The organism is Pseudoalteromonas sp. CR1 (genome assembly GCF_019392235.1).
Classification (GTDB): domain Bacteria; phylum Pseudomonadota; class Gammaproteobacteria; order Enterobacterales; family Alteromonadaceae; genus Pseudoalteromonas.
Genome location: NZ_JAHXRM010000011.1, coordinates 56,962 through 114,632, shown reverse-complemented (window position 1 = coordinate 114,632; position 57,671 = coordinate 56,962). Strand labels below are relative to the sequence as shown.

The window sequence follows — 57,671 nt, the reverse complement described above, 5'->3', positions numbered from 1 at the left end:
CTTGTGCTGTTATATGTGTACGAATGCGAGCTCTGACCAAGGCTAATTTATAAGGCTTGTGAATATAGTCTATGGCGCCCATAGCAAAGCCTTTTTCTTCTGACTCTTCTTCTGTCAGTGCGGTAACAAATATGATCGGAACGCTTTTTGTTTTGGGTTTCCCTTTTATTATGGTGCACACTTCATAACCATTCATTCCCGGCATCATTATGTCGAGTAAAATTAAATCTGGGCGGGTAGACTCAATAAACGTTAGTGCTTGTTCTCCACTTATCGATATTCGAACATCGTAGTCGGTTGAAAGTCCTTCTACCAAAACATGTAAGTTACTTGGTTCGTCATCAACAATTAGAATTAAAGGTTTTTGTCGTTGCGCTTTTTCTTCACTTTTATTTGTGGTGGAATAAGTTAAATGCACTATTAATCCTTTTTACATAGTATTTAAATTCTGAATCACTCAATCATAAATGCTTTGTGTCTGCTTTATATGTTTCAATAATCGAAATTACAGACGGATAGTCGAAATTATTAATCGCCTCTATTAGTTTTGATAAGGCGTGTTCAGTATCATAGCTATTCGCTTCTAAATGCCTTTTTAGGTAGTTTGGGATAGGACGAGACGCTAATGCTAGTGAGTGAATCTCATTTATCACTACCAGCTCATCTTCGAGATTGTGTCGTTTCGGCTCTATTTTTTCCAAATTGAGTGTCGCTAATAATTCTTTAATAGAAAAAAGCGTTGCTGCCAAATTTTCTTTTAATAAATCTATATTAAGCGAGTTTTCCTCAAGTAGTGCTTTTTCAGTCTCTAATGCACATTTTTGCAACTTTTCTAGCCCTAATGTACCCGCTAACCCCTTCAGTGTATGCACCGTTCGCTTTAAAGTAGCAACATCATTATTGTTTATTAATAAATCAGCCTTCGCTGAAAAGTCATTATTACCATCTATAAACCGAGTAAGCAATGTCATGAGTAAGGTTTCATTGTTATCAACGTTTTGCTTTGCTTTTACTAAATTTATTGTTTGCAAATTATCTCTACTTTTTAGGTGGTTATCTAAGCTTTCGTAAAGCGCGTCAAATACAATGGGTTTAGCCAAAAAGTCATCCATACCTGCATCAGCGGCTGCTTTTTTATCTCTGGGCTCTACAGCAGCACTTAAAGCAATAATAGGCATATTGTATCCTTTAGCTCTTAGTTGTTTAGTGGCTTCAAGGCCGTCCATATGGGGCATTTGTATATCCATAAATACAATGTCAAAGTGTTGAGCTGATACTTTATCTATAGCGTCTAGCCCATCGTTTGCAATTGTTGTATTAAGGTCAAATTTACCTAGCATTGCAGAGGTTATTTCTTGGTTAAGTTTGTTATCGTCCACAACAAGTGCTTTAAAATCAGTTAGTTTTGGCAGGACTACCTTTGCAGGTAAAGGGTTGTTTTTGCCAGCAGTGTCATTAATTAATTGCTGTTCTGCAATGGTGAATGGAAGAGTAAATAAAAACTCACTTCCTTTGCCAAGTTCGCTTTTTACTTGTATGTCACCACCTAATAATTTGGTTAACTGTTTGCTAATCGTTAGGCCAAGCCCTGTGCCTCCGTACTTTCTTGTTGTACTTGAGTCGCCTTGAGCAAATGATTCAAACACCCTATCAGATTGGGCTTGCGTCATACCAATTCCGGTATCACTAATGCTAAAGCGCAACTGTACTTTGTTTTCTTTTTGAAAAATGACTTCTATGGTTAATGACACCTCACCCTTATCGGTAAACTTAATGGCATTACCAATGCAATTATTAATTATTTGATTTAGCTGTATAGGATCGCCCAACAGAGTCAAGTGTCTGTCGGCATGCACAACACAATTTAATGCTAGTCCTTTTTGTTGTGCATTAATCGAAAATAAATCTTCAACGTTAGATACGATCGTATCAAGTGTAAAAGGAATTTTCTCAAGTTTGACGTTATCAGAATCGAGTTTTGAAAAGTCTAAAATATTGTTTAAAACTTGCAGCAGGCTCTGCGCACTAGAAAATGCTTTTTTAGCATATTGCTCCTGCTTAGCGGGCATTTCACTACTTTGTAAGAGTTGAAGCATACCCAATATTCCGTTCATAGGAGTGCGAAGTTCATGGCTCATATTGGCTACAAAATCTATTTTTTTTTTATTTGCTCTGTTTGTTTCTTCTATTGCACGTGTAAGGTCCGTATTCATTTCTGCCATTTTTACATTTAAAGCGCGTGTTTCATCAAGTAATTGCTTCGTTTCCTCACTTTTTAAATAAAGCGTATTAGCTGCTTTTAACACAGATGCAATTTCGGTTAGCTTTGCATGCTTATTTTTTAGTTTAATCGGCTCACCTTCATTCATACTATTAAGTAACAGGGTAAGCTGTGAAATAGGCTTGATAACAAAGGTAAAAATAAAATAACAAAGGAGTAAAAGGATAATTAAAATTAAAAAGGTAAACAGGCTGCTTTGCTTAGTTTTTTTTGTCAATTCGCTATTAAACTGTAATTTAGCCAAGTTTAGCTTTTCTTCTTCAGCGCTTTTAATTTTATTAGATAGGTATAAAAGTTCGTTTTCGATCCCTGTAAGCACTACATTTACAGAGTACGTATAACTGCGAGTTAGAAGTATTAGTTGGTTATGTGTTTTTTTTAAATTAATTGTTTTATCAAGCAAGGAGTCATTAATAGCCGACATACGGTTAATTTTTGTGTGCAAAAACTCTAGATTTTGCTTCACATTTTGAGCTTCATCAAAATTAGGTTTATAAAGATAGCTGACAGCTGCATGCTTAAGGTTACTAATGGTTAGTAAAATATCATTGTAGAGAATTTTTTTATCTTCATTTGATAGTGACTCAAGTGCCATTACCTTTTTTTGTAGCTCTTCAATGGGCTGTTTAAATCCAGATGAGTATATTTGCTCGCGCTTTTGTCTGTTAATAACTACTTTTTCAAATGTAGTTTCATAGTTTTTTAGGTGCTCGCTGAGGCGGGTAAGCATATTTTTATATTCAGGGGTTTTGTCTAGTGTGTTTAATGTTAATTGCCCTAAATGACTATTTGCTTGGTCTAAATATGTTTTAAACTTTGCAATATTATTTTTATTAGCGTCATCAATAAATGAAACTGCATGACTTTGTAAGGCCATTACATCTCTTTCTAGCTTTACGACAGCTTCACTTTTACTAATTGCATTGTTTTGAATGTTTTGCAGGCTGGTTAACGATTTTTGTAAGTGGTTAAATAAATAACTTTGTAAAAGAAGTAGTCCAGCTAGTACCGCTAAGGTCGCAATTATTTTTGATTTAATAGAACGCATTATCGACTTATTAACTCATACCACTTTTGTAAACTGTAGTCGTAGGTTGGCATAACGGTATTCCACACTGCAACGTTACTGAAGCGCTTAGTATAGCTTCCGCCATTTCTTTGCTCGCCTTTTCTAACTGCAATATTGCCATTTGTCTCGAGTAAATCAGTGTTTGCGGTTTTGCCGTCATACCAATAGTCCCATTCATCCTGTGAAAGTAGTGGTTTAGAGCGTTGTGGGTTACTTATGTAATAACCTTGACGAGCAATAAAAGCACCGGGCCATCCAGATAACCACCAATTCATATAATCGTAAGATGCATCTTTTACACTATCATGGGTTTGTGACGACAAGCACATTACACCATGCCAGCCTCTGTAGCCTTCTTTAGGTGCTGCAAAGCGCACATTTATGCCTTGGCCATTTAGCGCAGATACCGCAGGAGAAAACATACTTTCAATATGAACGCGTTCATCTTTCATAAACTGAACAGATTCAGGCACTGAGTTCCAATAACCGCTAAAGTGGCCTTGGCGTTTGAGCTCAAGCAGTACCTTAAATAAGTTATCCAATTCAATACGAGTCATTGCCCCTATATTGTTAATTTTCACAAGCCCTTTAGCTTTAGCAGCAAGCGCTAAGTCAAATAAACCAATAGTAGGCGCATTTACAATACCTACTTTTCCTCTGTGTTGCTCATCCAGTAACCATCCCCAACTTTCAGTTTCATAGGCAATTCCGGGTTTAATAAATTTAGTGTTATAACCAAAGGAGTCTACATTGTGCACGTAGGGTAAAAAGCTTATTAAGTCGCTTTCTTGCTCACTGAGTGTGCCATCAGGTTGTACATTTAATATTTTAAAGGGGGCGTCGCCGGCGCCAATATTGGCGTTTTCTGACAGCTTACCTGTTTTTGTGAGGCTATTTATTTCGTTAAAATAGGTAAGGCGTTTTTTTTCTATAGGCTGAATGGAGCCTGCGTTCCACAATACATTAATACTGTTTGACCACTGTTCGTATAAATCAAATGAACTAGGGTCCATTGATGCTCTCTGTAAAACTGCGGCACTGCCAGCGGGCGTAAATTCAATATTAATGCCTAAATCACTCATGGCTTGCTTACGAATCGCATCTTGTAATGTTACATGCGTCCCTAGCACTCTTATCGTTGTTTTATTACGAGCAAATACATAAGGAGCGTGCGTTATTGCTCCTGCAGTTAAGCCTATAGCTGCAAGTTTTTTGAGTGTTGAGCGTTTTGGAGAGTCCATGATTAACCTAAGGCATTAATAGATATACAAGTATGTATAGCTAATAATTGATAAACACTCAAGCTAATAGAGATAAATGAAAAACAAAATAAAATTAATGAATTAGGGTATTTCGAGGTGAAATTATATCTAAGAAAGGAGTAGGAAAGTGGTGGAGCTAAGCAGGATCGAACTGCTGACCTCCTGCGTGCAAGGCAGGCGCTCTCCCAGCTGAGCTATAGCCCCACATTCCTAGTTTATGTAAAACATAAACGCTTGGCTGCTGAGTTCCAAGCGGGACGAACTTTAAGTTTTTTTATAAATTTGGTCAAGTATTTTTTCGCTAATTTTCACTGTTTAGATGAATTTTTGATAGACTCGGCTTAATTACTCATTAAAACGACAGAAAATAATGAAAAAAAGTTTTTTTGCACTGGTAGTTTTACTTTCGGGGTGTGCGTCAAATGAAGAGCCGCCTTTTGAAATAAACACTAAACAGTTTTTTGAAAAACAAGACGAGCAAGGAAATAATGTATTTGCTTATGTTGTATCGGTTAAAGCTAAGCACCGTGAAAACTTTAACCTTGATCGTGGACGCAATAACAGGCCTTCTCGCAGTGAGGTTAAAGAATATATTGAGCAAGAACACTTTGAAGAGTCGAGTGTGTTAAAGCTTAAGTTAGAAGACAGGGCCGTTGAATTATTAAAGCAAGAGCTTAAAACGCGTGAGTATTGCGCTAACAAACATGAAATAACAGAAGTTCTATGGCGAGATCTCAGTGTGCAACTAAGAGGGCGTTGTTTGTAACTATGTTAGCGGACAAAACAAAGTTAGAGGCGTGTTTAGCGCATTTAGATATCAATTACGACGTTATTGAACATCCACCTTTGCATACTAGTTTAGCAGCTGATGAATTATTGCTTGAACGTCCAGGTACACGTTTAAAAAATTTATTTTTGCGTGATAACGAAGGTAAACGTCATTTTTTAGTTATTACAGCTCACAATAAGCAGTTAGATCTAAAAGCGCTTTCAAAACAGCAAGGTTTGTCGCGTTTAGGGTTTGCTTCAAGCGAGCGTTTAGCAACCTATTTAAAAGTTGCGCCAGGGTGCGTATCAATGCTTGCGTTACTTAACGACAAACAAAGTGCGGTAACCGTATGGTTAGATCAAGATATTTGGTTTGGCGATCTATTTCATTGCCACCCATTTGAAAATACACAAACGTGGATTTTGAGCAAACCAGACTTAGAAGCTTTTTTTGAATACACAGCACATCAACCGCGAGTTATGTTTTTACCGTCAAAGTGAGCCCAAATCACAAGCAATAATCCGCACAAACACATAATAAGCAGGGTTAGCATAAAGGGTGTTTGTCCGTATTTTTGGTATACCACACCTGGTAATAACGAGCCAATGGCACCTCCACTGTAGTAAAATGAAACATACCCTCCATTTGTCACGCTTGGTGGTGCCTCACTTATTTTATTAACCAGTGGGGCTGCGGTTGAATGAATAATAAACATAGCCCCACAAAATAGCGTGAATGCAGTTAAAAAGACGCTAAGCTGGTGGCTCATGAGCACAACAATACTAAGGCTGTAAAAAATGAAGGTCGCCCCTAATACGTGCCAAGCTGAAGGCGCTTTTTTTAATAGCCAAGGCGTGGCAATAGAAGCCAAGGCTCCAATTAAGTAGCCACTGTAAACCAAACCAATATCACGCGTGTTTGTAATTAAAAATGTACTTTGCAGTATAAATGGCAAATAATTAAGTAAGGCTGCAAAACAAAAAAACATACAAAATACAGCGCCATAAACTTTTAAAACAGGGCCCTCCTTAAGTTGTTTGATGTAATCTAGAGGCGATTTTTGAGCGTGAGTACCAATGTTGTTGAATTTATGGGGCTTAATTAGCATAGCTAAAAAAACAAGCATAAAAGCAATTAAGTAATAAAAGCTTTGCCAATGCCATAAGTCGCTAAATAGCGCAGCAAGTACCCTTCCAAAATAACCGCCTGCAATACTGCTGCCTATATAAAGAGTCATATTTTTTTGAAGTGTATCAGCGGTGAAACTTATTCCTATAAAGCTGGTCATGGCAGTTAATGCTGCAGGAAGGGTAAGGCCTTGTAAAAATCGTACTAATAGTAAGAGCTCAAAACTTGGTACCCAAATAAATAGTAAGCAGCTAAAGCCCAGTACTATCATTGCAATACGAAGTATTTTTAAAGGATTTTGTTTGGCTAGAAACAGGCCATACACTAATGGTGCAATAGCTAAGGGCAACATTGTTGCCGTCATTAAGCTGCCTGCTGTGGCAGGCGATACACCAAACTCACTAGCAAATAGGCCGAGTAGAGGCTGAGGTGCGTAAAGCACGAAAAATATAACAACAGAGCAAGCAAGTAGGTGAATTAAGCGCATTATTTGGCTTTTAGGTAACTAGTTGGCTTTTTTATTGTATTAAAAATCCCCCAGAATTGATAATTATAAAGTACGCTGTTGTCCCATATCATGCTAAGTATAAAGGAGTTTATTAGATTAATGTCGATAGCGCTGTTATTTAAACTCGTAGGTGATTAAAATAACGCTAATACTAGTTTTTATTGGAACAATGCCATGGGTTCATTACAAGACCAATTGCTGCAAGCAGGGTTAACAACATCGCATAAAGCTAAAGTTGCTAAATCAGAAAAACGTAAGCAACAAAAAAAACAGAAAAAAGGGGCAACAAGTAACCCTAATGATCTGCAAAAGCATATTCAACAAACTAAGCTTGAGCAGCAAAAAAAGGCGGAAGAGTTAAACCAAGCCCGCCAAGTGACTTTAAAACAGCGTGAGCAAGAAGCGCGTGTTAAGCAAATTTTAGAACACAACAATCAAGATGCTATTCGTGGTGAGCGAACCTTTAATTTTACTTACGATAAAAAAGTAAAAAGTATTGAAGTGAATGAAAAAACTCAAAAAGCATTGTCGGGTGGTCGTTTAGCGATCTGTGTTCTAGAGGGGCAGTTTTACGTATTAGAAGATGAGCCAGCACGCAAAGTGGCTGAAGTAGACGAAAAATACATTGTTTTTCATGTTGAACCTGAAAACAAGCCTAAAGATGAGGACGACCCATACGCAGACTTTGAGGTACCAGACGATTTAGTTTGGTAACAATCAATTAAGCGTCTGCTCATTTTTGTTTGCTAAACTAGTTTTAGGTAAATAGAAACGAGCTAGCAGTGCAGGGTTAAGTTGATCGTCTAGCATCGTTTCTAACGTATGCTTTTTATTTGATTATTGACTACAATCAATTGAACAGTTTTTTCTAACCGTCAAAAAGAAGAGTAAATACAATGAGCAAGATGAAAACACTACTACTAGGCGCGGGCATTAGCTTAGCCGCAAGTTTCTCGTTTAATGCAGCTGCCGCTGATGGTGCCGCATTATACACTGCAAAAAATTGTCAAACCTGTCATGGTGCAGATGGTAAAGCACCAATCATGGGTATGTATCCTAAACTTAATGGTCAAAACAAAGATTATTTAGTTGCACAAATGAAAGATATTAAGTCGGGTGCACGTAATAATGGTATGTCTATGGCTATGAAGGCAATGGTTGCTACAGTAACTGACGAAGAGTTTGAAGCTATTGCAGACTACTTATCTAAAGTAAAATAACTCAAAGTAGTTATTAACCCTTTAAAAAACAGCCACACAAATGTGTGGCTGTTTTTGTTTGTTGATTGCTATAAAACGCAGAGTGTTTTAGACTTCTAAACATCTATTCGCATTCATTATCTGCGTATTTTAAAAGGTTTATTATGTTTGATTTACCCCAACTTGATTTAAAAAATAAAGTGTCTGCTCAAGAGTGGCAACTACGTGTCGATCTTGCGGCATGTTACCGGCTAGTGGAGCATTTTCGTTGGGGAGACTTAATTTATACGCATTTATCGGCTCGTTTGCCCTGGACTGACCATTATCTAGTTAACGCTTTTGGGTTAACATTTGACGAAGTAACCGCGTCAAACTTAGTTAAGGTTGACCTAAACGGGAATATAATTGACGACACTCCCTTTAGCATTAACCCTGCTGGCTTTACTATTCACAGTGCAATACACGAGGTCAGAGAAGACGCGCATTGCGTTATTCATTTACACACCAAAGAAACCATTGCTGTGGCTACCCAAAAAAAGGGTTTATTGCCATTGAGCCAGTATTCAATGTTTTCGTTACCGTCGCTTTCATATCATGGTTACGAAGGCCTTGCAGTTAATGATGATGAGCGCAAAGTACTACAGGATGACTTAGGTTCAAATAATCATATGTTATTAGTCAACCATGGTGGCTTAACGGTAGGCCCGACCGTAGGCGATGCGTTTATGCGTTTTTACGACTTACAACGCGCCTGCGAAATACAATTAGCGCTGCAAGCTAGCTCGCAAGAAGTTATTCCTGTACCTCAACCAACTATCGACAATATTTATAACCAAGCCAACGTGGTACACAGCGGCAGCACTGGAGGCCAGCTTGCTTGGCCTGCGATGCTACGAAAAGCATATCGGCTTGATCCCAGTTTTGCAAAATAACCCGAACAGGTTAATAAGGAATTTTTATGAAGGTAAATCGCGTAGAAGTATTTGATATTCACTGTCCAGAGCGCCCAGCGTGGACACCTGTATTTGTTCGCATCCATACTGATGAGGGCATTAGTGGTGTGGGTGAAGCCGGTCTTGCTTACGATTTAGGCCATAGCGCGGCCGCCGCCATGATCAAAGAAATGGCAGATGCCTTTTTAATTGGTCACGACCCGTTTCAAACAGAAAAGCTGTGGTCTCGTATGTTACGAGAAAGCTTTTGGGGTTTAGGCGGTGGACCCGTTGTGTACGCTGCAATGAGTGCTATTGATACCGCGCTTTGGGATATTAAAGGTAAAGCGCTTGGGTTACCGGTCTATCAATTACTGGGTGGTAAGGTTAACGATAAACTTCGTACTTATGCATCGCAACTGCAGTTTGACTGGGATAGCGAATTTAAAGCACTAGTACAGCCACAAGAGTATGCAGAGGCGGCATTAAAAGCCATAGCAGAGGGTTACGATGCAGTAAAAGTAGATCCAATTCAATACGATAAAGACGGTAATACGTATTACGATCGCACTAATATTATTTCACGCCCAGAAATGAAGTTATACCGCGCGCGTATGCAAGCTATTCGTGAAGCTGTGGGCGATGAAGTCGATATTATTTTTGAATGTCATAGTTTACCGGGTGCCACATCAGCTATTCAAATTGGTGAAATAGCCGAAGAATTTGATTGTATGTATTTTGAAGAGCCTGTGAACTACTTAAATCACTCGTTGCATGCCAAAGTAGCGGATAAAGTTAACGTACCCATTGCGGGCGGTGAGCGCTTGTACAACCGCTGGGGGGTTCGTCCTTATTTAGAAGATCAGAGTATTGACGTGCTTCAGCCAGATATAGGGTTATGTGGTGGTTTTACTGAAACTAAAAAAGTATGTGATTACGCCGATATTTTTGATGTACGTATTCAGGCGCACGTGTGTGGTGGACCTGTTGCGACAGCTGCATCGTTACACCTAGAAACCGCTATTCCTAACTTTTTGATACATGAGCATCATACTTATGCGATTAAAAAGTGGAACCGTGAATTGTGTTTACAAGATCCACAACCTAAAAATGGTTTCTTTGAAGTGTCTGAGGAGCCAGGTTTAGGTATTGAGTTAAACGATGAAATTGTGATGCGTTCACAACGAGTAGAAATAAAATAATAACTAAGCTTTGTCTTAATTTAAAAAGCCGGTAAGTGACTATTCACTTATCGGCTTTTTATTAGCAACATTAAGGTAATTCGTTCATTACGCACTTAACGCCTTTGAGCTCTCGCGTGGCTTTGCTATCTACGTGGCGTATAAAGCATTGTTTATTTTTTATCATCAGTTCAAATTGGTCGGGCGGATTAAGCTGATGACTTTTTATAATGTTATTTTTGTTTAGATTCCCCAGCGTAACCACACTATTTTTTGTAAATACATCGTCAGCTAACGTTATGTTTTGCATATTCGTAATGGTACTAATTACTTTGTTAACCGCGCTTTGATTAGGCGCTAAAAGTAGTGCATGTTGTAATTTGGGGGTTGGTTCAGCGCGTTGCGACACACAGCCACTTAATAAGGCGCACCAGGCTAAGCTCACAATGAATAATGTATTTTTCATAAAACCTACGCCATTTTAAGCATAATAGAATTTAAATATAACGACTTTTACTTACACTTGGTAGTAGTGCATTGCATTTGCATAGCTGAGCTTATGCCATAGGCTATGGCTTTTACACAGCGCGTAATGCTGATGCCATAGCGCATTGTAATGAGTGTTTATTTGGCATACCGGAAAGTTACTAGCAAACATAATACGCTGCTCGCCAAAGTGTTGTAAAAGCCATTTAAAGCATGCTTCTTGTTGTGCTTGTGTCAGGCTTAATAACTCAAAGCCAGAAAATTTAATAGCAATGTTTTTATGTTGGGCGAGTAATTCAACGCTTTGTTGCCAAGAGGCTAAGTCATCAGGCAACCCTGCATGATTAAGAATAATTTGTAGATGAGGTAATTGCTTTGCACAGTGAGCAATATGATTAGCTACGCTAACGTTGTGTAGTTCAAATTGCGCTTCAAAATGCAGTTTATTTGTCGCTAATAAATCAAGATTATGAATACAACGAGGGCTTTTTAGCCTTATAGCATCATCGCCTTCTGTTATATCTCTAATGCCACATAGGCTCGAATGCGCCAGCGCATCGAGCGCGTCACTAAATTGCTCAGCAAGCGCATCTATTTGGTTAAAACTAATGGCTTTAAATGGCACTTCACTTAAATGCTTACTTAGCCAATTAAGTTCATTGATAGGGGCCGAATTATCAAAGCCCGCTTCTATGTGTACAATACCCGCAAGTTCAAAATCAGTACTTTTAACAAGTTGCTCTGCACTTATTGGTTGTTTTATTTTGTCTAAATTGGGCCATGCTGGTGGGTTTTTGCCTTGTAACCAAGTGTACTGACCATCAAGTAAATTAAAAAAATGAACATGCGGGTCAATTATCTTGGTACTCATTGGGCTGTATAGCCGCCATCAATACTTTGTAAGCTACCAGTAATAAAGCTTGCGTCGTCACTTGCTAAAAAACTCACAAGAGCGGCTACTTCATCGGCTTGGCCTAATCGGTTTAGCGGTTGCAGGCTTGCTTCTTCTGCCACTATATCGGCTTTGTTTGCACCACTTTTATCGCAGTAAGCGTCAATTGCGTTATGAAATAAAGGGGTTTCAATTGTGCCTGGGCACACTGCATTAGCACGAATGTTAAAGCGTGCGTAATCAAGTGCCGTGGTTTTTGCCATAGAGGCGAGAGCATGCTTAGTAAGGTTGTAGGCAAATGAATTGTGCTTAGCAATTAATGCTTGGTCAGACGCTATTAATATAATAGAACCCGCATTATTTGCTTTCATACAGGGTAGTACACTTTGTACAGCCGCGTAGGCACCTTTTACATTAAGCGCAAATAGCGCATCGAGCGTTTGCTCATCAGTGCTTTCTATATTTGCGCTTAGGTGTTTTCCAGCATTAGAAACCAGTACATCAATACGTTGAGATTGTTTATATACCGCTTTGATAGAGCGTCGAACAGCATCCACATCACTTACATCGCAATGATGAAAAACGCCCACATCGCTCGGTGTGATATCAAGGTTGTGAACCTCATAGCCACTACTTAGCAGGCGTTTTATTACCGCTAGGCCAATCCCTTTCGTTCCACCTGTTACAATTGCAACTTTTGACATACGGGTTCCTTTTTAGCTAATTAGTGAGCGTGGCCACAGCCGCCTTCAGCATGAACATGGCCATGCGAAATTTCTTCGCTAGTTGCTTCGCGTACCGATACAACTTCTACATCAAATGTCAGTGTTTTACCTGCAAATGGGTGATTTAGGTCACAATCGGCATTAAAACGACCTACTTTAACAATCGTCACCTGATGACGGCCTTGGTTAGACTGAACCATTGCAGTCATGCCTGGCTTCCATACTTTAACATCGCCTTGTAAGTGCTTAAGTGGTATACGTTGAATTAAGTCATCAACACGCTCACCATAAGATTCACTTGGCTCAAGCGTTACACTAAATTTTTCGCCAGCGTTTTTACCCTCAAGGGCTTTTTCTAAACCAGGTAACATACCTTCGCTGCCATGAATGTAGCTAAGTGGCGCATCATTTACACTGCTTTCAATTTGTTCACCCGCTTCACTAAGTGTGTAGTGAAACTCTACTGCCGAATTTTTACTAATTTGCATGCTGTTCTCTTTAAAATAACTATGTTGGGCGTGATTTTACGCGAAATAGATTGGTTTATAAACTTAACGTGGTTGATTTAGTGTTTTTTGCAAATCATGTAGTAAATCTTGTTTGATTGGCTGCGCTTGTGGTTTTTCTGCTTGAGGGATATAAAGCACTAACTGACGGCCGGGTTTTAAAATGCTGGATGCCGACAGTTTATTCCATTTGGCCAAATCGCTATGTGGTACATCGTAAAGTTGGCTAATGCTCCACAGGCTATCACCGGTTTTTACGGTGTAGTCTATTTCTATGGTTGGGATAGCAATGTCTTCTTGGTGTTCTAAATAAGGGCTTATTTTGTAATCTATAGTTAAGGAGCTTGGTAGGGTTTTGGGTTGCCCAACCAGTAGCTTTTCGCCTACGCCAATAAAGTTGTTGGTTTTGTTATTGAGTTGTTTTAGCATTTTTACCGACATGCTAAAGCGTTTGGCAATAGCATAAAGTGTGTCGTTTTGTTTTACTCTGTATTCACCTGCAAAATTAGATTTAAAAAACTGACTTTTTAATAATGCTTCTTGGCCTATTGGTAGCAATAAGGTATGTGGTCCGTTTGGCGAGCTTTGATTTTTTAAATACCCTTGGTTTATCGCATGCAGCTGCTTTGACCCAATACCTGACAGCTTGGCAATAACCGAAAAATCGAATTGCTGGCCTATATTCATTTGTGTGGTGAGTGGTTTATAGGCAAGTTTTGGCTGCTTCATACCTTTTTGTGGATGCTTAACTAAATAACTTAAAGCGAGCAATTTTGGCACGTAATCGGCGGTCTCTTTTGGCAAGCTTAGCGACCAAAAGTCAGTGCTTTTTCCTCGTTTAGTATTTTTCTCTATGGCCCGCTTTACGCGTCCTTCACCGCTATTGTAGGCTGCCAATGCATGTAGCCAATTGCCGTTAAAACGCTTATGTAAATAGCTCAAGTAATCAAGTGCCGCATCAGTAGAGGCTAATACATCTTGGCGACCGTCGTACCATTGATCTGACTTAATACCAAAGTGATATGCTGTCGCCCCTACAAGTTGCCATACCCCAACGGCTTGTTGCGATGAGGCAACCGTGGGCCTAAAGTCACTTTCTACAAAAGGTAGCAGTGCTATTTCCATTGGTAGGTTTCTTTGCTCTATTTTTTTTACTATGTGATACAAATAAGGCGCTGCACGTTTGCTTACCGTGGTTAGGTATTTAGGCTGTTTTAAATACCAGTTAATGCGTTTCTTTAAAGCTCGATTTTGATAAACCGTAAAATGTAAGTTGTTGGCAATATGCACCCACAAATCCGTTGTTTTTGCTGGGCGCTTTTTTACAACTCTATTTTTAAGTTTGAGTGAGGGAGTGTTTTTTTCAATAAGACTGGTTTGTTGCTCTGGGTTTACTGTGGCAGTTACGTTTTCGTGATTTGCGTAATCAGGCTCAAAGTGAGTAAATATTTGAGGCGCTTCCGTCTGCTTTTGCTCGGTTGATTCACAACCAAACAAAAAGAGTCCTAAAAAGCATAATATCAAACTGCGCATAATGATCACTTTAGTCAATTCCTTTTATTATTTTAACACAATCCGTTGTGTTGGGTTATTTTAAGCTTTTAGCGCGGTTAAGTCCCGCTTGTAAAAATAACTGACTCGACCTTTTGTTAAGCGTGTCTTGCTGGTAGGGAGCGAGCACTTTTTGTGGAAACGTTTCTATGAGTGATTCAGTCGTTAGATTTTGATTACTTTCGACGTGCTCAGTGAGTGCATTTAAAAATGCCAGAGGCTGCTTGAGTTGTTGCTTGTTAAGTATGCCGCCATGCCCGGGTATAATTAGTGATAGCTTTTCATTGCCAATATATTGCTTTAATAAAGTTTGCCAACTTTCAAGTTCACCGTGTCCCGGATAGGGAAGCCAATCAACAATGTCGCCACCAATAAGTATGCTTTCATTGTTTGTAGTAACGGTTAAATCGCCATTAGTGTGCGCTATATGGGGGGTAATATTTAATTCAAAACTGCCTAGGTCAAGTGTTGTACTTACTGCCAATGCTATGTCTGGAGGGCTAAGTTGGTACTCGCGCCAACGAAAAAGTCGTGTTTTAGCCAACTCTAGCTTTTCTCGCCATGCTGTTTGTTCTTCTTTGGGGATTGATGCTAAGCGCTGATAGCTCAGTTCAATGCTTTTTTCATAGCTGTCGAGTTTATCAGTGTAGGCTTTTTGATAGGTTTTAAAGTCTGCGCTTACTTGCTGGTGGGTGATAAGTTTGGCATTAGGATAAAAGTGTTGAATAACTGCCATGCCCAGTAAGTGATCGTCATGATAATGGGTTGCAACCAAATAACAAAGAGGCGTTTTAAGGCGTTTTTTTAGTTCAACAACAAGTTGTTCAACACCTGCAAAATTTCCACTGGTATCTACTAGTAAAGCGCATTCATCACCCTCAATTAATACTTGGTTAGAGTCGTAAAAACGTAGAGCGTCTTGTTGTTTTAAAAATTGGATGTTGTTGTTAATGGTTTGCCAGCTAATGGCTGCATTTGAATTGGCTGTGAAAAAAAGTAAACATATTATTAGGAATGTACATTTTAACGATGAGTGAATACCAGGTAAGGAGTACTTCATTAACTATCTCTTGCAGGCCAATTATTACCCTAATGATAAACAAAAAGCGCAGGTTGCGCTTTTTATTTTGTTTGTTTTGGGTCATTTGCCAAATGTTGACTCAGTTTATCAACAAGCTGGTCTTGATGTTTCTGCTCAACAGTTGCTTGTGTTTTTGCTTCAAGCAAATCGTGGCTTAAATTAAGTGCTGCCATAAGCAATGCTTTTTGATCGTTTCGAACGGTTGAACGCTGTTTCATTTGTTCAACTAAGTCGTTTAGATTTTTAGCTGCTGCTATCAATGCCTCTTCTTGTCCTTGCGGACAAGCAAATTGCTGCTCTTTACCTAGCAACTCAACAGTGACCCGCTGGTTTTGCAGCTCAGACATTAGCTAGCCTGTTGTGCGCTTTGTAATTTATCTAGTAAGCCAGATAACGTTGTGCTGGCATCTTTTTGCTTTTCTTCGTTTTCAAGCGCTTCTAGTTGTAAAAGTTCATTATCATCAGCGAGTTTACTATTTTGCTCTTTTAAGCTAGCAACATCAGTTTGTAATTGATTATTGCGTTCAATAAGTGAATCGATCAGTTGTTCGAGTTGTTGAAGAGTAGTGTTGTCCATAAGGCGCTCATATAACTGTAATTAATGTCTTGCAAATGTAAAGCAAAGTGCATTGATTTACTAGCATTTAGGCCAGTTTTAGCTGATTTTTCTTCTTTGTTAAGGGATAATTCATACAACGTGCTTTTTTGTTCAGAAATGGTTCATTTAAGCGCCCCTTATCCGAGGCGTTATTGGACTTTGCGGATTGAAAGTTGTTTAAATTAGGGGCTATTTAATCGCAGCGCGAGGTTTGTAACCCAGTGGACTCGATGACTGCTCCTGCGTTACTCTCTGAATTACATTCATGTAAGAATAACCACACTATGTAGGTTCTACCTTGCCTGAAAATCCAATAAGCTGCTGAAAGTTTAACCTTGAAAGGTTAACAGACCCTAGTGCAAGTTGCTAAAGCCCAGTGCTTATGGTTCACTTGCGATATTAAATTGCGTATGGCGAAAATAAAATAATGCTTAGTTACAGACACTCATTTCATGCGGGTAATCCGGCCGATGTTCTTAAACACCTTGTGTTGGCTCAGGTCCTTAAATATCAAACAATTAAAGATAAGCCGCTTGATTACATTGATACGCATTCTGGCGCCGGTTTTTTTGAACTTGCTGCAGCTGATGCCCAAAAAACGCAAGAATATCAAGACGGTATTGAAAAATTGTGGACTCACACAAGCCAGCATGAAGCACTTAACGAATACATTGAGCTAATTAAATCGTTCAATAATACGAGTGACCTCGATTTTTATCCGGGCTCGCCAAAAATTGCTGAACATTATTTACGCCGCCAAGATAAAGGCTGGTTTTTTGAATTGCACCCGCGAGACTTATTGCTTTTAGAGGATAATATGCAGGGTAAGCGTTCTATTCGAGTGCGCGGCGAAAACGGGTTTACTGGTTTAGTTGGGTTACTGCCACCTGCATCACGCAGGGCATGTGTATTAATCGACCCGCCATACGAAGTTAAAGATGATTATGAGTGCGTTGTAAAAACATTAGTTAAAGCGCATCAACGATTTGCAACGGGTACATACATGATTTGGTATCCGGTTGTTGACCGAGAGCGCATTAACAACATGGAGCAGGGTTTAATTGACTCCGGTATGCGAAATATTCAGTTATTCGAGTTGGGAACAGAGGCTGATACTGACGTCCATGGTATGACTGCATCCGGTATGATAGTGATTAATCCGCCATGGAAGCTTAAACAAACTATGGATGCGGTATTACCTGAGTTAGTTTCGTTACTAAGTAAACCAAGCGGCTTTTATAGGTGCGAGCAACTCGTCGACGAATAACGACTGTTCATAAAAATGCCCAGTATTGCTGGGCATTTTTGTTCTACTGTATTACTTTCGGTTAAAAGCGAAAATAGTGTGAATTATTTTGCACTTACTTTTTTACAAATTTAGTAAGAATCACAATTCGCTGGCCATCAACACGCCCTTCAATGTGCTCTGGGTTACTGGTTAAACCAATATTGCGTACCGCAGTGCCGCGTTTTGCTGTAAGACTACTGCCTTTTACATCCAAGTCTTTTATGAGTGTCACGGTATCGCCAGCTTGAAGAACCACGCCATTACTATCGATATGCTTCACGTCGTCATCTTCTGCAAGTGCTTTTTTAGCCCAAGCCAAGGTCTCTTCTTCAAGGTATACCATGTCTAGAGCGTCTTGTGCCCAGCCATTATCTGGCGCTAAGCGAGATAGCATTCTATACGCAACAACTTGAACTGCAGGTGTTTGGCTCCACATGCTGTCGTTTAAACAGTGCCAATGTGTTGGCGTTATATCTACTGTGTTTTCAATTTGTTCTTTGCATGTTTGGCAAGTGTAAATGCATTTATCTGAATGGGTATCCGTAACCGGCGGAACTTCATAAACAGATAAGTCATTGGTAGCTGTACATAATTCACATTGGTTATTGCTGCGTTCAATTAAAGCTTTTTCAATACTCATAGGGACTACTTTTTTGGTCGAGTTGATATTTTTGCGTAGTATAACTCAGCACACTGAGAGTGTGTTATAAATCCCTTAATTTTGTGTGGGTATATCTTGCATGTATTTTTTAGCTGCATTTGTTATGTAGCCGTTGCCATGTAGATTTTTTATTGTTTTATTAATAACCGGTAATAAGTGTTTGTGTTTACTCAATAAGCGAATTCTTAAAAAGCCATGAGAATATTGAGCACCAAAACCCATACTCACATTTAGCTGTTGTGACCAATATAAGGCAGGTAGTTTACTTATAATGGCAACATCGACTCTTTTACGAACAAGCGCTTCCATGAGTTCTTTTTCTGAGGGGAAATCCACTCGATTAAATGAATCATCACTATGGTAATAATACCCTAATACGGTGCCTACATTTTTACCTGTTAGATTTGAGATGTTTTTCCATTTGCTTGAGTTTTCGGGCAAGGTTACAAGCATTTCGGTGACCGTAATTAAAGGGTCTGAAAACACATACATGGTGTTATTGCGCTCGCTTTGGGGTAGCCAATTAAGCGAAATAACATCAAAGTCTATGATGCCTTCATTAAGATATTTGGTGATTCGTTTTGTAGGTAGAGGTTCGTGATAAGCAGTTATGTTGGCATCAACAAGGACTTTTTCAATGATTTCAGGTAATACGCCAGGGTGATCTGGGTTATTTGTGTAATAAGGGTAGTGACTCCCAGATGAGCTAATATTGTATTTTAACGTATTCTGTTTTTCTGTTGCCAAAGTAGAAAGCGAGCATATTGCACAGCACGTTATTAGTAACCATTTCAAACAAGTCAAACTTCCTCCTTCGCTAATAAATTTTTTACTAGTTTTATTTACTTTGCATAGTATTGCAACGATTAAGATATTTTTACTATACTTTTAGTATCCAACATAGATTAGACTCAAAGGAGTAAGCTTAATCTTATATAACCTTATAGGCGAATTATATTGAACGTGTCTGATACTCCATCGCTAACACCTACTTTGACACAATATGTTGCTCGGCAACCAATATTTAATGCCGAAAAAGCAGTGTTTGCTTACGAGCTACTTTACCGAAACTCAGCAAATAATGCGTTTCCTGTCGGTACGAGTGATGAGCACGCAACCAGCCGTTTGTTTTTTAATACGCTGATGCTGGTTGGCGCAGAAAAGCTCACTGCCCACCAACTTGCTTTTGTGAATCTTTCTACAGATGCCTTGTTAGATGAATTCCCTAAATTATTAAACCCAGAGCATACTGTCATTGAGATTGTAGAGCGTACGGTAAATATTGCAGCGGTTGCCAGTCGTATTAAAACACTAAAAGCTCAGGGGTATATATTTGCACTGGACGATTATGACGGCGATGAAAAATGGGAGCCGCTACTCGCCCTTGTTAGCTACATAAAAATTGAAGCTGAAGAGCCTATTATTAAAACTAACATGCGGGTTAAAAAGTTAAAACGTAGCTACCCTCATTGCAAAATAATTGTAGAGCGAATAGAAACCTACGATCAGTTTATAAACTTACGCGATGCAGGGTGTGATTATTTTCAGGGGTTCTTTTTTGCTCGCCCAGAAATGCTCACTTACAGTGGAGTCGACCCTTCAAAAGTTACCGTTTTCGAACTCCTTAAAGCAATAGCAAAAGAATCGTTATGCTTTGAAGAAATTCATCAGCGTGTAGCTAAAGATGTAGGAATAACGGCGCGAATTTTACGTTTAGCAAATGCGCGCTCTGGTAATAGTAATTTAGTTATCACGTCTATATCGCAAGCTGTTGTTTATTTAGGTGAAGACGTAATTCGCCAATTTGTGCGCGTATTAGCTGTTAGCGATTTAGGAATAGATAAACCCACAGAGTTAACTAAATTTGCTCTTGTACGCGCTCGGTTAATGGAACTTATATTAACAGAAACAAACAAGAATTTATCTCAGCAAGGTTACTTGGTGGGGTTGTTTTCGATGCTTGATGCAATATTAGATATTGAACTAGCAACTATTGTAAAAGAGTTTACGCTTGATAAAAGCATTACAGATGCTTTGCTAATGCAAACCGGTTTGTTGGGTGATTGCTTATTGCTTACAAAAGCGATTGAAACTAAAAATTGGCCAATGGTTGAAACACAACTTAAGCTGGTTAACCCAGAGATGGAAATAGAAAAAGTATACAGTTTTATATTAGAGTCAATGCTTTATAGTGATGATGTAATAGAAGTTATGAGCGAATAAGATGCGTAATTTTTTATCTGTTGTAAGTGTGGTTATTGCTTTATGTTTGTTATTTCCGGGTATTACAAAACCAGTGCTAACAATTGAGGGAAATATTGATAAATCAAAACTTGCTCAAGCGGGTATTGAAATGTTAGCAGAAGAAGGCGATGGCCGAACGCGCAGTATGCTAATGATGTTTTCAAACATGTTGGGGCTAGATAAGTTAGAAGGCGAGATTAGCGCCTATAGCAAAACGCAAAGTATTTACGGCACTATTAAAGACCTAGCAAATAATAATAATTTGCTTGTTGCTATCTTGGTTGGTCTTTTTTCAGTGGTGGTACCAAGCCTAAAGTTATTATTACAGCTACTGTATTGCTGTTTACCAGTGAATAAGCTTAAGCAAGTTTGTGGCAATATTGTGTGTGCGCTCAGCAAATGGAGTATGGTTGATGTATTTGTAATAGCATTAATTGTTACGTATTTAGCAGGCAATGCACACGCTAAAAGTGGTGAATTACTTGTTATGAATGCACAGTTTGGTGAAGGGTTTTGGTACTTTGGAGCCTATTGTCTATTTGCAGTTACTGCCAGCTATTTAATTAAAACTCAAACCAAACTACATAACACGCCCTAAATTATTTGTAGTCGTTTATAAGTTACTTTAAACTCTCTTTTTTTGATAGGGGTATCACTTTGCAACGCATGTACACTATTTTACTGACGCTTACTTTACTACTCACGTTTGTGGGTCAGTCTTTTGCGTCTGTAGCAAGTGAATGTGAAATGCCTCATCAGTCTAATGCTCACGTTAATATGCATTTGGGCAATACCAACGAAGGGAACAACAGCGCTCACCATACCATGATGCAAATGGATTGCTGCGATGACGAGGCGACGGCTCAAAACGAATGCAGTTGCCCCGTTAATGGCTGTACCGCTAACTCAATGCTTAATGTTGATATTTTATTAGTTACTGCAGTTATTATTACTGAAAAAGTGAATACGCCCGAGTTAAGTGCTCAAACAACCTCTCCCAAATCACTTTACCGCCCTCCTATGTTTGCTTAAATAGCAGGATAGGTGTGTCTAAATTTTATGAACCTCTAGCTGATTTTGACCCTTTGAAAACGTGATTAGTTTTCGTATTCGGTGCGGCTGATATAAACACCTTTCTTGCCAATTTAAATTTTTATTAATTTTTAAATGGAGCAAGCGATGAATTACGCTTTGAAAATAAACGCAGTGCTATGTTGTTTGACTTTGTTCAGCAGTGCGGCGAATACCCAAGAAGAAAACACAAAAGGCGCAACGGATAAGTATAACTCACAGAGAACGCTAAACTTATCTCACGCACTTAGTTATGCACTTGCAAATGATCCGTGGTTATCTGCAAGTCGCCACCAAGAGCAAGCCGTTATGGCGCAAAGTATTATGGCGGGCACTTTACCCGACCCAACACTCACGCTTGGTCTGATGAACTTACCAACAAATGGTTATGCGTTTGATCAAGAAGGGATGACTCAATTTAAAGTAAGTGTAAATCAAAAGTTTAGTCGCGGTGATAGCCTAGCACTCAAGCAAGCGTCACTTTTGCAGTCATCGCAGCAATACCCATGGCAGCGAGCTGATAGGTTAGCTCAGGTAAAAGCGATAGTTACCGAGTTTTGGCTAAAAGCTTATAGGGCACAGCGCAGTATTAACTTAATAGAGAAAGACAGAGAGTTATTTACTCAGCTTATTCAAATAACTGAGGCCAGCTACGCAAGTACACAGGGTAAGACACGCCAGCAAGATATTATTCGGGCCCAGTTAGAGCTTACCCGCTTAGAAGATAAGCTACTCACACTTGAGCAACAACTTCACAGTGCTAAAAATCGGCTAGCGCAATGGTTGCCCATAACAATGTTAGAAAAACCTTTAGATGGTAAATTTATAACCCCTCCCGCGCTTACTAATTTTAATACACTTGAATTTGGTCAACTTATACAATTACTTATGGCTCACCCAGCCATTGTAGCCATAGAGCAAAGTGTATTGGCCAAGCAAACACAAGTGCGCCTAGCTAAACAAAGCTACCAGCCACAGATAGGGGTTAATGTAGGGTATGGCTATCGAGCAGACACACCAATGGGCCAATCAAGGGCTGACTTACTTTCTGTGGGGGTTAGCATTGATCTACCTTTGTTTACAGATAATAGGCAAGACCAACAAGTTAAATCGGCTATATCGATTGCGGAGGCGACTAAAACACAAAAAAGAGTCGCTTTGCAAAAACTCAAAGGCATGTATTTTAAAGAATATAGCCAGCTATCTCAGTTACAAAAGCGAAATACACTATATCAAAATACGTTATTAGTACAAATGGCTGAGCAATCACAAGCAACCTTAAATGCTTATACGCGTGATGACGGTGACTTTTCTGATGTGATGCAAGCGCGTATTAGTGAGTTAAATGCCAAAATTGACGCGCTTAATATTCAAGTAGATAAACACATTATTATTGCACGGCTAAATTATTATATAAGCAGCTTAGACTCCCAAGTTATGGGCGAACTAGTAGGGGATTCAGCCTGATGAACGCTAATTTAAAACTATTAATTGCCGCTGTTGTGGGGGCAGGCTTTTGGGCTGGTCTTACGCAAATTACATTTAATGAAAAACCGGCAACTACCGAAAAACAACCCTTGTATTGGGTCGCACCCATGGACAGTAATTATAGGCGTGACGCTCCTGGCCTCTCTCCTATGGGGATGGATTTAGTACCTGTTTACGACGAAGCTAGCAATAGCGAAAGTGAAAAAGGGGTGGTTACTATTTCGCCAGTGGTAATTAATAATTTAGGGGTGAAAACCACAAAAGTGCAGTTAAAAGCACTGCAAAATAATATTAATACACTGGGGTATGTGCAATATAACCAAGATGAAATGACGCATATTCATCCTCGTGTAGAAGGGTGGCTTGAAAATTTATACGTAAAAGCGCAAGGCGATAAAATCAGCGCAGGCGAACCTTTGTATACCTTGTACTCACCGCAGCTGGTTAACGCACAAGAAGAGTTTTTATTGGCAGTAAATAGAAATAACAATGTGCTAATTCGTGCTGCAAAAGCACGATTAGAGTCGTTAAATGTATCTGCTGAATTTATCGAGCGCCTACAAAAAAATAAGCAAATAATGCAAAATATTACCTTTTATGCGCGTCAAAGTGGAATTGTTGATGAGCTGAATGTGCGAGAAGGTTTTTATGTAAAGCCAGGTACATCAATGATGAGCATTGCTCAACTTGATGAGGTATGGGTAGAAGCTGAAATATTTGAGCGCCAATCGTCGCTTATTAGTGTTGGCTTGCCGGTAACCATGACTCTTGATTATTTAAAGGGAAAAGAATGGCAAGGGCAGGTTGATTATATTTATCCTGCGCTCGATGCTCAAAATAGAACACTTCGGGTCAGGCTCCGGTTTGAAAATAAAGACCTTGAGCTAAAACCGAATATGTTTGCCCAGGTAGTTATTAATACAAAGGTGAGTAAGCCTCAGCTTGTAGTACCAAAAGAAGCTGTAATTCGTACGCAACATCAAAACCGTGTAGTTGTCGCATTAGGTGAAGGGCGCTTTAAATCTGTTGAAGTACAAGTAGGGCAAACAAACCTTGATGAAACGGTTATTTTGTCAGGTGTGATGGCAAACGAGAGTGTGGTCACATCGGCACAATTTTTAATAGATTCTGAGTCGAGCAAACGTTCAGACTTTAAGCGAATGGAGATGCCAGCAGCTCATGCGAGTAACGATGTTACCTCTCAAAATGCAACTGTAAATGGCGTTATAAATGCAATAGATGCACAAACGCGAGTTGTAAATATTAGCCGCGAAGCTATTCAAAAATGGAACAGAGGTCCAGCAACAATGAACTTTGTATTAGCATCGCATATAGAGGCTAGCTCTCTTGTGAAAGGCCAAACCATTAATTTCACATTTAGCATTATGAATGATGATTTTGTGATCACCGCTTTAAACCATGTTGAAATAATGGATCACTCCTCAATGCAACATATGATGGACGAGGAAGTAAAATGATTGCTGCTGTTATTCGCTGGTCTGTCTATAACCGGTTATTTATATTATTGCTTACATTAATTTTAGTGGGTGGTGGTGTGTTTGCCGTTAAAAATACGGCAGTAGATGCCTTGCCCGATTTATCGGATGTGCAAGTTATTGTAAAAACATCGTATCCGGGGCAAGCACCGCAGGTGGTACAAGACCAAGTAACCTTTGTGCTTACTACTGCAATGTTATCGGTACCAGGGGCAAAAACCGTAAGAGGTTTTTCATTTTTTGGCGACTCGTATGTTTATATTATTTTTGACGACAGCACCGATTTATATTGGGCACGTAGCCGAGTGCAAGAATACCTAACACAAGCTGCAAACCGTCTGCCTGAAGGCGCAACGCCAGAACTTGGACCCGATGCATCGGGCGTAGGTTGGATTTATTTATATGCATTGGTTGATAAAACAAATAAGCATGACATAAGTCAGCTAAGAAGCTTACAAGATTGGTTTTTAAAATTTGAATTACAAACCGTACCGGGTGTTTCTGAGGTTGCCTCTGTAGGGGGGATGGTTAAGCAGTATCAAGTAAATGTCGATCCTAATAAGTTACGTGCTTACGGCATTCCGTTGAGCCTTATTCAAACTGCAATAGAGCAAGGAAACCAAGAAACAGGTGCCTCTGTTATTGAAATGGCCGAAGCGGAATATATGGTTACCAGCACAGGTTACGTTAAAAGTGTTGCCGATTTAGAGGCTATTCCATTAGGTACTAATGCAAACGGTACCGCTTTGCAGTTACGCGATGTCGCAAATATTCGACTTGGTCCCCAGATACGGCGTGGCGTAAGTGATCTTAACGGTGAAGGCGAAGCTACCGGTGGCATTGTTGTTATGCGTTATGGTGAAAATGCACAAAAAACCATTGAACTGGTTAAGGCCAAGCTCGAATCGCTCAAAAAGGGACTGCCCGAGGGCGTTGAGATTATTCCTGTTTACGATCGCTCAAACTTAATTAACAACGCAATAAATAATCTGACTAGCAAACTTGTTGAAGAACTTGTTGTTGTAGCGCTTGTGTGTGTTGTGTTTTTGTTTCATGTACGCTCATCTTTGGTGGCTATTATTACTTTACCGCTGGGTATATTAACGGCGTTTATTGTAATGTATTGGCAAGGAATTAACGCTAACATTATGTCTTTGGGCGGGATTGCGATTGCCATAGGGGCAATGACCGATGGCGCCATAGTTATGATTGAAAATATGCATAAGCATATGGAAAAAACACCACTGACTGATCAAAACCGTTGGCAAGTCGTTATCAAAGCGACAAGCGAAGTAGGCCCTGCGCTGTTTTTTAGTTTATTAATTATTACCGTCAGTTTTTTGCCTGTCTTTATTTTAGAGGCGCAAGAAGGGCGAATGTTTTCACCTCTCGCTTACACTAAAACTTACGCTATGGCGGCCTCAGCAGGGTTAGCGATCACCTTAGTGCCTGTATTAATGGGCTATTTTATAAGAGGCAAAGTAATACCTGAAAATAAAAATCCCGTTAACCGGTTGCTTGTAGCGGCTTATCGCCCTTTGCTCAGCTGGGTGCTTAATTACCCAAAAACGACCTTAATATTTGCTTTAATTATGACCATGATTGGCTTTTACCCGCTGAACAAAATAGGTAGCGAGTTTATTCCACCACTTGATGAGGGGGATTTAATGTATATGCCCACTACATACCCTAGTATATCAATAGCTAAAGCTCGAGAGGTTTTGCAGCAAACAGATAAATTAATCGCAACCGTGCCGGAGGTTAAAACCGTATTTGGTAAAGTCGGAAGAGCCGAAACAGCCACCGATCCGGCCCCACTGACAATGATTGAAACGTTTATTCAACTCAAACCCAAAGACGAATGGCGAGAGGGAATGACACTTGAAAAACTCAAAGCCGAACTTGATGCATTAGTTACGTTTCCTGGTTTAACTAATGCGTGGGTTATGCCGATTAAAACACGCATAGACATGTTGGCAACCGGTATTAAAACCCCTGTAGGTATTAAAGTGGCAGGTCCGCAGTTAAGTGAAATCCAAAAAATTGGCGAGCAAATAGAAACACTACTTGCTGATATTGAAGGAACCGTCTCTGTTTACTCTGAACGAGTTGCAGGTGGACGCTACGTAAAAATTGATATAAATCGTGAAAAAGCAGCGCGTTATAATTTAAACATAAGCAATATACAGCAAGTTATAGCAACGGCTGTTGGCGGTAAAAATGTAACACAAACAATAGAGGGGCAGGCTCGTTATTCGGTTAACTTACGTTATCCGCAAGTTTTTAGAGATTCACCTGAAGCCCTTATGTTATTACCCATTGTGACGCCGCAGGGGCAGCACATTCTTCTTGGAGATGTTGCCGATGTATTTGTTGAAAATGGCCCCTCTGGCATTAAAAGTGAAAATGCACGTTTAAATGGTTGGGTTTATATTGATATAGATGGCGTAGATATTGGTCGCTATGTTGAAAGCGCGAGAGCCGTGCTAAATGAACGCTTGATATTGCCTCCAGGGTATTCTATTTCATGGGCTGGGCAGTATGAATATATGCAACGTGCAAAAGAGAAGCTCACCTACGTAGTGCCTCTTACCTTGGCCATTATTGTTGTGCTGCTCTATCTTAATTTTAAAAGCTTTGCTGAGGTAACTATTATTATGTGCACACTGCCATTGGCTATGATAGGGGGTGTATGGCTCATGTACCTTGAAGGCTTTAACTTTTCAGTCGCCGTAGGGGTCGGTTTTATTGCACTGGCTGGTGTCGCGGTAGAGATTGGGGTGATTATGCTGGTTTACTTAAATCAGGCATATCAAAACATGTGCTTAACAGCTAAGCGAGCTGATAAAGCACTTTCGTTAGCTCAGTTACAGCAAGCAATTATTGAAGGTGCCGGCTTACGTGTACGCCCTGTAATGATGACGGTGGCTACTATTGTTATTGGTTTATTACCTGTGCTTTATGGAACGGGTACCGGTAGTGAAGTAATGAGCCGAATTGCAGCGCCTATGGTGGGTGGAATGGCGAGCGCGATAGTATTGACCTTATTGGTTATTCCTGCGGTTTACTTATTATGGAGAAAAAAGGCTATTAAGTAACAGTGATAGGGTAATGACTTATCATTGCCCTATAAAAATTACCTATCGTTTGTAAGTTATTCTACTAATTTACATTTTAATTTGTCTATAAGGTTTAACCCATTGTTTTAAAGTGTATTTTTTGTTGGCATGATTCAAGCAACCCGTAACTTATCAGTTAACTAAGTAAGGAATGCACATGCAAGTTAAAACAATTAAAGAGGTATACGACTGGACTGTATTATTTCATACGCAAATGGCGGCTAATTTTTATAGCGTGAAACCAATACTTGATGAGCGTAATGCCATGCTGGTGGATTATTACCTTAATTACGAAAAAAAACTCGCTGAAGATTTAGTGGGGTTTAAAGCGATTACCGAAATTAACACGCTCGACACATTTTGCTATGAGTACTTCGCCAGCAACCCTGAACTTATTACGTTTAACTATATCAGCAAAGATAAACAGTTAGATGAAAAAGCAATTCAAAATTACTTATCGGGCCAGCATCAAAAAGTGATTGCGCTTTACGGTTACCTGCTTGAACGTTCAGAAACGGAACATGCTCAAGAGAAGCTAGCGCAGCTACTAGAGCTTGAAAAGCAAGGGCTTAAACAAATGATGCAAAGTACAAATCGTCATATGGATATGTAGTTACATCAGGGGAAGTAAAAACAAGCAGGGTATAAATGCCCTGCCATACACTTTTTTAAATTCTATTATGAGCAGCTAAGACTTATTCCGACCTTTTTTAAATAACGTTGTTCTAGTGCTAAGTCAGCGTCTAGCAATGTATGTTCTTGCAAATAGTTATCATGAAACTTAATGAAAAGCCCCGTGCTATTGGCGCTAATATCCATATTAGGCTGCTGGCTTGTTTGTCGCTTTTGATTAAATAAAATGGCTAATCGCAAAATAGTAACAAGCTTAATGACATGTTGCTGTGCGATAGTTGTAAACTCTGGTAGTTCATCTAATTTAATTTTTTTACGGTAAAATCGAATTAGCGAACTTAAAATGAGCTGTTCCTGCTGAGTAAAACCAGGAAGTTGACTGTTTGCCACAATATAGGCACTGTGCTTATTAATTCCTGAAGAGTTTATAGATAATCCAATCTCATGTAATTTTGCCGCCCAGGTTAAAAGTGCTGTGTCGTCATTATCATTAAGTTGCCATGCCTTACCAACTCGCTCGTAAATCCAAAGTGCTGTGTTTGCAACCTGTAAAGCATGCGGTTTATCAACTGTATATCGTTCACTTAAGTTATTAATTGTGTTGCTACGAATATCTTTATCAGCCAGCTTCTGCTGCATTTCGTGAAGTAATCCCTCTCTTAAAGAGAAGTCACTATACGTAAGTTCGCTAATCGAAAATTCTTTAAAAATAGCAATAAGAATGGCAAGCCCTCCACATAGGCTTTGCTGACGCTCAGGGGTTAACCCTTCAATACAGATATTATCGATGTGTTTAGCAGCAATACATTGTTGTTTAAGAGTAAGTAAATCCTCAATATTTATAAATGATTGTTGTGGATTTTGTGCATTCACCATGGTTAATATTGACTTTATAGTGCCCGACGTACCAATTACATTTTGCCAACCCTCGCGAATGTAGTTAGCATAAATAACTTCGATTTCTTGTTCTGCTTTTGTTTCAGCTCGATTAAAGCGCTTGGCTGTAATAGCTCCGTCACTAAAAAATTGTTTTGTGTAGCTAACACAACCCATATTTCGACTAGTAAGCAGCTTATGCTTAAAGTGTTTGCCAATAATAAGTTCGGTACTGCCTCCGCCAATATCGATAATAAGGCGGTTTTCTTCATTATGAATATAATGAGCCACACCCTGATAAATAAGCCTAGCTTCTTCTTGCCCGGGGATCACGTCAATATGAAATGGAAAAACGTTACTTGCTTGGGTTAAAAAGGCATGAATATTTTTGGCGCGCCTAAAAGTGTAAGTCGCAGCTACTTTTACATTACTAGAAGGAAAGTCTTCAAGTGTATTTGCAAACTGTTTAAGTACACGTAGCGCACGGTCTATCGCATCTTGGTTTAGCCTTAATTTATCGTCTAGGCCATCAGCTAAATAAACACGTTGTTTCTCTTTATGCAAAATTTGCAATGTGCCATCCACTTCGCGCGCAACGACCAAGTGAAAGCTATTCGAACCTAGATCGACGGCTGCTATTGATGGATGATTATTCATTATTATAGTTACTTTCCCATTTTTTTAGGTGGTCGTAAATTGCAATCTGTGAGCGAATTTTTCTTCTGTTACCGCGCCTAACATAGGTGTTTTTTTGCTCGCTATCGATTAGCCGAGCTTTGGTACGGTCTTTAAATTGTAGCTCTAAAATATCGATAATGAGTTGTTTTAATTTATCATTTAAAATTGGCACGCCTACTTCAACACGTTGATCAAGGTTACGTGTCATCCAGTCGGCAGACGAAATATATACTTTATCGTCACCGTTATTACCAAACACCATGACTCTAGGGTGCTCTAAAAAGCGATCAACAATACTGATCACCTTTATGTTTTCGCTGAAGCGAGGCACCCCAGATATTAATGAGCACATACCCCGTACAATAATTCGAATCTTTACACCACGACGACCAGCATAATAAAGCTTATCTACAAGTTGCTTATCAACTAAGTTATTTACTTTAATTGTTATTCTTCCTGCAAAACCATCTTCAACATGCTTTATTTCTTTATCAATCAGATCAAGTAATGTGTCGCGGGCATTGACAGGGGAGATCATTAAATATTCAAAATTAAAGGGTTTATAGCTGCTTTCTATAAATTTAAATACGCTATCGCACTCTTCACAAATGCCGTTATGCTTAGTGAAAAGGCTAAAGTCGGTATAAATTTTAGCTGTTTTTTCATGAAAGTTTCCGGTACCAATATGAGCATATTTAACTATTTTGTTTTTTTCTTTACGGTGAATAACACACAGTTTGCTATGTACTTTTAGTGCAGGTATACCAAAAATAACTTTTATTCCCGCGCTGCTCAGTACTTTAGCCCATTCAATATTGTTCTGTTCATCAAAGCGTGCTTTGAGCTCAACCATTACGGTCACGCTTTTGTCGTTTTTAGCGGCATTAATGAGTAAAGAAATAAGCCGGGACTTGCTCGCAACACGATAAATATTTACTTTTATTTGCGTTACCATAGGATCAAATGCGGCTTGGCGAACATATTCTAATAAATGATTAAACGTGTGGTATGGGTAGTAAAGTAATATATCCTGCTCGCTTATTGCGTCAAATACACTGCTATGTTTATTAAAAGCAGTACTTTGTATCGCTGTGAGTGGTTTGTTTTCAAGGTATTGGCGACCGACATTAGGAAAAGCAATAAAATCTCTAAAGTTGCGGTAGCGACCTGCAGGTATCAACGCATCATGATGACTCACATTTAAACGTTTTTTCATCACTTTTAACATACTTTCGGGTATGCTTTCGTCGTAAACAAGGCGTACAGGCTCTGCATAAATACGTTGCTTGAGTCCTTTCGACATTTTATCTAGCAGGCCTTCTTCTAGTTCGTCGTCTAAGTTGTATTCGGCATCTCTGGTGAGTTTTATTGCATGACCTTGAATTTTATCAAAATGAAAAAAGTTACTAAAAACATCATTTAAAAAGTATGAAATAACATCATCAAGCATGACAATAGTTTTACGACGACGTGTTTTTTCAGGCGGTAATATAATAAAACGAGGAACACGGTCTGTGGGTACTTCAAGCATAGCGTAGTGGCTTTTTTCGTCACTCATTTCAATAAACAAGTAGGTCATGGTGTCGTTTATGTAATCGGAGTAATCTTTATTTTCATTAAGTAAAATAGGCGATATATGCTGTAAAACTGTGTCATGAAAATACGTTTTTAGCCAATTGAGGTGAAACTCTGTTAATTTTTCGGGGCGGTCAACATGGATATTATGAGTGGTTAAATCGTTTAAAATTTGTTGATGTATTAGGTTAAATTTTTTGCCTAGTTGCAATACTTTTTGCTGAATTTGACTTAATAAAGCTTCATCTTCTTCAAAGTTAGCATCGGGGAGTTTGTTTAATAAAATACGGCGTTTAACATCGGCAACACGCACTCTAAAAAATTCATCAAGGTTATTAGAAAATATCCCTAAAAAGCGCATGCGTTCAATTATTGGATTGTTTTTGTCTTTAGCCTCTTGCAGTACGCGCTCGTTAAATGACAGCCAACTAAGCTCTTTGGCAAAGTATTCAATAGTTTGAGTGTGTTCTATGTGGGCATTCATCGTATATTCCATTATCTAACGCTAAATGAAATATAAAACAATTTAATGACATTAAAATGACATGCGTGTCACTTGTATGACACGCAATATAAGAATTACGCTTCTTCTGTATCTACTATCAAGTCGCTGGTTATTGATTCAAGCGCATCAATAACTTCGTCTTTATCCATTCCGTTAGGTAAGGCAACAGTTGCAACAGCGCTAAAAATAGGGACTCCCCAGTTGGGAGCGCTTTGTTGTCTTGAATTTAAATGAGTAATGCTTGCCCCTTTGTGTCGTATTACGCTTGCAAGCTCTTGGACAATACCAGGGCGATCGTTCCCTGTGATAACTAAATTGATTTGTTCACGTGGTGAAGGTTCGATTTCAGTATTGCCAGCTTCAATACGTACTTCAAGTTTTGGTAAAGCGCTCAGCGCATTTTGCAGTTCCTGAAAATGCTCTTCGGCAACTTCTAGCTGAATAATGCCTGCAAAATGACCTAATAAATGGCTAAGATTACTACATAACCAGTTGCCATGATTTTTTAAAACTACCGATGAAATATCTTCTACTAAGCCTGGACGATCCTTTCCTAAAATAGTTATTACCAACTGCTTCATAAATTGTGCCTCTCTTTAGCCTGAAGAATGTAAATGCGTAGGCATTAAATAAAGTTATGTTTTGATGCTATCGCGCTATTATAAATTTATGATTTTATTGTACTAATGATTAATTTAACGTGAATGAAAAAGGTAAGCGCATTCCTTAATTTACCATTTGAGTATTAACCTCGTTAAATGCTTTGTCCAATTATTTTTGTTATTTAGTTTCTCTGTTAAACACCTTATTTTCATCTTAATTAATACAATAATATATTCCACCTTAGATATACCTTTAATTAAAGTGCTTATTATGACCGTTGTAACATTACTGTCATCTTGATGAAATATAATTTATGGAACGTTAAGATTTAAAGGTGTTTTGATGACTTCCAATCCGAATAAACCGTCTTTTAATACGGATCGAAGCCGTCTATTTAAAGACAGGTTTGCCAAATTTGGCATAACCGCCGGTGGAGTAATGGTATTAATAGCGCTGTTGTTAATATTTTTCTACCTTCTTTATGTAGTACAGCCAATTTTTGAGTCGGCTAAAGTTGAAAAGCGCGACAGTTTCACTGTAAGTAACGCAGATCAAATCGTTGGCTTAGGTGTTGAAGAGCAAACCGAAGTTGCTTATTTGCTTAGCCAGCAAGGCCAAGTTGATTTTTACAATGTAGAAAAAGCACGTTTTGGTAAAAAACTTAAAACACTTAATGTTGCTATTCCAAGTGAAGTAACAAGCTTTGCAACTAGCGCACCGTTTCAAGGCCAATACGCATATGGTTTAGAAAACGGCACTGTGATGGTGGTTGTACCTAAGTTTTTAGTTACCTTTCCAAATAACGAACGTAAATTAACGCCCCGAGTTGATTACCCCCTTGGTGAAATGGCGTTAGAAGTTGACGCTCAAGGCGCTGCAATTAAACGTTTTGCGTTTACTCATTATGAAGATAAAACGGCGGTTGTTGCATTAACCGCAGATAAGCGTGTTTTATTTAGCAGTTTTGTTGCCGAAGAAAACATGTTTACGGGTGAAGTTGAGTGGGTTGTTGAGAGAACAGAGCTTGATATTGAAGGCCGTGTAGATGAGCTTTTAATTTCGCCAGATACAACACGTACGTTTATTCGTTCAGCTAATCAAATTTACGTTTATGACACGCGCGACCCAAGTGAAGTAGAGCAAATTCAATTATTATCAGCTAATGAAGAAAGCGCTAATATAGTGTCGGCTCAGTTACTAGCGGGTGCAAACTCATTAATGCTTGCTAACGATAACGGCGAAGTATCGCAGTGGTTTGAAGTAAACACAGATATTGGCCGTCAGTTTCAAAAAATTCGTGCGTTTGAAACAACTAAACAAAGTAAATTAAATATATTTACAGAATTTTATCGTCGTACTTTTTTCACTACTAGTAGTAACGGTGAGCTGGGTGTTTACTACACAACAAGCGAAGCTAAGTTGTGGCAAGGTAAAGTAAGTGAAGGCGAAATTAAACACTTTGCAATTGCACCGCGCTCAAATGCAGCGTTAATTTTAGCGGATGGCAAGTTAACGGTATTAGAAGTTCACAACGAGCACCCTGAAGTAACCTGGTCTGCGTTATGGCAAGAAGTATGGTACGAAGGTTACCCAGAGCCTGCATATATTTGGCAATCAACTTCTGCAAGTGATGACTTTGAATCTAAGTTTTCGCTTGTACCTATTTCGTTCGGTACAATTAAAGCGGCTTTTTACGCCATGCTATTTGCAGTACCTATTGCGATTTCGTCGGCAATTTACACTGCGTATTTTATGTCGAGTGGGTTACGTAAAGTTGTAAAGCCAACCGTTGAAATAATGGAAGCACTTCCTACTGTTATTTTGGGCTTTTTAGCGGGTCTTTGGTTAGCCCCATTAATTGAAGAGCACTTACCTGCAATTGTTGGCTTACTCATTTTATTACCTGTGGGTATTTTAGGTTCAGCACTTGCTTGGACAAAATTACCAGCGAGTATTCGCCATAAAATACCTGAAGGGTCTCATTCAATTATTTTGATTCCTGTTGTATTAGTGGTTGGTTGGTTATCGTTTGCGATGAGCGAAACAGTAGAGCTGTGGATGTTTGACGGGAATGTACGTCAGTATCTAACAAACGAGTTAGGCATGACATTTGACCAACGTAATTCATTGGTAGTCGGTATAGCAATGGGTTTTGCAGTGGTGCCTACTATCTTCTCTATTGCGGAAGACGCTGTATTTAGCGTACCTAAGCACTTATCAAATGGTTCACTAGCATTGGGTGCAACTCAATGGCAAACACTAGTTCGTGTTGTGCTGTTAACTGCAAGCCCTGGTATATTTTCTGCGGTAATGATGGGCCTTGGCCGTGCCGTGGGCGAAACCATGATTGTACTCATGGCAACAGGTAACACACCGATTATGGACTGGAGTATTTTCCAAGGCATGAGAACGCTGGCGGCTAATATTGCGGTAGAAATGCCTGAATCAGAAGTAGGTAGCTCGCATTACAGAATATTGTTTTTAGCAGCCTTTGTACTATTCATATTCACCTTTGTATTTAACACGTTAGCTGAGTTTGTTCGTCAGCAGTTACGTGAAAAATACAGCTCAATGTAAGTGGAGAGACACGACATGGTAAAGCAGTGGTTTAAGTCTGGTTCTCCTTGGATTTGGATGACCGGCGGTGCAGTGAGCATCAGCTTGATTTCGGTTTTAGGTATATTAGCAATGATAGCCTGGAAGGGATTGAGTTTTTTCTGGCCTTCTCAAGTTGTACAGTTTGAGCTTGAAGGCTCAATTGCAAAGCAAACCGTTATTGGTGAAGTTTACGACCGTGAACTCGTACCTAAAGAGCGTTTGGCAGCAACAGGTGTTGATGTTTCAGCATTTGATAAAGAAGAATTTGAACGCTTACTTATTAAAACAGGTAACCGTGAATACGTAGATTTAGATTTTCGTTGGATACTTGAAACCGACATAAAAGCAAAGTCTACACCCGCTACGCTTGCAGTATTTGAACGTAGCAAAAATGGTAACTTTTACGGCTATGTAGAAAGTGTATTTAAAGATGGTAAACCAGTAGAGGGTGATAAAGTTGATGCTTTATATGACCTTGTTGAGCGTGCTGTAGATTTAAACGATGAAGCATTGGATTTACAAAATGGCGATATAGGTCATATTAACTATGAACTTGAGCGTCTACGTTTAAAAGAGAAAAGCTACCTACTTGACAACCAGTTAACAGATGAACGTGTTGCAGATCTTGCAAAAATGCGCGCAGAATTACGTGCAGAGTACGGCGAACTTGAAAAAGAGTTATTTGCACTGCGTAAACAGGCTAAGCGCGACCATGTTACGGTAAAAGATATGCGCGGCGAAATAGTCACGATCCCAATGTATCAAGTACTGGATGTGTGGTTTCCGAACGACATGGGCTTTTTTGCAAAGCTAGGTCATTACTTTGGTCAATTAGGCAAGTTTGTATCTGACGATCCACGCGAAGCAAATACTGAAGGGGGTGTATTCCCTGCTATATTTGGTACTGTATTTATGGTTATGTTGATGGCCGTGATAGTTACGCCGTTTGGTGTTGTTGCTGCTATTTACTTGCACGAATACGCGGCTAAAAATGCGGTCACAAAAATGATTCGTATCGCGGTAATCAACTTGGCGGGTGTACCTTCCATTGTTTATGGTGTATTCGGTTTAGGCTTTTTTGTATACATGCTTGGTGGCAGTATTGACCAGTTGTTTTACCCAGAGTCTTCACCAACGCCAGTATTTGGCACACCGGGTGTAATGTGGTCTGCATTAACATTGGCAATACTAACTTTACCCGTTGTTATTGTATCTACGGAAGAAGGTTTATCACGTATTCCAAGCACTGTGCGTGACGGTTCGTTGGCATTGGGTGCAACTAAAGTTGAAACCCTATGGCGTATCGTAATTCCAATGGCAAGCCCTGCAATTATGACGGGTTTAATACTGGCTGTTGCACGTGCAGCAGGCGAAGTTGCGCCACTGATGTTGGTAGGTGTTGTTAAAATGGCACCCACGTTACCACTAGACGGCAACTTTCCGTATTTTCACTTAGACAGAAAGTTCATGCACTTAGGCTTTCATATTTACGATGTTGGCTTCCAAAGCCCGAATGTTGAAGCGGCACGTCCGCTGGTATATGCAACGGCATTTTTACTTGTGTCGGTTATCATTACACTCAATATAACGGCCATTGGTATACGTAACCATTTACGTGAAAAATTCAGATCGCTTGAACACTAATTAGTAAAGATTTAATAGGTAACAAACATGATTACAGTCGCTCCAAAAGTAAACCAAGCCAATTTGGGCATGAAGTTAGATTTAGACAATTTAACAGACGAGCAAAAAGCGTTAGAGATTAAAGATCTCGATCTTTACTATGGTGATAAACAAGCGCTTAGTAAAGTTAATATGAACATTCCAAAAGGCCAAGTAACGGCGTTTATCGGCCCATCTGGTTGTGGTAAATCAACATTACTGCGTTGTATTAACCGAATGAATGACTTAGTTGATATTTGTCGAATTGAAGGTGAAATACTCCTTCATGGGCAAAATATTTACGATAAAAATGTAGATGTTGCGGCGCTTCGCCGTAACGTGGGAATGGTGTTTCAGCGCCCAAATCCATTTCCAAAATCGATTTATGAAAATGTAGTCTATGGTCTACGCTTACAGGGCATTAAAGAAAAGCGTAAGTTAGACGAAGTAGTAGAGCAGTCATTACGTGGCGCAGCTTTATGGGATGAAGTAAAAGATAGATTACACGACAGTGCCTTTGGTTTATCAGGCGGTCAGCAACAGCGTTTAGTGATTGCTCGTTCTATTGCGATAGAGCCTGAGGTTTTATTGTTAGATGAACCAACGTCGGCACTTGATCCAATTTCTACTTTAGTTATTGAAGAGTTAATTAACGATTTAAAGAACAAATTTACCGTTGTTATTGTTACGCATAACATGCAACAAGCAGCGCGAGTATCTGACCAAACAGCCTTTATGTACATGGGTGAGCTGATTGAGTACTCAGATACAAATACCTTATTTACAACACCAACGAAGAAAAAGACTGAAGATTATATTACAGGTCGTTACGGCTAAATAATTAACAGTACTGTGTTGTACAAGATTTAGAGAGAAGGTAATTATGGAACATAATATTAATAAGCATATTTCTGGCCGCTTTAATCAAGAGCTTGAAAATGTTCGTAACCATGTACTAAGCATGGGTGGATTAGTTGAACAGCAACTAAGTAGTGCACTTGATGCGGTAAGCACAAATGATGCAGAACTTGCAGAAAAAGTGCGTCAAAACGACTACAAAGTTAATGCCATGGAAGTGAGTATTGACGAAGAATGTACGCGTATTATTGCGCGTCGCCAGCCCGCGGCAAGCGATTTACGTTTGGTGATTGCTATTGCAAAAACCATTGCTGACTTAGAGCGTATTGGTGATGAAGCTGAGCGTATTGCAAAAGTGGCTCTTGATTCCTTCACTAAAGATCAACAAGATTTGTTGGTGAATATTGAAAATATGGGTCGTCAGGTTCTAAAAATGTTGCATGATGTACTTGATGCGTTTGCACGCATGGATGTGCAACGCGCATTTGAAGTACACAAAGAAGATGCTAAAGTTGATCGTGAATATGAAGCAATAACACGTCAAATTATGACATACATGATGGAAGATCCACGTTCAATTCCAAAAATTATGGATTTAGTTTGGTCAGTGCGTTCATTAGAGCGAATTGGTGACCGCTGTCAGAACATTGCCGAGTACATTATCTACTTTGTAAATGGTAAAGATATTCGCCATATATCACAGGAAGATATTGAAAAATCGCTTTAAAGTTCATTAGCGCATTTTTAACAAAGCGGCTATAGGCCGCTTTGTTTATTTAGCTATAAGTTAAATAATAAAAACCGTTCACAATTGTTGTGAATACTGTAAAATCGCATGTTGCACGCATGTAATTTGATTAAAGGGTCAGTTATGCCTACAAACGCGTTTTTAGGAGTTTTTGCAAAATCTCCTTTCAAACCAATGGAAGATCACATCAAAAAAGTTCATCAAGCGAGTAAAGCTTTGATACCTTTTTTTAATCACGTTTTTAAAGAAGAGTGGACACAAGCAGAAGAGCTTCGTATTACTATTCGTAATTTAGAGCGTGAAGCCGATGACATGAAAAGAGACATACGTTTACAGTTACCACGCGGTTTATTTATGCCGGTAGAACGTACAGATCTGCTCGAATTAGTAACTCAACAAGACAAAATTGCAAATAAAGCAAAAGACATTGCTGGACGTGTAATCGGTCGTGAAATGACCATACCAGCAGTCATGCAAGCTGATTTCTTGGCTTACTTAACTCGTTGTGTAGATGCAACTAAACAAGCATCTAAAGCGATAAACGAGTTAGAAGAGCTATTAGAAACAGGCTTTAAAGGTCGCGAAGTGACCTTAGTAGAAAAAATGCTCGTTGAATTGGATGCAATAGAACAAGACACGGATGACATGCAAATTAAAGTACGCCGCCAACTACGTGAAGTAGAAGGTGAGCTTAATCCTGTAGATGTAATGTTTTTATACAGCATTATTGAATGGGTTGGCGAGCTTGCAGATATTGCAGAGCGCGTAGGATCACGTCTTGAGCTGATGTTAGCTCGTTAATTTAAAATCAGTTCAAACACGAAAGATTAAGGTTATACAATGGATATCATTGCATCTTACGGCACGGTATTAGTTTTAATTGCCGCGGCTGTTGGTTTTTTCATGGCTTATGGTATTGGCGCGAACGACGTTGCGAACGCCATGGGTACATCTGTAGGTTCAAAAGCATTAACAATTAAACAAGCTATTTTAATAGCCATGGTTTTTGAGTTTGCTGGTGCTTATTTAGCAGGGGGTGAAGTTACATCAACTATTCGTAAAGGAATAATTGATGCTGCACCGTTTGCAAACATTCCTGAACTGATGGTACTAGGTATGATTGCCGCATTATTTGCTGCGGGTTCATGGCTATTAATCGCTTCATTCTTAGGTTGGCCAGTATCAACAACTCACTCTATTATTGGTGCAATCATTGGTTTTGCGCTAGTTGCAGTGGGTACAGAAGCAATCCAGTGGAATAAAGTAGGCGGTATTGTGGGAAGCTGGATCATTACACCAGCGATATCCGGCTTTATTGCGTACCTAATATTCATGAGCGCACAAAAGCTTATATTTGATACCGATGCACCATTAAAGAACGCTAAGCGCTACGTACCAATCTACATGGGTTTAGCCGGTTTTATCATGGCTTTAGTTACGATCAAAAAAGGTTTAAAGCACGTTGGTATTAACCTAGGTTCTGTTGAAGGCTACGCGCTTTCAATTGGTGTTGCAGTGGTTGTTGCCATTATTGGTAAAATTGCTATCTCTCGCTTAAACATCGACCCTAAAGCTGACAAGCAAATGCAATTTAATAACGTAGAAAAAGTGTTTGCGGTATTAATGGTACTAACGGCTTGTTGTATGGCATTTGCTCACGGGTCTAACGACGTTGCTAATGCAATTGGTCCACTAGCTGCTGTTGTAAACATTGTTGAAAACAATGGTGAAATTGCTAAGAAAGCAGCGATTGCTTGGTGGATTCTTCCTCTAGGTGGTTTTGGTATTGTTGCAGGTCTTGCTATTTTAGGTAAAAAAGTAATTAAAACAATTGGTGAAGGCATTACACATTTAACGCCTAGCCGTGGTTTTGCTGCAGAACTTGCCGCTGCCTCTACTGTTGTTATTGCATCAGGAACTGGTATGCCAATATCTACTACTCAAACCTTAGTGGGTGCGGTATTAGGTGTAGGTATGGCGCGTGGTATTGGTGCACTTAACATGAGCGTTATCAGAAACATTGTAGTTTCTTGGGTAATAACGTTGCCAGTTGGTGCTGCCCTTGCTATTGTTATCTTCTACGTACTGAGAACCGCATTTGGGGTTTAACAAAAAAGTACTAAAAGACTTTTAGCTTGAAAAGATCTCAATGCCCTAGGTATTGGGGTCTTTTTATTTGTGGAAAGAAAAAATGACCAATCTTCCGAGTATTAAACAGCTTCAGTATTTACTTGCTGTTCATCAGCACCAGCACTTTGGCCGCGCAGCCAGTGCCTGTTTTATTGGCCAGTCGACACTCAGCAGTGCCATTCAAAACCTTGAAGAAACGCTAGGTTGTCAACTTATTGAGCGTGAAAACCGAAGCCTTATGTTTACAAGCATAGGAGAAGAGGTTGTTGAGCGTTCACGAAAAATAATCAATGACACTATCAGCCTAAAAGAGCTTACAAAAAGTTTTTTAACGCCGCTTAGCGGGAAATTAACCGTTGGCGTGATCCCGACTATTGCTAGCTTTATTGCTGCGCCTTTGTATCATTTTTGCCAGCAAACTTTTTGTGAATTAGAGTTGGTATTAATTGAAGATACCAGCGATAAGTTATTGGATAAGTTAGAGCATGGACACATTGATTTAGCGTTATTGGCACTACCGTATGCAACCGATAAGTTTCATACTCAAATTTTAGCGAAAGATCATTTTAGTCTGGTGCACCATAAAGATTATATGCCAGCAAAGGGTGTAGAAGACTTTAATTTATTACCAGATGCCAGTGTGTTTTTGTTAGAGCGAGAGCACTGTATGACGGGTCACGCGCTGAGTGCGTGCCATTTAAACCGCTCTAGTTGTATTAACCCATTTGAAGCGGCAAGCTTGCATACGTTACTCAGTATGGTTGAACACCAGCTCGGGGTGACCTTTTTACCACAAATGGCAATTAATGCCGGTATTTTAGATAATAAACAGATGGTAGCCACGCCTTCACAAAGCGATGCCTATCGCGATATTGGTATTCTCTGGCGAAAAACAACAGGACGTATTCGCGATTTTAAATTGTTTAGCCAGCAGCTTGAGGTGTTTTTACAGCACCAATGTAGTTTAAACTTTAATGAGCCAGACAAATAAAATTAACCGCTATTAAAAAGTTAAAGCAGCCTACAATGGCTGCTTTTGACGTTCAACGTGGCTTTCAAATGGTTCCAGTTCAGGTAAAAAAAGTAAGTAAATCCATACCACTACATTAAAGTAGGGTATGCACCCTAATGCAGTAAACACCTTAACGGGGTAACCTTTTAAACTTGCATACCTGTAACATTGGTAAGCAATAATAAAGTGAATGATCAGTAATAATATAACTAGTTGCGCCATACCTTCCTCCCTAAAACCCTTGTAGCTTAAAATTAACGATGTGTTGCTAGTGGGTAATGTCATGTTTATACAGTGTAATCCTTTAAATTACATGACATCCTCTTTATCTGATAAAGAAAGTATAGGCAAGAAAGAAGATAATGGAAGAAAAAAGTGACGTGAAATTGTTCGAATTTGTTAGTTTTAATCTAGGCTATTGTTGGTAATACTTTTATTTTGATAAATTTTTTCAAGCTCATCATTTATTTTTTCAACGGGCACTGGGCGAGCAATAAAGTAACCTTGCCCGTAGTCCACACCAATATCTTTTAAAGTAGAAAATATTTCTTTATTTTCAACATACTCTGCAACAGAGTACTTATCAAGTGAGCGGCTAATATCGTTAATTGCTTTTACTAAAGCAAGGTCAATAGGGTCATTAAGCATGTCGCGAACAAACGAGCCATCTATTTTTACATGTTGAGCAGGCAGCTGTTTTAGGTAACTAAAAGTACTAAAGCCGGTCCCAAAATCGTCTATTGAAAAGTGGCAACCTAAAGAGTTGAGTTTTTCAATCATCTTACGTGTAGCTTGTATGTTATTTATGCTTGCGGATTCGGTGATCTCAAAAATTATCCGAGTGGCGGGAACATTGTACTTTTCAAGGTTCGACTCAATGAGTGGTAGCAGTCGCTCATCTAAGAATGATTGCGCAGATAGATTAATAGCAACTTGGCTAAGTTGAGGGTATTTTGCAACACTTTCAATCGCATTTCTAATTACGCACTGGTCCATTAAAAAAGTGTCGTTCAGCATTTCTAGTGACGGAATAAACTGATTAGGGTAAATGAGAGTGCCTTTAAGTTTTAACCGCAATAGCGCCTCAAAGTACGCAACTTTTTCTGCTTTAAAATCCCATATAGGCTGGTAATGTAATTCAATATTATTTTGTTGAAGTGCTTGGCGGATTTCGTGCCCCCACTCAAGACCTGTTTGAAGCGTGTTGTTTTGCGCATCTTCTTTTGAGTAGCAATGAACTAAATTACGGCCTAAGTTTTTTGCAATATACAAAGCAATATCGGCTTGCTTTAAGCACTCATTTGGGTCGTTATTGTTTACTGTAATTTGCGTTAAGCCGATAGAGCAGCTTATTGTGTAGCTTTGCTCTTTAGACTTAAAGGTATGCTGCTCTATGGCACTACAAACACCTTCTGCAATAAGGTGCGCATCAAGTAGGTTCATATTTTTTAGAATGACGGCAAATTCATCGCCACCAATACGACACACTAAATGTTCTTTTTCAATGTTGTCTTTAAACAGCTGTGCCACATCTTTTAAGACCAGGTCGCCTTGATGATGGCCTTGGCTATCATTAATAATTTTAAAATGATCAAGGTCAATGTAAATCAAGGCATGCTCAACATCGCTGTGAGTATGTTTGGGTTTACAAATACGACTTAGCTCTTGGTCAAAGTGGTATCGGTTGTGTAGGCCAGTTAATGGATCATGTAGCGCAAGGTGGCGTAATTGAAGTTCGGCTTGCTTACGTTCGTGAATGTTATCAATAGTGACAGTGATCGTTGCATTATTACGTCTGTTTTTAATTAGCTGCAACCGACATTCAACCCAAATTTGGCCTCCCTTTTTATGTTGGAGTTTTATTTCTATTTGTTGATGATCGGTTCCACCTCCGAGTATATCGTCGATGGTTGCTTTTAGCTTTATTTGGCATTCGCCAGTATAAAATTGAGTAAGGCTTTTTTGTAGGCTCGATTTAACGCCAAATCCACTTAAGGTTTCCCAAGCTGGGTTTATAAAGCGAATTTTTCCTAACTGGTCGAGCTCAAGTACAACAGTATTAAGATGCAATAATATGCGCTGATGAGCTGAAAATAGTTCTTTATACCTTACTTCGCTTACGCTTAACTGCTCTACTTTTTGTGCAAATTCGGCGTAGCTCACCATAAAGTCTTCTCGGCGAGCGGCATGATCACATACTTTATTTAAAAATGAAGGTTCGTAAGGTGCACGAATAAAATCGGTTACGCCCGATAACAAAAGCTGCTCGGCATAGTCTGCATCAGCATTATCTATAATAGTTACAATGGCTTGCTTAGGGTTGTGCTGTAAAATATTTTCAACGAGTAAGCTAGATTCATCGGCTTTTTCTTGCGTGGTATCAAGTAACACAATAGAGAATTTTTGCTGATTGTATTGGTTAAGTGCGGCTTTACACGTTGTAACATGTGTAATAGCAAAGTTGAGTTTTAGTTCTTCACTTATAGACTCAACTTTATTGGCGTGAGGCTCTAGTAAAAGGAGGTTGAGTCGACTGCTTTTTTCTAAATGTGTAGATAAAACATTAGCCAAAACTTGCGGTAGCATGTCTTGGTTTTCAAAAGGTAAAACAGCATCGATTCCATAACTACGGGCGGTTGTTTCTGCAATTCGTTCGCAGTAAGTCGGTGGCATAAGCAAAATAGGGGTGTTTTTAGGGGTTTTTAATAGCCCGGAGCGAATCATACGAGAAAAACGCCAACCGTCTATTTTCCCCACATTCAGCCCCGTGATAATAATATCAACAGGTTGTTGCTTTAGAGTTTTAAGGGCTTCCTGGCTATCGTTTGCTTCAATAAAACTAAATACGTTAAGCTTTTTTAAAGTATCTTTAATTACCCTGCGCTCAGCACGGCTTGCATTTAAAATTAGCAAATTTAATTGTTCTGCCACGCAGGAGGTCCTAAAAATCGTAACTTACTACCATTCCTAAGGGTAATGAGTTTTGTTAGCAAGAACAAGTAGATTTGAATAATCACTTTGAATAGAAGGACGCTTAGGTTTACAGAAGTTGAGCTGGCTTCTTGAGCTTAATTGACGATAGATATACACTTGGCGCGATTTTTAATGATGTGGATTACCAACTATGCGCGTAGCTGACTTTAGTTTTGACTTACCCGATGAATTAATTGCTCGCTTTCCAAAAAAAGATCGTACGAGCAGCCGCTTATTAAGCCTTGATGGTCCAACAGGTGAGATAAGCCATAAAGTATTTAGTGATATTCTTGAGCTAGTTAACGAAAACGACTTACTCATCTTTAATAATACGCGAGTAATACCTGCGCGTATGTTTGGTCAAAAAGCATCGGGCGGTAAGGTTGAGGTCCTTGTAGAACGGGTATTGGATGAGCACCGCGTACTTGCCCATGTTCGTGCAAGTAAATCATTAAAACCAGGTAATGAGGTTATTTTAGAAGGCAAAGCTAAAGCCACTATGATTGCCCGTCACGATACTTTATTTGAACTTGAATTTGATCACAGCAAAAATGTACTCGATACACTTAACGATATTGGTCACATACCATTACCGCCTTATATAGACCGACCAGATAATGAAGCTGATCGCGAACGGTATCAAACAGTCTACGGTGAAAAGCCTGGGGCTGTGGCAGCGCCTACAGCAGGCTTGCATTTTGACGAGTCGCTTATGGCTGCGCTTAAAAATAAAGGTGTAAAAATGGCGTTCGTTACGTTACACGTAGGTGCAGGTACATTTCAGCCCGTGCGTGTAGAGACGATTGACGAACACGTAATGCATTCAGAATATATTGAAGTTCCACAAGATGTGGTAGACGCCGTTGCACAAACTAAAGCAAATGGCGGGCGTGTTATCGCTGTTGGCACCACATCAATGCGTTCACTAGAGTCGGCTGCCAAAATACATGGCGGCAAGCTAGACACTTACTTTGGCGATACCGATATCTTTATTTTTCCGGGTTACCAATTTAACGTCGTCGATGCCATGGTCACTAATTTCCATTTACCTGAGTCAACGTTAATTATGTTAGTGAGCGCGTTTAGCGGGCAAGATAATATTATGGGTGCTTATAACACTGCAATAGAACAAAAATATCGCTTTTTTAGTTATGGCGATGCTATGTTTTTAACACGTAAATAGCACTGTTTTATTTATTATTAAATAAAAGTAACACTCAACCCCAGCATACTTGCTGGGGTTTTTAGTTGTAGATGATTATCACGATCGAATTTACCGCAGCTAATAGTATTAGCAGTGCAAAAAGGGTAGAATCGAGCGGTTAAATTATAGCTTGTTGGACTGTTTTTCCGACATTGAGGATGATATGAAATTTGAATTAGACCGCACCGACGGTAAAGCGCGCCGCGGCCGCTTGATTTTTGACCGTGGTGTAATAGAAACGCCCGCATTTATGCCTGTAGGTACTTACGGTACTGTTAAAGGTATGACACCTGACGAAGTAAAAGCAACAGGTGCACAAATTTGTTTAGGTAATACCTTTCACTTAATGCTTCGCCCTGGTACTGAAATTATTAAGCAGCACGGCGATTTGCACGACTTTATGAATTGGGATTTCCCAATTTTAACTGACTCAGGCGGTTTCCAAGTATTTAGCCTTGGCGCAATGCGTAAAATTACCGAAGAAGGTGTTTTATTTCAATCACCAGTAAACGGTGATCAAATAATGATGTCGCCAGAAAAGTCAATGGAAGTACAGCGTGATTTAGGTTCGGATATTGTAATGATATTTGACGAATGTACGCCGTATCCAGCAACTGAAAAAGAAGCTAAAGATTCAATGGAGCTGTCTCTTCGTTGGGCAAAACGCTCAAAAGAAGGGCATGGCGATAACCCATCTGCGTTATTTGGTATTATTCAAGGTGGCATGTACCCAGAATTACGTGCACAATCGCAAGCTGGTCTAGAAGAAATTGGCTTTGATGGTTATGCGTTAGGTGGTTTATCAGTTGGTGAACCTAAAAACGAAATGATGAATATTCTTGATCATTGTGCGTACAAAATGCCTGAAGATAAACCACGATACTTAATGGGTGTGGGTAAACCAGAAGACTTAGTTGAATCGGTACGTCGCGGCATAGATATGTTTGACTGTGTTATGCCAACGCGCAATGCGCGTAACGGTCACTTATTTATTACTACGGGTATTATTAAAATCCGTAACGCTGTGCATAAAACAGATACCGGTCCACTTGACCCTGATTGTGATTGCCATACGTGTAAAAATTACTCGCGCGCTTATTTACATCACCTTGATAAATGTAACGAAATTTTAGGTGCACGACTAAACACAATACATAACTTACGTTACTATCAACGTGTTATGGAAGGCCTGCGCAATGCAATTAGCGAAGGTAAACTAGAAGAATTTGTAAAAGATTTTTACGCTCGCCGCGGCCAAGACGTGCCAGAGCTTGCAGATATAAAAAATTAAACTTTAAATTTAAAGAGGAAGTATTATGAGTTTATTTATTTCAAACGCACACGCATCAGTTGGCGCTCCTGCAGCCGGTGGCGGTATGGAAATGCTAATTATGTTAGCTATTTTCGGTTTAGTTTTTTACTTTTTAATTTACCGCCCACAAGCTAAGCGCGTTAAAGAGCATAAAGGCTTAATGAATGCGATGGCTAAAGGCGATGAAGTACTAACCCAAGGTGGTTTAGTTGGTAAGATTGTTAAAATTGCTGAAGATAAAGACTTTATCGTTATCTCTTTAAATGAGCAAGCAGAAGTGACAGTACAAAAAGCATCTGTATCTGCTGTATTGCCAAAAGGCACAATGAAGTCGCTATAAAAATAATAAGGACGACCCCGTGTTAAACAAGTTTCCAGTGTGGAAGTATTTACTTGTTTTAGCTGTGGTTGCCATTGGCCTTTTATATGCTTCTCCAAACTTGTATGGCCGTGATCCGGCTATACAAGTTTCGGGTGCTAAAGGTGCTGATGTTGATCTCAGTGTTGTAGACAAAGTAAATGAAACCCTTAAAAAACATAACGTAGCGGTTAAATCAACCAAGCTTGAAGGCGGGCAAATACTTGTTCGTTTCAAAAATGTTGAAGAACAATTAAAAGCGCAAGACTTATTGCGTGACTCGCTAAGTGACGATTACATTTCAGCCATTAATATGGCGCCTGCTCAACCTCTTTGGTTAAAATCCCTTGGCGGAAACCCAATGAAGCTGGGTCTAGATTTAAGTGGTGGTGTACATTTCACCATGGAAATCGACATGGCAACAGCGGTTGATAACCAGCTTGAGCAAATGGAACAAGATTTCCGTAGCGATCTGCGTGAAGAAAAACTTCGCTATCGCAGCGTTCGTCGTGTAGCCGGCTCTGACCGCATGCGTGTTGAAATGCGTAACGAAGAAGATAAAGACGCCGCAGAGCGCTTTTTAGAATCTCGTTATCCACTTAACGTATACATTGATGACAGCAGTAACGATAATGCATTTTTTGCCACCATGAGTGAGCAAAAGCTAAAAGAGATTCGTGATTACGCCATCAAGCAAAACGAAACAATTATTCGTAACCGTATTAATCAAATTGGTGTTGCAGAGCCCAACGTACAACGCCAAGGTGCTGAACGTATTATTGTGCAATTACCTGGTGTGCAAGATACCGCTCGTGCTAAAGAAATTTTAGGCGCTACGGCGACACTTGAATTTCGTGAAGTAGACGAAAACGCTGACCCAAGCGCAGCAGCTCAAGGCCGTATCCCAGCGGGTACTGAAATGATCATGAGCCGCGACGGTTACCCTGTAGTACTTAAAAAACGTATTATTCTTGAAGGTAGCCATATCACTGGCGCGCAATCTGGCGCAGATGAATACCAACGTCCACAGGTAAGTATTTCACTCGACAGCAAAGGCGGTTCAAAAATGAATGCCTTTACTAAGCGTGCTATTGGCAAACGTATGGCAACGGTATTTATTGAATACAAACCATCAGGTAAAAAAGACGAAAACGGAAAAGCACTTCCGCCTATTAAGGTCGAAGAGGTTATTAACGTGGCAACGATTCAAGCTCGTTTAGATCGCTCTTTTCGTATTACCGGTATCGATAACCCAGCAGAAGCACATAACTTAAGTTTACTGCTTCGTGCCGGTGCGCTTGTTGCACCAATTCAGATTGTTGAAGAGCGCACAGTAGGCCCAAGCCTAGGCCAAGAAAACATTGAAGCGGGTATGACCGCGGTTGCACTTGGTTTTGCGTTTGTACTTGCCTTTATGCTTATCTACTACAAGGGCTTTGGTTTAGTAGCTAACTTAGCGCTTGCTGCTAACTTAGTGCTTATTGTTGGAATAATGTCACTTATTCCGGGTGCTACGTTAACCCTACCGGGTATTGCAGGTATTGTACTTACAGTCGGTATGGCGGTTGACGCTAACGTACTTATTTTTGAACGTATTCGTGAAGAGCTGGCCGATGGTCGTAGCCCGCAACAAGCCGTTCATTTTGGTTACGATAGTGCATTTAGCACTATATTTGATGCCAATATCACTACGCTAATTGCGGCAATTATATTGTTTGCTGTGGGCACAGGCCCAATTGCAGGCTTTGCCGTTACATTGGCTATTGGTATTTTAACTTCAATGTTTACAGCCATTGTTGGTACCCGAGCGGTGATCAACTTATTTATTGGTGGTAAACGCATTGATAAACTTTCTATTTAAGGAGCAGACATGCAAATTTTAAGTTTGGGTAGTAGAACCCTTCGTTTCATGTCTCTTCGAAAAGTAGCAATGGGCTTTTCTACGCTATTAATTGTTGCGTCGATAGTTTCAATGTTCACGAAGGGCTTGAATTTTGGTCTTGATTTTACTGGCGGCACAGCGGTAGAAGTGGGTTTTTCTCAGCCGGCAGACCTTAAAAAAGTGCGTAATGTACTTGGTGATAATGGCTTTGCTGATGCATCAGTACAGCTATTTGGTTCGAGCCAAGATATATTAGTGCGCTTAGCGCCACGTGGTAGCGACGTAAAAGCTGAAGTGATTGGTAACCAAGTAATTGATGCACTAAAGAAAGCGGACGACAGCGTAGTAATGCGCCGTATTGAGTTTGTTGGCCCAAGTGTCGGTGAAGACTTAAAAGAGCAGGGTGGCCTAGCCATGTTAACTGCACTTATTTGTATCTTAATCTACGTTGCATTTCGCTTTGAGTGGCGATTTGCTGTTGGTGCTGTAGGCGCGCTATTACACGATGTAATTATTACGTTAGGTTTGTTTTCAATTTTGGGTTTAGAGTTCGATTTAACTATATTAGCGGCAATATTGGCGGTAATAGGTTACTCACTTAATGATACTATTGTTGTATCTGACCGTATTCGTGAAAACTTCCGTAAAGTACGCATCGACGATACCGTTGAAATTATCGATATTTCACTTACGCAAACACTTAACCGTACTCTTGTTACATCAATCACCACTATTTTGGTATTGATTGCATTGTTTGTATGGGGCGGACAAACTATTCATGGTTTTGCTACTGCATTATTGTTTGGTGTATTTATTGGTACGTATTCATCTGTATATGTTGCAAGCTCAGTTGCGCTTGCAATGGGGGTGAGTAAAGAAGATTTAATACCAGAAGTAATAGAAAAAGAAGGTGCAGATCAAGATCCAATGGCAATGCCATAATCTTAAATGCATTAAAAAAACCGCTCAATGAGCGGTTTTTTGTTGCCTGAAATATAAGAATTTGAAATAAATATGTCATACACAGTTGCTATTTTATTGCTCTAATCAAAATGATAATTGAGCCCAGTAGTGACCCTTCAACGACAAGCCTTAGAGGCTATTTTATATAGCGGGGAAGTAGCCACGTTATTTCAGCCTATTTTAGATATATCTGGTCAGCTCATTCTTGGTTATGAGGCACTTAGTCGCGGTCCTCAAAGTAGCCCATTAGAAATGCCCAACACGTTATTTAAAGCAGCGCATCAAGAAGGCCTTATTTCTGAGTTAGAGCTGCTGTGCCGCTCAAAATCAATAGAAAACTTTGTTAAGCTAAATCTGCAAGGTAAGCTTTTTTTAAATGTAAGCCCAAAAACGTTACTCGATCCTTGCCACCCAAAAGGCGAAACACGACACCTAACCGAGCATTTTGGTTTAGCGACTAATCGTGTTGTTATAGAAGTGACAGAGCAAGACAAAGTAGATAACGACGACTTATTAATTAAAACCATTGCGCATTACCGAGAACTGGGCTTTACCATTGCGATTGATGATTTAGGGGCTGGCTACTCTGGCTTGAAACAGTGGTCGGCACTGCGTCCCGACTATGTAAAAATAGACCGCTATTTTATCGATCATTGCGATCAAAGTGAGGTAAAAAAAGAGTTTTTAAAATCAATTATTGTTTTAGCTAAAGCAACAAACACCTTAGTGATTGCAGAGGGCATTGAACGCTCTGAAGAGCTAGCATTGGTTGAAAGTTTAGGCATTAATAACGTACAAGGTTTTTTATTTGAACGACCTAACTTGCAACCAAGCCGTGATTTTAGCTCTGCGCAAATACAAGCCCTTACATTTAAATTATGTGATCAGTTTGACCAATCAATGGCAATTGGTGCGCTAAGCCAGCCACAAAAAGCTATTGCAAGTGATACCCGTTGCAAAAACGCGCATTTACTTTTTGAGCAAGATAAAACAATTATTAGCATACCAGTAATCAATCAACAGGGGCGGCCTGTTGGCTTACTACATAAAGACCAACTTACCGAGGTGTTTGCAGCACCCTACGGTCATGCCCTTTATGATAAGCGCCCTGTTATAGAGTTAATGGATAAACAACCCCTAATTGTTGATGAAGACCAAAAGCTAGATACGGTGAGTAAGCAAATAACTGAGCAAGACTTCGATATTAGGCGCCATATTGTTATTACTAGAGATAGCAATTATTTAGGGCTCGCGCCACTAAGAGATATTTTAAAACACATAACAGAAGAAAAAATTCGCCACGCACAGCACGCTAATCCGCTAACAATGCTGCCAGGTAATGTCGCTATTAACGAGGCTATAGAGCAAAGGTTACGCAATAAAAATAAATTTCACCTAGCTTATATTGATCTGAATCACTTTAAACAGTTTAACGATCTTTATGGCTACGCTAGTGGCGACAGTGTCATTAAATTATTGGCTGATGTAACAGTGCAAGCCTGTGTAAATAGTGCTAACTTTGTAGGGCATATTGGTGGTGACGATTTTATGGTTGTTTTTGATCAAAATGATGCGGTAAGTATTTGCAATCGTATTATTGAACAGTTTGAATATCGTTCTCGTACCTTTTTTACGCCCGACCATATAGCCAGTAAAGGTTATTGGGCTACAAATCGTGAAGGTGAAAAGCAGTTTGTACCGTTACTTACCTTATCAATAGGATTAGTTGAACCCGATTTACAGCAGTGTAAAAATAGCCATCAGGTTGCAGCATTAGCAACGGATGCAAAGAAAGAAGCCAAACGATTTTGTCATAGCTATCTTTTTACATGCAAGCGAAGGCGCCCAGCGCCTGCAGTAGTGCGATTAGCAACTAGTAAAAAGGTAATTTACTAATAGGTGATCATGATGTTGCCATTAAAGTGTATCGTATGCGTAGTTAGCTTGTTGATTGGAAATGCTGTAGCAAGCGAAGTAAATAGTGTAAAAATTCCGAAAGATCAACATGCGCATTTTGCTCGTGATGATTACCTCTATGATACGCTAACCAAGGCATTGATAAGAGCCCAATATCCTGCCGAAATAGAATTTGTTGACGTACACCCGCATCAGCAGCGTAACTTAATGTCACTTGATGACGGCTCGCTTGATTTATATTGGAGCATGAGTAGCCCTGAACGAGAGTCATTGGCAACCGCCATCAAAATCCCATTGTTTAAAGGTTATATCGGTAAAAGAGCGCTAGTTACAAATAAAGACAATTTAGATAAATTTAAAGACATAAAAACGCTTGAGCAATTATCAAAGCTTAGTTCGGTACAGGGGCACGACTGGCCTGATATGCGCATATTGGTTAATAACGGTTTAAACGTGAGGCCATTATCAAACCTAAAAGCCATGTTTGTGCTTACTAGCCAAGGCCGCATAGATTATTTTCCGCGCTCATTTATTGAAGTAAATTCTGAGCTTTTAGAGCCACAGCATAAAAATTTACGTGTTGTGCCTAATCTATATATTAGCTACCCAACAGCGCTGTATTATTTTGTTTCTAAGGATAAGCCCGAATTAGCGAAAGCGGTTGAGCAGGGAATAAAAATAATGCAGAAAAATGGCGAGTTTGATGCGCTATTTTATGAATACTTTGCAACAGATTTAAACTCCCTTCCTTATACAAAAGGGGAAACTATTGAAATTAAATTGGTAAACCCTTACTTTTAAAAACAAAAAAGGAGCCTAGGCTCCTTTTTTAGTTGTACCAATTATATTGGTAAAAGCAATTTATTAGCGAAGTAACGACTCAGTTAACACTGGGCGAATTTCGCGAATAATAGCTTGAGTCAGTTTTGGTGCGCCACAAATGATATTGCCACTGTGGTTATAGTTATTACCACCAGCAAAATCGACAACCATACCACCCGCTTCTTTAACCATTAGCTCGCCTGCAGCAGAGTGCCAAGGTTTTAACCCAATTTCAAAAAAGCCATCAACACGGCCAGCTGCAACATACGCCATGTCTAATGCAGAACAACCTGCACGACGAATATCAGCAGTATGAACAAATAATGCTTTAAACGCTTCAGTGTATGCGTCTGTATGTTGTTTATGCTTAAAAGGGAAGCCCGTTGCTAAAACTGTACCAGCAAGAACGGTTGTTTTGCTTACGCGTAAACGTTTGCTGTTAAGTTGTGCGCCTTGACCTTTAGATGCAGTGAAAAGCTCACCACGGATTGGATCATAAATAACGGCTTGGTCTAAACGACCTTTAACTTTAAGTGCAATAGAGATTGCGTAATGTGGGATACCTTTGATGAAGTTTGTTGTTCCATCGATAGGATCTACAATCCATTGGTAATCATCATCCTTGCCTTTGTGTTCACCTAGTTCTTCGCCCACAACAGAGTGAGTAGGGTAAGACTGTAAAATAGTGTCACGGATTACGGCTTCGGCTTCTTTATCAATATTAGTTACTAAGTCGTTAGCGCCTTTTTGTTGCACTTCAACTTTTGATAAGTCTTCGCTAGCGCGAAGTAAAATTTTGCCTGCGTTACGCGCAGCGCGAACCGCAATGTTTAACATTGGATGCATGGAGTTACCTTTGGGTTGTAAAAGAACGTTTGTATATTTCAGCCGGCGTATTTTAGCGACTTTTGACATAAAGTAAACAATAAACCCTAAATACTTGTGAGTGTTTTTTGTACAGCATTGAAAGTGTTGCACATTTAATTTAAATCATCGTGTATCTGCTCTATTACATATAAAAACTATAAAAAAGCACTTTACCTAAAGTTAGCTTGAGGTTTTATGATGCGTTTAAATTAACTCACAAGGACACAGTATGTATTTAGAACACGTAAACTTAGTTGTTAAAAACATCGATACCATGATTCGTTTTTACCAAGCTATTTTCCCGCATTGGGTAATACGAAGCGAAGGACGGGGTGATTGGTATGGAAAACCAAGGCGTTGGATCCACTTTGGTGACGACACGCAATATATAGCAATGAGCGATCATGGTGAGGGTGAAAACAGAGCGCTTTCAGGACATCAAGTTGGTTTTGCTCACTTTGCTTACGTAACGGCTAATTTAGATAATACGGTATCACGTTTAAATAAAGCGGGTTTTGCAGCATATAAGCACGGTACTAAAAATCCATTTAGAAAAAACATCTACTTCAGAGACCCTTCGGGTTTTGAGGTTGAGTTTGTAGAGTATTTGTCCGATGTTCCTGCTGAGCGAAATAATGATTTATAAGCCTGCAATTATAATATGGCTGCTAAAAAGCAGCCATATTAAAGCAAATACGGTTGTACTTATTTGTTACTTACCCCTAGCTGTGCCTTCAAATCGTTTGCAAAGCTAATAAACTTTTCTTTTATGGTACGCTTTACCTTTACTTCAACCGACCCTAATATCGCTTTGCCTTCAATATGAATGGTAGGGCCTTGGCGCTTATTTAATGTGACTGATTTGTTTTCTAAGGTGCTTAAAATACAAAACATTTTAGACACTACATTAACATGCTCGGGTACATAAATTTCGTCGCTACCAAAAATACAATTAACATGAATTGTTACGTTTTGATGTGTAAATATAGCGTCGGTGAAATCGAGTACCACAGAGCCCATATAATTATTTAGGTAAATATTTTTAGGCACTACCCATTGTCCGCTTCTCTCGTTTGAGCCCAAAATACTGCGAAGTGTAATATCGTCATCACTATGCTGTTGTGCACTGTAATTTGGCGTAAACTGCGATTGTTTTTCAGCTTTGTATTGCTTGTCGGTATTAAGTGTTAGGTCTTCTACTAACGTTAGCAGCACTAAATTGTCTTTGGCGTCCATTGCTTGGTCTAATCGTCTTTCAAATGCCTCAACCGATATAACGCCATGGCTATAGTTATAAATTAACTGATCAATCACTTGTTCGCGTACTTGCTCTATTGGGCGGTCTTCAACTTTAACTGACATGAGTAATTCCTTATTGTATTTGCTATTAGCTAACTAGTTAGCAAACCGTATACCATAATTAATTTTATTTATAATCAATGATTTAGTTTTATAATGCTGAATTATTAGTTGTTATATTAACGATACATTAACCAAAATAGCAATAATCTAGTAATTTTCACACTTTGAGAAAGTTTTACTCACTTCCCTGTAAATAGGGGGAATACGCCAAAGCTGTAATAATACAAATTTATCATTAAGTGATTGATTTTTAATGTTAAATAAAGTTGGCTTGATGTTCGCATTAGTTAAAGTGTCTTTAATCAAAAGGAGAAAGATTATGAAAACATTTAACAAATCTATTATCGCCGCGTTAGTTCTTGGTACAACAGCAATGGGTGCACATGCAAACAGCTGGGAAAACGAAAGTAAAGATGCTTGGATTGATGGCAAGGCAGAAACTGTGCTTCTTATGAACACAGACCTAAACAACTTTGACATAAACACTGATGTAACAAATGGCAAGGTAGTACTTACAGGTAAAGTTGATAGCGAAGTAGAAAAAGAGCTAGCAGAAGAACTTGTACTTAGTCTAGATGGCGTCATGGACGTTGAAAACAGCCTAACCGTTGTTAAAAACATGAGCGCTAAACATACAGATTCTAAAATGATGGATGATGATAACGACCTAACGGACGCTAAAATCACCACCGTTATTACAACACGTTTCCTATTTGATTCAGAAGTAGGTGGAACCGATATTGATGTAGATACCGATAATGGTGTTGTTACATTAAACGGTTCGGTTGAATCATCAGCGGAGAAGCAGTTGGCAATCGAAATTGCTAAAAATGCTGAAGACGTTCGTGATGTGGTAGATAACTTATCTATCGTAGCTGAATAACGTTATACTCAAAGCCCAGCATTGCTGGGCTTTTTGTTTTTAATTGTTTGAAGGAGCTAAATAATGGATATCATTCGTATAATACTGTCTGTTTTGCTGCCACCACTGGGTGTTTTTTTACAAGTGGGCTTAGGCATGCATTTTTGGATTAATATTTTATTAACGCTATTGGGTTACTTCCCTGGGTTAATACATGCAATTTATATTATTGCTAAAAAATAATGCGTTGCTGAGTTATGTTTATGCTAGTTGTAAGTAAATATCGCTCAGCGCATTCAATTAATAAATATTATTTTTAATGGTTTTTACCGTACCCACTCAAAATTTTCCCAAATTTAACCACTCTGCCCCTTTAAAAGATTACAATTTAAGCAGTTAGCTTACTGATTGTTAAAATAAAGGTTTTTGGTAGTGACAAGCCCTAAAAAAGTTTTTATACTGCAACCCGCTTTAGTCGCTCTGTGGCTAAACGCTTCAAAAATTAACTGCCTTGCAGTTATATAAAGTTGGCCCCTTAGCTCAGTTGGTTAGAGCACACGACTCATAATCGTTAGGTCCCCAGTTCGAGTCTGGGAGGGGCCACCACTTTTCAAATATTCTAAGTATATCCTAGTAAATACCAATTTATTGCACACTCAAAACGCTAATTTCTATATTATTTATTTTGCTTAACTTATATCTTGATTCTTAATTAATCTATTAACTTTCTTATTGCAATCAATAATATAGGTGTGTATTTTATTGGGTACAACAATGTGTTGTTTAAATATATCTAAAAGGAAGTACCATGAAAATGAATAAAGTCGCACTCTTATTATTAAGCTCCGTTTTTGCCACCCCAGCTGCATTTGCAGAAACACCTCACTTTAATTATGTGTCTGGCGGTTACTTAAATGCAGATCTTGATGGCGATGATGCAAATGGTTGGACGCTTGATGGTAGTAAATTACTAGGCGATAATTTTTTTGTGTCTGGTCAATATAAGACTGTAGGCGACTCAGAAGATGGTTTAGATGTAGATCTTAACTGGTTGAGCGCAGGCGTAGGTTACCGTACTGCAATGAGTGAAAGCACTGATTTTTATGGTTTAGTAACGTATGAAAACATAGAAACTGAAGTATCGTACAGCGGTAGTGATTTTTCGGATGATGAAAATGGCTATGGATTATCTGCGGGTGTTAGATCAATGCTAACTGATAGCATCGAAATTGATGGCCGCTTAGGTTACATTGATATTGCAGATGACAGTGAAACAGCTATTACGTTAGGTGCTCGTTATTATATAAATACAAATTTTTCTGTAGGTACCAGCTACACCACAATAGATGATTTAGATTATATTAGCTTAACTGCACGTTACAGCTTTTAATCACCAGCAGTTAATTGAGCGCACTAAGAGGTGCGCTTAATTGTTTACGTTGCTTTAGGCAATTAGCACTTCCTAATTTACTTGATATGTTTCATTACTACGAATGTAAATAGTTGCAGGGATATTGCTTTTGTTTTCAAGCGAGTGAATGAATTTTCCCGCAGATTCTATATAGCTGCCTGCACTTAGGTTTTGTAAGTTACCTTTTGAGCTGTATTGCACACTGCCTGCAATTATTACTGCGCGAAACTCATTTGCATTTGTGCTAATTTCTCCCTTAAAACCGGCTGGTAGTTTTATCATTGAGCCATAGCTTGCATCTGTATTTCCCCATAGAAACGTTGTT

At 39.3% G+C, this 57,671-nt stretch carries 54 protein-coding genes and 2 tRNA genes (2 of these 56 only partly in view); 33 read left to right on the top strand and 23 right to left on the bottom strand.

Annotated features, from left to right (window positions below):
- From KZZ04_RS11450 to KZZ04_RS11435, 4 genes are all read right to left on the bottom strand, one after another.
- Positions 1-418, bottom strand: the start of a protein-coding gene (locus tag KZZ04_RS11450; RefSeq protein WP_219422783.1) for an EAL domain-containing protein. 1,790 nt of this gene lie to the left of the window's left edge; the window shows 418 of its 2,208 coding nt (coding positions 1-418); its start codon is at positions 416-418; the stop codon falls past the left edge of the window.
- Between the two features lie 43 nt (positions 419-461).
- On the bottom strand, positions 462-3,329 hold the full coding sequence (locus KZZ04_RS11445; protein WP_219422782.1) for an ATP-binding protein: 2,868 nt from the start codon (positions 3,327-3,329) through the stop codon (positions 462-464).
- Positions 3,329-4,591, bottom strand: a complete 1,263-nt coding sequence (locus KZZ04_RS11440) for a PotD/PotF family extracellular solute-binding protein (protein ID WP_058403814.1) — start codon at positions 4,589-4,591, stop codon at positions 3,329-3,331. Before KZZ04_RS11440 ends, KZZ04_RS11445 begins: the two co-directional genes overlap by 1 nt.
- Positions 4,592-4,740: 149 nt before the next feature.
- A tRNA-Ala gene (locus KZZ04_RS11435) sits at positions 4,741-4,816 on the bottom strand.
- Between the two features lie 166 nt (positions 4,817-4,982).
- Between KZZ04_RS11435 and KZZ04_RS11430 the strand changes: the two genes are divergently transcribed.
- Positions 4,983-5,378, top strand: a complete 396-nt coding sequence (locus KZZ04_RS11430; protein ID WP_058403813.1) for a hypothetical protein — start codon at positions 4,983-4,985, stop codon at positions 5,376-5,378.
- A gap of 2 nt (positions 5,379-5,380) precedes the next feature.
- Entirely contained in the window at positions 5,381-5,881 is a 501-nt protein-coding gene (locus KZZ04_RS11425; RefSeq protein WP_058403812.1) for a prolyl-tRNA synthetase associated domain-containing protein, read from the top strand.
- Here the strand turns inward: KZZ04_RS11425 and KZZ04_RS11420 are convergent.
- Positions 5,848-6,996, bottom strand: a complete 1,149-nt coding sequence (locus KZZ04_RS11420) for an MFS transporter (RefSeq protein WP_058403811.1) — start codon at positions 6,994-6,996, stop codon at positions 5,848-5,850. The two genes, KZZ04_RS11425 and KZZ04_RS11420, sit on opposite strands and share 34 nt — an antisense overlap.
- A gap of 195 nt (positions 6,997-7,191) precedes the next feature.
- Between KZZ04_RS11420 and KZZ04_RS11415 the strand changes: the two genes are divergently transcribed.
- The 4 genes from KZZ04_RS11415 (at position 7,192) to KZZ04_RS11400 (ending at position 10,350) form a co-directional block, all read left to right on the top strand.
- Positions 7,192-7,731, top strand: coding sequence for a DUF2058 domain-containing protein (locus tag KZZ04_RS11415; protein WP_058403810.1), 540 nt, complete (start codon positions 7,192-7,194; stop codon positions 7,729-7,731).
- Between the two features lie 182 nt (positions 7,732-7,913).
- The gene (locus KZZ04_RS11410; protein WP_058403809.1) at positions 7,914-8,237 is read left to right on the top strand and encodes a c-type cytochrome; all 324 of its coding nucleotides are present in this window, start codon (positions 7,914-7,916) and stop codon (positions 8,235-8,237) included.
- 143 nt (positions 8,238-8,380) lie between these two features.
- A complete protein-coding gene (locus tag KZZ04_RS11405) occupies positions 8,381-9,148 on the top strand; it encodes a class II aldolase/adducin family protein (RefSeq protein ID WP_219422781.1) in 768 nt (255 codons plus the stop codon).
- Between the two features lie 26 nt (positions 9,149-9,174).
- The gene (locus KZZ04_RS11400) at positions 9,175-10,350 is read left to right on the top strand and encodes a mandelate racemase/muconate lactonizing enzyme family protein (protein ID WP_010556678.1); all 1,176 of its coding nucleotides are present in this window, start codon (positions 9,175-9,177) and stop codon (positions 10,348-10,350) included.
- A gap of 70 nt (positions 10,351-10,420) precedes the next feature.
- On the opposite strand, the gene KZZ04_RS11395 is transcribed toward KZZ04_RS11400, so the two are convergent.
- The 8 genes from KZZ04_RS11395 to zapB form a co-directional block, all read right to left on the bottom strand.
- The gene (locus KZZ04_RS11395; protein ID WP_219422780.1) at positions 10,421-10,795 is read right to left on the bottom strand and encodes a hypothetical protein; all 375 of its coding nucleotides are present in this window, start codon (positions 10,793-10,795) and stop codon (positions 10,421-10,423) included.
- A 51-nt stretch (positions 10,796-10,846) separates the two neighbouring features.
- Positions 10,847-11,686, bottom strand: a complete 840-nt coding sequence (locus KZZ04_RS11390) for an amidohydrolase (RefSeq protein WP_138530695.1) — start codon at positions 11,684-11,686, stop codon at positions 10,847-10,849.
- Positions 11,683-12,411 carry an SDR family NAD(P)-dependent oxidoreductase gene (locus KZZ04_RS11385; RefSeq protein WP_058403805.1) on the bottom strand — a complete coding sequence of 243 codons (729 nt, stop codon included), beginning with the start codon at positions 12,409-12,411 and terminating at the stop codon, positions 11,683-11,685. The genes KZZ04_RS11390 and KZZ04_RS11385 overlap by 4 nt, the downstream gene beginning before the upstream one ends.
- Before the next feature lie 20 nt (positions 12,412-12,431).
- Entirely contained in the window at positions 12,432-12,920 is a 489-nt protein-coding gene (locus KZZ04_RS11380; RefSeq protein ID WP_058552576.1) for a peptidylprolyl isomerase, read from the bottom strand.
- A gap of 63 nt (positions 12,921-12,983) precedes the next feature.
- Complete coding sequence (locus KZZ04_RS11375; protein ID WP_219422779.1) at positions 12,984-14,471, bottom strand: LysM peptidoglycan-binding domain-containing protein; 1,488 nt, start codon at positions 14,469-14,471, stop codon at positions 12,984-12,986.
- A gap of 55 nt (positions 14,472-14,526) precedes the next feature.
- Positions 14,527-15,549 carry an MBL fold metallo-hydrolase gene (locus KZZ04_RS11370; protein WP_138530699.1) on the bottom strand — a complete coding sequence of 341 codons (1,023 nt, stop codon included), beginning with the start codon at positions 15,547-15,549 and terminating at the stop codon, positions 14,527-14,529.
- 62 nt (positions 15,550-15,611) lie between these two features.
- Complete coding sequence (locus tag KZZ04_RS11365) at positions 15,612-15,917, bottom strand: cell division protein ZapA (RefSeq protein WP_138530701.1); 306 nt, start codon at positions 15,915-15,917, stop codon at positions 15,612-15,614.
- Complete coding sequence (gene zapB / locus KZZ04_RS11360; protein ID WP_058403800.1) at positions 15,917-16,147, bottom strand: cell division protein ZapB; 231 nt, start codon at positions 16,145-16,147, stop codon at positions 15,917-15,919. The genes KZZ04_RS11365 and zapB overlap by 1 nt, the downstream gene beginning before the upstream one ends.
- A 448-nt stretch (positions 16,148-16,595) precedes the next feature.
- Between zapB and KZZ04_RS11355 the strand changes: the two genes are divergently transcribed.
- Entirely contained in the window at positions 16,596-17,435 is an 840-nt protein-coding gene (locus KZZ04_RS11355; protein ID WP_058403799.1) for a 23S rRNA (adenine(2030)-N(6))-methyltransferase RlmJ, read from the top strand.
- 94 nt (positions 17,436-17,529) lie between these two features.
- Here KZZ04_RS11355 and KZZ04_RS11350 read toward each other — a convergent pair whose 3' ends face one another.
- Together KZZ04_RS11350 and KZZ04_RS11345 are read right to left on the bottom strand one after the other, a co-directional pair.
- Positions 17,530-18,096 (bottom strand): alkylphosphonate utilization protein, encoded by a 567-nt coding sequence (locus tag KZZ04_RS11350; RefSeq protein ID WP_138530705.1) that lies wholly within the window; start codon positions 18,094-18,096, stop codon positions 17,530-17,532.
- 75 nt (positions 18,097-18,171) lie between these two features.
- Complete coding sequence (locus KZZ04_RS11345; RefSeq protein WP_138530707.1) at positions 18,172-18,921, bottom strand: ABC transporter substrate-binding protein; 750 nt, start codon at positions 18,919-18,921, stop codon at positions 18,172-18,174.
- Positions 18,922-19,074: 153 nt separating this feature from the next.
- Between KZZ04_RS11345 and KZZ04_RS11340 the strand changes: the two genes are divergently transcribed.
- The 7 genes from KZZ04_RS11340 to KZZ04_RS11310 all read left to right on the top strand — a co-directional run bounded on the left by KZZ04_RS11340 (position 19,075) and on the right by KZZ04_RS11310 (position 28,148).
- A complete protein-coding gene (locus KZZ04_RS11340) occupies positions 19,075-20,340 on the top strand; it encodes an EAL and HDOD domain-containing protein (RefSeq protein ID WP_219422778.1) in 1,266 nt (421 codons plus the stop codon).
- A gap of 1 nt (position 20,341) precedes the next feature.
- A complete protein-coding gene (locus tag KZZ04_RS11335; RefSeq protein ID WP_138530711.1) occupies positions 20,342-20,959 on the top strand; it encodes a paraquat-inducible protein A in 618 nt (205 codons plus the stop codon).
- A 68-nt stretch (positions 20,960-21,027) separates the two neighbouring features.
- Complete coding sequence (locus KZZ04_RS11330) at positions 21,028-21,393, top strand: hypothetical protein (protein WP_249310808.1); 366 nt, start codon at positions 21,028-21,030, stop codon at positions 21,391-21,393.
- A 147-nt stretch (positions 21,394-21,540) separates the two neighbouring features.
- Positions 21,541-22,899, top strand: a complete 1,359-nt coding sequence (locus KZZ04_RS11325) for a TolC family protein (protein ID WP_219422777.1) — start codon at positions 21,541-21,543, stop codon at positions 22,897-22,899.
- Positions 22,899-24,398, top strand: a complete 1,500-nt coding sequence (locus tag KZZ04_RS11320) for an efflux RND transporter periplasmic adaptor subunit (RefSeq protein WP_219422776.1) — start codon at positions 22,899-22,901, stop codon at positions 24,396-24,398. Before KZZ04_RS11325 ends, KZZ04_RS11320 begins: the two co-directional genes overlap by 1 nt.
- Complete coding sequence (locus tag KZZ04_RS11315) at positions 24,395-27,514, top strand: efflux RND transporter permease subunit (protein WP_219422775.1); 3,120 nt, start codon at positions 24,395-24,397, stop codon at positions 27,512-27,514. Before KZZ04_RS11320 ends, KZZ04_RS11315 begins: the two co-directional genes overlap by 4 nt.
- A 178-nt stretch (positions 27,515-27,692) precedes the next feature.
- Complete coding sequence (locus tag KZZ04_RS11310) at positions 27,693-28,148, top strand: hypothetical protein (RefSeq protein WP_219422774.1); 456 nt, start codon at positions 27,693-27,695, stop codon at positions 28,146-28,148.
- Positions 28,149-28,213: 65 nt separating this feature from the next.
- On the opposite strand, the gene ppx is transcribed toward KZZ04_RS11310, so the two are convergent.
- The 3 genes from ppx to KZZ04_RS11295 form a co-directional block, all read right to left on the bottom strand.
- A complete protein-coding gene (gene ppx, locus KZZ04_RS11305) occupies positions 28,214-29,701 on the bottom strand; it encodes an exopolyphosphatase (protein WP_219422773.1) in 1,488 nt (495 codons plus the stop codon).
- Positions 29,694-31,781 carry a polyphosphate kinase 1 gene (gene ppk1, locus KZZ04_RS11300; protein WP_219422772.1) on the bottom strand — a complete coding sequence of 696 codons (2,088 nt, stop codon included), beginning with the start codon at positions 31,779-31,781 and terminating at the stop codon, positions 29,694-29,696. The genes ppx and ppk1 overlap by 8 nt, the downstream gene beginning before the upstream one ends.
- 95 nt (positions 31,782-31,876) lie before the next feature.
- On the bottom strand, positions 31,877-32,383 hold the full coding sequence (locus KZZ04_RS11295) for a glycine cleavage system protein R (protein WP_058403787.1): 507 nt from the start codon (positions 32,381-32,383) through the stop codon (positions 31,877-31,879).
- Positions 32,384-32,747: 364 nt separating this feature from the next.
- Between KZZ04_RS11295 and KZZ04_RS11290 the strand changes: the two genes are divergently transcribed.
- The 7 genes from KZZ04_RS11290 (at position 32,748) to KZZ04_RS11260 (ending at position 41,392) form a co-directional block, all read left to right on the top strand.
- The gene (locus KZZ04_RS11290; RefSeq protein ID WP_219422771.1) at positions 32,748-34,982 is read left to right on the top strand and encodes an ABC transporter permease subunit; all 2,235 of its coding nucleotides are present in this window, start codon (positions 32,748-32,750) and stop codon (positions 34,980-34,982) included.
- Between the two features lie 15 nt (positions 34,983-34,997).
- Positions 34,998-36,647, top strand: a complete 1,650-nt coding sequence (gene pstA, locus KZZ04_RS11285) for a phosphate ABC transporter permease PstA (protein ID WP_219422770.1) — start codon at positions 34,998-35,000, stop codon at positions 36,645-36,647.
- A 27-nt stretch (positions 36,648-36,674) separates the two neighbouring features.
- The gene (gene pstB, locus KZZ04_RS11280) at positions 36,675-37,502 is read left to right on the top strand and encodes a phosphate ABC transporter ATP-binding protein PstB (protein WP_006791197.1); all 828 of its coding nucleotides are present in this window, start codon (positions 36,675-36,677) and stop codon (positions 37,500-37,502) included.
- A 46-nt stretch (positions 37,503-37,548) separates the two neighbouring features.
- A complete protein-coding gene (gene phoU / locus KZZ04_RS11275; RefSeq protein ID WP_058403784.1) occupies positions 37,549-38,250 on the top strand; it encodes a phosphate signaling complex protein PhoU in 702 nt (233 codons plus the stop codon).
- A gap of 144 nt (positions 38,251-38,394) precedes the next feature.
- A complete protein-coding gene (locus KZZ04_RS11270) occupies positions 38,395-39,072 on the top strand; it encodes a TIGR00153 family protein (RefSeq protein ID WP_058403783.1) in 678 nt (225 codons plus the stop codon).
- Positions 39,073-39,111: 39 nt separating this feature from the next.
- The gene (locus tag KZZ04_RS11265) at positions 39,112-40,380 is read left to right on the top strand and encodes an inorganic phosphate transporter (protein WP_010556661.1); all 1,269 of its coding nucleotides are present in this window, start codon (positions 39,112-39,114) and stop codon (positions 40,378-40,380) included.
- Positions 40,381-40,462: 82 nt separating this feature from the next.
- Entirely contained in the window at positions 40,463-41,392 is a 930-nt protein-coding gene (locus KZZ04_RS11260; protein ID WP_058403782.1) for a hydrogen peroxide-inducible genes activator, read from the top strand.
- A gap of 30 nt (positions 41,393-41,422) precedes the next feature.
- Here KZZ04_RS11260 and KZZ04_RS11255 read toward each other — a convergent pair whose 3' ends face one another.
- Both KZZ04_RS11255 and KZZ04_RS11250 read right to left on the bottom strand, forming a co-directional pair.
- On the bottom strand, positions 41,423-41,635 hold the full coding sequence (locus KZZ04_RS11255) for a hypothetical protein (protein ID WP_219422769.1): 213 nt from the start codon (positions 41,633-41,635) through the stop codon (positions 41,423-41,425).
- Positions 41,636-41,818: 183 nt separating this feature from the next.
- Positions 41,819-44,344 (bottom strand): EAL domain-containing protein, encoded by a 2,526-nt coding sequence (locus KZZ04_RS11250; protein WP_219422768.1) that lies wholly within the window; start codon positions 44,342-44,344, stop codon positions 41,819-41,821.
- A 193-nt stretch (positions 44,345-44,537) separates the two neighbouring features.
- Between KZZ04_RS11250 and queA the strand changes: the two genes are divergently transcribed.
- The 7 genes from queA to KZZ04_RS11215 all read left to right on the top strand — a co-directional run bounded on the left by queA (position 44,538) and on the right by KZZ04_RS11215 (position 52,823).
- Entirely contained in the window at positions 44,538-45,569 is a 1,032-nt protein-coding gene (queA, locus tag KZZ04_RS11245; RefSeq protein WP_219422767.1) for a tRNA preQ1(34) S-adenosylmethionine ribosyltransferase-isomerase QueA, read from the top strand.
- Positions 45,570-45,753: 184 nt separating this feature from the next.
- Positions 45,754-46,881 carry a tRNA guanosine(34) transglycosylase Tgt gene (tgt, locus tag KZZ04_RS11240; protein ID WP_058403779.1) on the top strand — a complete coding sequence of 376 codons (1,128 nt, stop codon included), beginning with the start codon at positions 45,754-45,756 and terminating at the stop codon, positions 46,879-46,881.
- Positions 46,882-46,906: 25 nt separating this feature from the next.
- Positions 46,907-47,242, top strand: a complete 336-nt coding sequence (gene yajC / locus KZZ04_RS11235; protein WP_058552555.1) for a preprotein translocase subunit YajC — start codon at positions 46,907-46,909, stop codon at positions 47,240-47,242.
- A 19-nt stretch (positions 47,243-47,261) separates the two neighbouring features.
- Positions 47,262-49,121 carry a protein translocase subunit SecD gene (gene secD / locus KZZ04_RS11230; protein WP_058403778.1) on the top strand — a complete coding sequence of 620 codons (1,860 nt, stop codon included), beginning with the start codon at positions 47,262-47,264 and terminating at the stop codon, positions 49,119-49,121.
- A 9-nt stretch (positions 49,122-49,130) separates the two neighbouring features.
- Positions 49,131-50,084 (top strand): protein translocase subunit SecF, encoded by a 954-nt coding sequence (gene secF, locus KZZ04_RS11225; RefSeq protein WP_219422766.1) that lies wholly within the window; start codon positions 49,131-49,133, stop codon positions 50,082-50,084.
- 129 nt (positions 50,085-50,213) lie between these two features.
- Positions 50,214-52,001 carry a bifunctional diguanylate cyclase/phosphodiesterase gene (locus KZZ04_RS11220; RefSeq protein ID WP_219422765.1) on the top strand — a complete coding sequence of 596 codons (1,788 nt, stop codon included), beginning with the start codon at positions 50,214-50,216 and terminating at the stop codon, positions 51,999-52,001.
- Positions 52,002-52,013: 12 nt separating this feature from the next.
- Entirely contained in the window at positions 52,014-52,823 is an 810-nt protein-coding gene (locus KZZ04_RS11215; protein ID WP_219422792.1) for an ABC transporter substrate-binding protein, read from the top strand.
- Between the two features lie 63 nt (positions 52,824-52,886).
- Here KZZ04_RS11215 and suhB read toward each other — a convergent pair whose 3' ends face one another.
- A complete protein-coding gene (suhB, locus tag KZZ04_RS11210) occupies positions 52,887-53,690 on the bottom strand; it encodes an inositol-1-monophosphatase (RefSeq protein ID WP_058403774.1) in 804 nt (267 codons plus the stop codon).
- A 250-nt stretch (positions 53,691-53,940) separates the two neighbouring features.
- On the opposite strand from suhB, the gene KZZ04_RS11205 reads away from it, so the two are divergent.
- Entirely contained in the window at positions 53,941-54,357 is a 417-nt protein-coding gene (locus KZZ04_RS11205) for a VOC family protein (protein ID WP_138530727.1), read from the top strand.
- Positions 54,358-54,416: 59 nt separating this feature from the next.
- Here the strand turns inward: KZZ04_RS11205 and KZZ04_RS11200 are convergent, their stop codons facing one another.
- The gene (locus tag KZZ04_RS11200) at positions 54,417-55,073 is read right to left on the bottom strand and encodes a LiaF domain-containing protein (RefSeq protein ID WP_138530729.1); all 657 of its coding nucleotides are present in this window, start codon (positions 55,071-55,073) and stop codon (positions 54,417-54,419) included.
- Positions 55,074-55,392: 319 nt separating this feature from the next.
- Here KZZ04_RS11200 and KZZ04_RS11195 point away from each other — a divergent pair, with 319 nt between their 5' ends.
- The 4 genes from KZZ04_RS11195 (at position 55,393) to KZZ04_RS11180 (ending at position 57,325) form a co-directional block, all read left to right on the top strand.
- Complete coding sequence (locus KZZ04_RS11195) at positions 55,393-55,956, top strand: BON domain-containing protein (RefSeq protein ID WP_058403771.1); 564 nt, start codon at positions 55,393-55,395, stop codon at positions 55,954-55,956.
- Between the two features lie 63 nt (positions 55,957-56,019).
- On the top strand, positions 56,020-56,178 hold the full coding sequence (locus KZZ04_RS11190) for a YqaE/Pmp3 family membrane protein (protein ID WP_006791179.1): 159 nt from the start codon (positions 56,020-56,022) through the stop codon (positions 56,176-56,178).
- A 286-nt stretch (positions 56,179-56,464) separates the two neighbouring features.
- Positions 56,465-56,541 (top strand) — tRNA-Ile (locus KZZ04_RS11185).
- Positions 56,542-56,743: 202 nt separating this feature from the next.
- On the top strand, positions 56,744-57,325 hold the full coding sequence (locus KZZ04_RS11180; protein WP_058403770.1) for a porin family protein: 582 nt from the start codon (positions 56,744-56,746) through the stop codon (positions 57,323-57,325).
- 72 nt (positions 57,326-57,397) lie between these two features.
- Here the strand turns inward: KZZ04_RS11180 and KZZ04_RS11175 are convergent, their stop codons facing one another.
- On the bottom strand, positions 57,398-57,671 hold the final stretch of the coding sequence (locus KZZ04_RS11175) for a DUF4437 domain-containing protein (protein ID WP_219422764.1). It continues 542 nt past the right edge of the window; only the last 274 of its 816 coding nucleotides appear in the window; its start codon lies beyond the right edge, outside the window; its stop codon occupies positions 57,398-57,400.

Coding starts and splice junctions, on each gene's coding strand:
- queA (WP_219422767.1), top strand. CDS start 44,538: ATGCGCGTAGCTGACTTTAGTTTTGACTTACCCGATGAATTAATTGCT.
- KZZ04_RS11410 (WP_058403809.1), top strand. CDS start 7,914: ATGAGCAAGATGAAAACACTACTACTAGGCGCGGGCATTAGCTTAGCC.
- KZZ04_RS11265 (WP_010556661.1), top strand. CDS start 39,112: ATGGATATCATTGCATCTTACGGCACGGTATTAGTTTTAATTGCCGCG.
- KZZ04_RS11215 (WP_219422792.1), top strand. CDS start 52,014: ATGTTGCCATTAAAGTGTATCGTATGCGTAGTTAGCTTGTTGATTGGA.
- pstB (WP_006791197.1), top strand. CDS start 36,675: ATGATTACAGTCGCTCCAAAAGTAAACCAAGCCAATTTGGGCATGAAG.
- ppk1 (WP_219422772.1), bottom strand. CDS start 31,781: ATGAATGCCCACATAGAACACACTCAAACTATTGAATACTTTGCCAAA.
- KZZ04_RS11290 (WP_219422771.1), top strand. CDS start 32,748: ATGACTTCCAATCCGAATAAACCGTCTTTTAATACGGATCGAAGCCGT.
- KZZ04_RS11445 (WP_219422782.1), bottom strand. CDS start 3,329: ATGCGTTCTATTAAATCAAAAATAATTGCGACCTTAGCGGTACTAGCT.
- KZZ04_RS11390 (WP_138530695.1), bottom strand. CDS start 11,686: ATGAGTACCAAGATAATTGACCCGCATGTTCATTTTTTTAATTTACTT.
- KZZ04_RS11260 (WP_058403782.1), top strand. CDS start 40,463: ATGACCAATCTTCCGAGTATTAAACAGCTTCAGTATTTACTTGCTGTT.
- KZZ04_RS11365 (WP_138530701.1), bottom strand. CDS start 15,917: ATGTCTGAGCTGCAAAACCAGCGGGTCACTGTTGAGTTGCTAGGTAAA.
- KZZ04_RS11415 (WP_058403810.1), top strand. CDS start 7,192: ATGGGTTCATTACAAGACCAATTGCTGCAAGCAGGGTTAACAACATCG.
- KZZ04_RS11375 (WP_219422779.1), bottom strand. CDS start 14,471: ATGCGCAGTTTGATATTATGCTTTTTAGGACTCTTTTTGTTTGGTTGT.
- KZZ04_RS11255 (WP_219422769.1), bottom strand. CDS start 41,635: ATGGCGCAACTAGTTATATTATTACTGATCATTCACTTTATTATTGCT.
- KZZ04_RS11370 (WP_138530699.1), bottom strand. CDS start 15,549: ATGAAGTACTCCTTACCTGGTATTCACTCATCGTTAAAATGTACATTC.
- yajC (WP_058552555.1), top strand. CDS start 46,907: ATGAGTTTATTTATTTCAAACGCACACGCATCAGTTGGCGCTCCTGCA.
- KZZ04_RS11200 (WP_138530729.1), bottom strand. CDS start 55,073: ATGTCAGTTAAAGTTGAAGACCGCCCAATAGAGCAAGTACGCGAACAA.
- phoU (WP_058403784.1), top strand. CDS start 37,549: ATGGAACATAATATTAATAAGCATATTTCTGGCCGCTTTAATCAAGAG.
- KZZ04_RS11315 (WP_219422775.1), top strand. CDS start 24,395: ATGATTGCTGCTGTTATTCGCTGGTCTGTCTATAACCGGTTATTTATA.
- KZZ04_RS11430 (WP_058403813.1), top strand. CDS start 4,983: ATGAAAAAAAGTTTTTTTGCACTGGTAGTTTTACTTTCGGGGTGTGCG.
- KZZ04_RS11320 (WP_219422776.1), top strand. CDS start 22,899: ATGAACGCTAATTTAAAACTATTAATTGCCGCTGTTGTGGGGGCAGGC.
- secF (WP_219422766.1), top strand. CDS start 49,131: ATGCAAATTTTAAGTTTGGGTAGTAGAACCCTTCGTTTCATGTCTCTT.
- pstA (WP_219422770.1), top strand. CDS start 34,998: ATGGTAAAGCAGTGGTTTAAGTCTGGTTCTCCTTGGATTTGGATGACC.
- KZZ04_RS11310 (WP_219422774.1), top strand. CDS start 27,693: ATGCAAGTTAAAACAATTAAAGAGGTATACGACTGGACTGTATTATTT.
- KZZ04_RS11180 (WP_058403770.1), top strand. CDS start 56,744: ATGAAAATGAATAAAGTCGCACTCTTATTATTAAGCTCCGTTTTTGCC.
- KZZ04_RS11405 (WP_219422781.1), top strand. CDS start 8,381: ATGTTTGATTTACCCCAACTTGATTTAAAAAATAAAGTGTCTGCTCAA.
- ppx (WP_219422773.1), bottom strand. CDS start 29,701: ATGAATAATCATCCATCAATAGCAGCCGTCGATCTAGGTTCGAATAGC.
- tgt (WP_058403779.1), top strand. CDS start 45,754: ATGAAATTTGAATTAGACCGCACCGACGGTAAAGCGCGCCGCGGCCGC.
- KZZ04_RS11335 (WP_138530711.1), top strand. CDS start 20,342: ATGCGTAATTTTTTATCTGTTGTAAGTGTGGTTATTGCTTTATGTTTG.
- KZZ04_RS11395 (WP_219422780.1), bottom strand. CDS start 10,795: ATGAAAAATACATTATTCATTGTGAGCTTAGCCTGGTGCGCCTTATTA.
- KZZ04_RS11380 (WP_058552576.1), bottom strand. CDS start 12,920: ATGCAAATTAGTAAAAATTCGGCAGTAGAGTTTCACTACACACTTAGT.
- KZZ04_RS11325 (WP_219422777.1), top strand. CDS start 21,541: ATGAATTACGCTTTGAAAATAAACGCAGTGCTATGTTGTTTGACTTTG.
- KZZ04_RS11420 (WP_058403811.1), bottom strand. CDS start 6,996: ATGCGCTTAATTCACCTACTTGCTTGCTCTGTTGTTATATTTTTCGTG.
- KZZ04_RS11195 (WP_058403771.1), top strand. CDS start 55,393: ATGAAAACATTTAACAAATCTATTATCGCCGCGTTAGTTCTTGGTACA.
- KZZ04_RS11440 (WP_058403814.1), bottom strand. CDS start 4,591: ATGGACTCTCCAAAACGCTCAACACTCAAAAAACTTGCAGCTATAGGC.
- suhB (WP_058403774.1), bottom strand. CDS start 53,690: ATGCATCCAATGTTAAACATTGCGGTTCGCGCTGCGCGTAACGCAGGC.
- KZZ04_RS11350 (WP_138530705.1), bottom strand. CDS start 18,096: ATGAGTATTGAAAAAGCTTTAATTGAACGCAGCAATAACCAATGTGAA.
- KZZ04_RS11205 (WP_138530727.1), top strand. CDS start 53,941: ATGTATTTAGAACACGTAAACTTAGTTGTTAAAAACATCGATACCATG.
- KZZ04_RS11355 (WP_058403799.1), top strand. CDS start 16,596: ATGCTTAGTTACAGACACTCATTTCATGCGGGTAATCCGGCCGATGTT.
- KZZ04_RS11190 (WP_006791179.1), top strand. CDS start 56,020: ATGGATATCATTCGTATAATACTGTCTGTTTTGCTGCCACCACTGGGT.
- KZZ04_RS11425 (WP_058403812.1), top strand. CDS start 5,381: ATGTTAGCGGACAAAACAAAGTTAGAGGCGTGTTTAGCGCATTTAGAT.
- KZZ04_RS11330 (WP_249310808.1), top strand. CDS start 21,028: ATGTACACTATTTTACTGACGCTTACTTTACTACTCACGTTTGTGGGT.
- KZZ04_RS11295 (WP_058403787.1), bottom strand. CDS start 32,383: ATGAAGCAGTTGGTAATAACTATTTTAGGAAAGGATCGTCCAGGCTTA.
- KZZ04_RS11385 (WP_058403805.1), bottom strand. CDS start 12,411: ATGTCAAAAGTTGCAATTGTAACAGGTGGAACGAAAGGGATTGGCCTA.
- KZZ04_RS11270 (WP_058403783.1), top strand. CDS start 38,395: ATGCCTACAAACGCGTTTTTAGGAGTTTTTGCAAAATCTCCTTTCAAA.
- zapB (WP_058403800.1), bottom strand. CDS start 16,147: ATGGACAACACTACTCTTCAACAACTCGAACAACTGATCGATTCACTT.
- KZZ04_RS11400 (WP_010556678.1), top strand. CDS start 9,175: ATGAAGGTAAATCGCGTAGAAGTATTTGATATTCACTGTCCAGAGCGC.